At 59.8% G+C, this 56,426-nt stretch carries 57 protein-coding genes (1 of these 57 running past the window's edge); 38 read left to right on the top strand and 19 right to left on the bottom strand.

What is annotated here, in order from left to right:
• Nucleotides 1-783, top strand: the 3' portion of a protein-coding gene (locus tag ACOJB8_RS33805) for a helix-turn-helix domain-containing protein (protein ID WP_475016457.1). Its footprint begins 108 nt before the window's first position; the window shows 783 of its 891 coding nt (coding positions 109-891); its start codon lies off the left edge, out of view; the stop codon is at nt 781-783.
• On the opposite strand, the gene ACOJB8_RS33800 is transcribed toward ACOJB8_RS33805, so the two are convergent.
• Together ACOJB8_RS33800 and ACOJB8_RS33795 are read right to left on the bottom strand one after the other, a co-directional pair.
• Nucleotides 780-2,636, bottom strand: coding sequence for a hybrid sensor histidine kinase/response regulator (locus ACOJB8_RS33800; protein WP_475016455.1), 1,857 nt, complete (start codon nt 2,634-2,636; stop codon nt 780-782). The genes ACOJB8_RS33805 and ACOJB8_RS33800 overlap by 4 nt on opposite strands.
• A 364-nt stretch (nt 2,637-3,000) precedes the next feature.
• Nucleotides 3,001-4,503: a replication initiation protein gene (locus ACOJB8_RS33795; RefSeq protein ID WP_475016454.1), complete on the bottom strand. Its 1,503-nt coding sequence runs from the start codon at nt 4,501-4,503 to the stop codon at nt 3,001-3,003.
• Nucleotides 4,504-5,372: 869 nt separating this feature from the next.
• Here ACOJB8_RS33795 and ACOJB8_RS33790 point away from each other — a divergent pair.
• Together ACOJB8_RS33790 and ACOJB8_RS33785 are read left to right on the top strand one after the other, a co-directional pair.
• Nucleotides 5,373-6,593 (top strand): ParA family protein, encoded by a 1,221-nt coding sequence (locus ACOJB8_RS33790; protein WP_368619387.1) that lies wholly within the window; start codon nt 5,373-5,375, stop codon nt 6,591-6,593.
• On the top strand, nt 6,590-7,558 hold the full coding sequence (locus ACOJB8_RS33785) for a ParB/RepB/Spo0J family partition protein (RefSeq protein ID WP_475016452.1): 969 nt from the start codon (nt 6,590-6,592) through the stop codon (nt 7,556-7,558). Before ACOJB8_RS33790 ends, ACOJB8_RS33785 begins: the two co-directional genes overlap by 4 nt.
• Nucleotides 7,559-7,876: 318 nt before the next feature.
• On the opposite strand, the gene ACOJB8_RS33780 is transcribed toward ACOJB8_RS33785, so the two are convergent.
• Both ACOJB8_RS33780 and ACOJB8_RS33775 read right to left on the bottom strand, forming a co-directional pair.
• Nucleotides 7,877-9,835: a phage integrase family protein gene (locus ACOJB8_RS33780; RefSeq protein WP_475016451.1), complete on the bottom strand. Its 1,959-nt coding sequence runs from the start codon at nt 9,833-9,835 to the stop codon at nt 7,877-7,879.
• Between the two features lies 1 nt (nt 9,836).
• A complete protein-coding gene (locus ACOJB8_RS33775) occupies nt 9,837-10,538 on the bottom strand; it encodes a hypothetical protein (RefSeq protein WP_475016450.1) in 702 nt (233 codons plus the stop codon).
• A gap of 309 nt (nt 10,539-10,847) precedes the next feature.
• On the opposite strand from ACOJB8_RS33775, the gene ACOJB8_RS33770 reads away from it, so the two are divergent.
• Nucleotides 10,848-12,128: a hypothetical protein gene (locus ACOJB8_RS33770; protein ID WP_475016448.1), complete on the top strand. Its 1,281-nt coding sequence runs from the start codon at nt 10,848-10,850 to the stop codon at nt 12,126-12,128.
• Nucleotides 12,129-12,361: 233 nt separating this feature from the next.
• Here the strand turns inward: ACOJB8_RS33770 and ACOJB8_RS33765 are convergent, their stop codons facing one another.
• Nucleotides 12,362-12,814, bottom strand: coding sequence for a hypothetical protein (locus ACOJB8_RS33765; protein ID WP_475016447.1), 453 nt, complete (start codon nt 12,812-12,814; stop codon nt 12,362-12,364).
• A gap of 475 nt (nt 12,815-13,289) precedes the next feature.
• Here ACOJB8_RS33765 and ACOJB8_RS33760 point away from each other — a divergent pair, with 475 nt between their 5' ends.
• The 9 genes from ACOJB8_RS33760 (at nt 13,290) to ACOJB8_RS33720 (ending at nt 23,604) form a co-directional block, all read left to right on the top strand.
• Complete coding sequence (locus tag ACOJB8_RS33760) at nt 13,290-13,646, top strand: toxin-antitoxin system TumE family protein (protein WP_475016445.1); 357 nt, start codon at nt 13,290-13,292, stop codon at nt 13,644-13,646.
• Entirely contained in the window at nt 13,643-13,987 is a 345-nt protein-coding gene (locus ACOJB8_RS33755; RefSeq protein WP_475016443.1) for an HVO_A0114 family putative DNA-binding protein, read from the top strand. Before ACOJB8_RS33760 ends, ACOJB8_RS33755 begins: the two co-directional genes overlap by 4 nt.
• A gap of 142 nt (nt 13,988-14,129) precedes the next feature.
• Complete coding sequence (locus ACOJB8_RS33750) at nt 14,130-14,894, top strand: ParA family protein (RefSeq protein WP_475016441.1); 765 nt, start codon at nt 14,130-14,132, stop codon at nt 14,892-14,894.
• Between the two features lie 3 nt (nt 14,895-14,897).
• Nucleotides 14,898-16,001, top strand: a complete 1,104-nt coding sequence (locus tag ACOJB8_RS33745; protein ID WP_475016439.1) for a ParB/RepB/Spo0J family partition protein — start codon at nt 14,898-14,900, stop codon at nt 15,999-16,001.
• Between the two features lie 45 nt (nt 16,002-16,046).
• Nucleotides 16,047-16,745, top strand: coding sequence for a TrfB-related DNA-binding protein (locus tag ACOJB8_RS33740; RefSeq protein WP_475016437.1), 699 nt, complete (start codon nt 16,047-16,049; stop codon nt 16,743-16,745).
• A gap of 711 nt (nt 16,746-17,456) precedes the next feature.
• Nucleotides 17,457-18,722 (top strand): replication initiation protein, encoded by a 1,266-nt coding sequence (locus ACOJB8_RS33735; protein WP_475016435.1) that lies wholly within the window; start codon nt 17,457-17,459, stop codon nt 18,720-18,722.
• Between the two features lie 368 nt (nt 18,723-19,090).
• Nucleotides 19,091-22,804: a tetratricopeptide repeat protein gene (locus ACOJB8_RS33730; protein WP_475016433.1), complete on the top strand. Its 3,714-nt coding sequence runs from the start codon at nt 19,091-19,093 to the stop codon at nt 22,802-22,804.
• Nucleotides 22,805-23,197: 393 nt separating this feature from the next.
• Complete coding sequence (locus ACOJB8_RS33725) at nt 23,198-23,410, top strand: hypothetical protein (protein ID WP_475016432.1); 213 nt, start codon at nt 23,198-23,200, stop codon at nt 23,408-23,410.
• 2 nt (nt 23,411-23,412) lie between these two features.
• On the top strand, nt 23,413-23,604 hold the full coding sequence (locus ACOJB8_RS33720) for a hypothetical protein (protein WP_475016431.1): 192 nt from the start codon (nt 23,413-23,415) through the stop codon (nt 23,602-23,604).
• 96 nt (nt 23,605-23,700) lie between these two features.
• Here ACOJB8_RS33720 and ACOJB8_RS33715 read toward each other — a convergent pair whose 3' ends face one another.
• The 3 genes from ACOJB8_RS33715 to ACOJB8_RS33705 all read right to left on the bottom strand — a co-directional run bounded on the left by ACOJB8_RS33715 (nt 23,701) and on the right by ACOJB8_RS33705 (nt 25,583).
• Nucleotides 23,701-24,186: a hypothetical protein gene (locus ACOJB8_RS33715; RefSeq protein WP_475016429.1), complete on the bottom strand. Its 486-nt coding sequence runs from the start codon at nt 24,184-24,186 to the stop codon at nt 23,701-23,703.
• A 24-nt stretch (nt 24,187-24,210) separates the two neighbouring features.
• Nucleotides 24,211-24,519 (bottom strand): XRE family transcriptional regulator, encoded by a 309-nt coding sequence (locus ACOJB8_RS33710; protein WP_475016428.1) that lies wholly within the window; start codon nt 24,517-24,519, stop codon nt 24,211-24,213.
• A gap of 650 nt (nt 24,520-25,169) precedes the next feature.
• Nucleotides 25,170-25,583 (bottom strand): antirestriction protein, encoded by a 414-nt coding sequence (locus ACOJB8_RS33705; protein WP_475016427.1) that lies wholly within the window; start codon nt 25,581-25,583, stop codon nt 25,170-25,172.
• Between the two features lie 323 nt (nt 25,584-25,906).
• On the opposite strand from ACOJB8_RS33705, the gene ACOJB8_RS33700 reads away from it, so the two are divergent.
• The 8 genes from ACOJB8_RS33700 (at nt 25,907) to ACOJB8_RS33665 (ending at nt 35,551) form a co-directional block, all read left to right on the top strand.
• On the top strand, nt 25,907-28,018 hold the full coding sequence (locus ACOJB8_RS33700) for a ParB/RepB/Spo0J family partition protein (RefSeq protein ID WP_475016425.1): 2,112 nt from the start codon (nt 25,907-25,909) through the stop codon (nt 28,016-28,018).
• A gap of 160 nt (nt 28,019-28,178) precedes the next feature.
• Entirely contained in the window at nt 28,179-29,024 is an 846-nt protein-coding gene (locus tag ACOJB8_RS33695) for a hypothetical protein (RefSeq protein WP_475016423.1), read from the top strand.
• A 75-nt stretch (nt 29,025-29,099) separates the two neighbouring features.
• On the top strand, nt 29,100-29,291 hold the full coding sequence (locus tag ACOJB8_RS33690) for a hypothetical protein (protein ID WP_475016422.1): 192 nt from the start codon (nt 29,100-29,102) through the stop codon (nt 29,289-29,291).
• A gap of 475 nt (nt 29,292-29,766) precedes the next feature.
• Entirely contained in the window at nt 29,767-30,597 is an 831-nt protein-coding gene (locus ACOJB8_RS33685) for a DUF932 domain-containing protein (protein ID WP_475016420.1), read from the top strand.
• Nucleotides 30,598-30,689: 92 nt separating this feature from the next.
• On the top strand, nt 30,690-31,118 hold the full coding sequence (locus ACOJB8_RS33680) for a hypothetical protein (RefSeq protein WP_475016418.1): 429 nt from the start codon (nt 30,690-30,692) through the stop codon (nt 31,116-31,118).
• 2 nt (nt 31,119-31,120) lie between these two features.
• Complete coding sequence (locus ACOJB8_RS33675) at nt 31,121-31,300, top strand: hypothetical protein (RefSeq protein ID WP_368619411.1); 180 nt, start codon at nt 31,121-31,123, stop codon at nt 31,298-31,300.
• A gap of 736 nt (nt 31,301-32,036) precedes the next feature.
• On the top strand, nt 32,037-32,396 hold the full coding sequence (locus ACOJB8_RS33670; protein WP_475016416.1) for a plasmid mobilization protein: 360 nt from the start codon (nt 32,037-32,039) through the stop codon (nt 32,394-32,396).
• A gap of 2 nt (nt 32,397-32,398) precedes the next feature.
• Nucleotides 32,399-35,551, top strand: a complete 3,153-nt coding sequence (locus ACOJB8_RS33665; RefSeq protein WP_475016414.1) for an LPD7 domain-containing protein — start codon at nt 32,399-32,401, stop codon at nt 35,549-35,551.
• A 134-nt stretch (nt 35,552-35,685) separates the two neighbouring features.
• On the opposite strand, the gene ACOJB8_RS33660 is transcribed toward ACOJB8_RS33665, so the two are convergent.
• The 5 genes from ACOJB8_RS33660 to ACOJB8_RS33640 all read right to left on the bottom strand — a co-directional run bounded on the left by ACOJB8_RS33660 (nt 35,686) and on the right by ACOJB8_RS33640 (nt 38,147).
• Entirely contained in the window at nt 35,686-36,006 is a 321-nt protein-coding gene (locus ACOJB8_RS33660) for a hypothetical protein (RefSeq protein ID WP_475016413.1), read from the bottom strand.
• Nucleotides 36,007-36,031: 25 nt separating this feature from the next.
• Nucleotides 36,032-36,253 carry a hypothetical protein gene (locus ACOJB8_RS33655; RefSeq protein ID WP_475016411.1) on the bottom strand — a complete coding sequence of 74 codons (222 nt, stop codon included), beginning with the start codon at nt 36,251-36,253 and terminating at the stop codon, nt 36,032-36,034.
• Between the two features lie 58 nt (nt 36,254-36,311).
• Entirely contained in the window at nt 36,312-36,587 is a 276-nt protein-coding gene (locus tag ACOJB8_RS33650; protein ID WP_475016409.1) for a hypothetical protein, read from the bottom strand.
• Nucleotides 36,588-36,600: 13 nt separating this feature from the next.
• Nucleotides 36,601-36,855, bottom strand: coding sequence for a hypothetical protein (locus tag ACOJB8_RS33645; protein WP_475016408.1), 255 nt, complete (start codon nt 36,853-36,855; stop codon nt 36,601-36,603).
• Between the two features lie 770 nt (nt 36,856-37,625).
• Nucleotides 37,626-38,147 (bottom strand): hypothetical protein, encoded by a 522-nt coding sequence (locus tag ACOJB8_RS33640; protein ID WP_475016407.1) that lies wholly within the window; start codon nt 38,145-38,147, stop codon nt 37,626-37,628.
• A gap of 448 nt (nt 38,148-38,595) precedes the next feature.
• Here ACOJB8_RS33640 and ACOJB8_RS33635 point away from each other — a divergent pair, with 448 nt between their 5' ends.
• The 5 genes from ACOJB8_RS33635 to ACOJB8_RS33615 all read left to right on the top strand — a co-directional run bounded on the left by ACOJB8_RS33635 (nt 38,596) and on the right by ACOJB8_RS33615 (nt 40,407).
• The gene (locus tag ACOJB8_RS33635; RefSeq protein WP_475016405.1) at nt 38,596-39,156 is read left to right on the top strand and encodes a tyrosine-type recombinase/integrase; all 561 of its coding nucleotides are present in this window, start codon (nt 38,596-38,598) and stop codon (nt 39,154-39,156) included.
• 99 nt (nt 39,157-39,255) lie between these two features.
• Nucleotides 39,256-39,504 (top strand): AbrB/MazE/SpoVT family DNA-binding domain-containing protein, encoded by a 249-nt coding sequence (locus ACOJB8_RS33630; protein ID WP_475016403.1) that lies wholly within the window; start codon nt 39,256-39,258, stop codon nt 39,502-39,504.
• Nucleotides 39,498-39,818, top strand: coding sequence for a type II toxin-antitoxin system PemK/MazF family toxin (locus ACOJB8_RS33625; RefSeq protein WP_007183024.1), 321 nt, complete (start codon nt 39,498-39,500; stop codon nt 39,816-39,818). Before ACOJB8_RS33630 ends, ACOJB8_RS33625 begins: the two co-directional genes overlap by 7 nt.
• Before the next feature lie 12 nt (nt 39,819-39,830).
• Nucleotides 39,831-40,034, top strand: a complete 204-nt coding sequence (locus tag ACOJB8_RS33620) for a hypothetical protein (protein ID WP_475016401.1) — start codon at nt 39,831-39,833, stop codon at nt 40,032-40,034.
• Between the two features lie 13 nt (nt 40,035-40,047).
• Complete coding sequence (locus ACOJB8_RS33615; RefSeq protein WP_475016399.1) at nt 40,048-40,407, top strand: hypothetical protein; 360 nt, start codon at nt 40,048-40,050, stop codon at nt 40,405-40,407.
• Nucleotides 40,408-40,577: 170 nt separating this feature from the next.
• Here the strand turns inward: ACOJB8_RS33615 and ACOJB8_RS33610 are convergent, their stop codons facing one another.
• The gene (locus ACOJB8_RS33610) at nt 40,578-40,751 is read right to left on the bottom strand and encodes a hypothetical protein (protein WP_475016397.1); all 174 of its coding nucleotides are present in this window, start codon (nt 40,749-40,751) and stop codon (nt 40,578-40,580) included.
• Between the two features lie 296 nt (nt 40,752-41,047).
• On the opposite strand from ACOJB8_RS33610, the gene ACOJB8_RS33605 reads away from it, so the two are divergent.
• The 11 genes from ACOJB8_RS33605 (at nt 41,048) to ACOJB8_RS33555 (ending at nt 48,653) form a co-directional block, all read left to right on the top strand.
• Nucleotides 41,048-41,674 carry a hypothetical protein gene (locus ACOJB8_RS33605; RefSeq protein ID WP_475016395.1) on the top strand — a complete coding sequence of 209 codons (627 nt, stop codon included), beginning with the start codon at nt 41,048-41,050 and terminating at the stop codon, nt 41,672-41,674.
• 11 nt (nt 41,675-41,685) lie between these two features.
• Nucleotides 41,686-42,063: a DUF5710 domain-containing protein gene (locus ACOJB8_RS33600; RefSeq protein ID WP_475016393.1), complete on the top strand. Its 378-nt coding sequence runs from the start codon at nt 41,686-41,688 to the stop codon at nt 42,061-42,063.
• 36 nt (nt 42,064-42,099) lie between these two features.
• Nucleotides 42,100-42,519, top strand: coding sequence for a hypothetical protein (locus ACOJB8_RS33595; RefSeq protein ID WP_475016391.1), 420 nt, complete (start codon nt 42,100-42,102; stop codon nt 42,517-42,519).
• 48 nt (nt 42,520-42,567) lie between these two features.
• Nucleotides 42,568-43,197 (top strand): hypothetical protein, encoded by a 630-nt coding sequence (locus ACOJB8_RS33590; protein WP_475016389.1) that lies wholly within the window; start codon nt 42,568-42,570, stop codon nt 43,195-43,197.
• 66 nt (nt 43,198-43,263) lie between these two features.
• A complete protein-coding gene (locus ACOJB8_RS33585; RefSeq protein WP_475016388.1) occupies nt 43,264-43,668 on the top strand; it encodes a hypothetical protein in 405 nt (134 codons plus the stop codon).
• 415 nt (nt 43,669-44,083) lie between these two features.
• The gene (locus ACOJB8_RS33580; RefSeq protein ID WP_475016386.1) at nt 44,084-44,395 is read left to right on the top strand and encodes a hypothetical protein; all 312 of its coding nucleotides are present in this window, start codon (nt 44,084-44,086) and stop codon (nt 44,393-44,395) included.
• Nucleotides 44,396-44,707: 312 nt separating this feature from the next.
• On the top strand, nt 44,708-45,130 hold the full coding sequence (locus tag ACOJB8_RS33575; protein WP_475016384.1) for a hypothetical protein: 423 nt from the start codon (nt 44,708-44,710) through the stop codon (nt 45,128-45,130).
• Between the two features lie 64 nt (nt 45,131-45,194).
• A complete protein-coding gene (locus tag ACOJB8_RS33570) occupies nt 45,195-45,464 on the top strand; it encodes a hypothetical protein (RefSeq protein ID WP_475016382.1) in 270 nt (89 codons plus the stop codon).
• Between the two features lie 77 nt (nt 45,465-45,541).
• Entirely contained in the window at nt 45,542-46,468 is a 927-nt protein-coding gene (locus ACOJB8_RS33565; RefSeq protein ID WP_475016380.1) for an AbiTii domain-containing protein, read from the top strand.
• A 403-nt stretch (nt 46,469-46,871) separates the two neighbouring features.
• Nucleotides 46,872-47,888 carry a hypothetical protein gene (locus tag ACOJB8_RS33560; protein WP_475016379.1) on the top strand — a complete coding sequence of 339 codons (1,017 nt, stop codon included), beginning with the start codon at nt 46,872-46,874 and terminating at the stop codon, nt 47,886-47,888.
• Nucleotides 47,889-48,239: 351 nt separating this feature from the next.
• Nucleotides 48,240-48,653 (top strand): hypothetical protein, encoded by a 414-nt coding sequence (locus tag ACOJB8_RS33555; RefSeq protein WP_475016377.1) that lies wholly within the window; start codon nt 48,240-48,242, stop codon nt 48,651-48,653.
• A 515-nt stretch (nt 48,654-49,168) separates the two neighbouring features.
• Here the strand turns inward: ACOJB8_RS33555 and ACOJB8_RS33550 are convergent.
• On the bottom strand, nt 49,169-50,518 hold the full coding sequence (locus ACOJB8_RS33550; RefSeq protein WP_475016375.1) for a hypothetical protein: 1,350 nt from the start codon (nt 50,516-50,518) through the stop codon (nt 49,169-49,171).
• Nucleotides 50,519-51,078: 560 nt separating this feature from the next.
• Here ACOJB8_RS33550 and ACOJB8_RS33545 point away from each other — a divergent pair.
• On the top strand, nt 51,079-51,816 hold the full coding sequence (locus tag ACOJB8_RS33545) for a hypothetical protein (protein WP_475016373.1): 738 nt from the start codon (nt 51,079-51,081) through the stop codon (nt 51,814-51,816).
• 132 nt (nt 51,817-51,948) lie between these two features.
• Here ACOJB8_RS33545 and ACOJB8_RS33540 read toward each other — a convergent pair whose 3' ends face one another.
• The 4 genes from ACOJB8_RS33540 to ACOJB8_RS33525 all read right to left on the bottom strand — a co-directional run.
• Nucleotides 51,949-52,188, bottom strand: coding sequence for a hypothetical protein (locus ACOJB8_RS33540; protein WP_475016485.1), 240 nt, complete (start codon nt 52,186-52,188; stop codon nt 51,949-51,951).
• Between the two features lie 42 nt (nt 52,189-52,230).
• Nucleotides 52,231-53,535, bottom strand: a complete 1,305-nt coding sequence (locus ACOJB8_RS33535) for an esterase/lipase family protein (protein ID WP_475016371.1) — start codon at nt 53,533-53,535, stop codon at nt 52,231-52,233.
• A 565-nt stretch (nt 53,536-54,100) separates the two neighbouring features.
• Nucleotides 54,101-55,849 (bottom strand): alpha/beta fold hydrolase, encoded by a 1,749-nt coding sequence (locus ACOJB8_RS33530; protein ID WP_475016369.1) that lies wholly within the window; start codon nt 55,847-55,849, stop codon nt 54,101-54,103.
• 367 nt (nt 55,850-56,216) lie between these two features.
• Nucleotides 56,217-56,426 (bottom strand): hypothetical protein (locus tag ACOJB8_RS33525; RefSeq protein WP_475016367.1); only part of this gene is annotated, 210 nt, incomplete at its 5' end.

Below are 56,426 nucleotides of genomic sequence, written 5' to 3'. Positions count from 1 at the left end.
AGTGAGGTGCTACAGCTGAGCTTTTCGGCGGCGAGCCGCAAGCTGAAGGGACAACTGCCCTGGGACGTGAGCCAGCTTCGCGCAATTGCAGCGGAATTCGGTGAGAGCGCGAGCGTACTGGTCGACGTATCGGCTTCGGAATCAGCGGAGCCACAGAGCAGCAAGTACGAAGCGACGTTGTTCTTTGGCAGGGAACTGGAGAGTTGCACGGCCTGGATCGATGACAGCCAGGAGATTCATCGCTCTGAAGCCGGCGCCTTTGTCGCACGTCGCACGACTAACGGCTCGTGGCTGGTCTATCGCACAAGCGACGCGCCAGCCGGCCCGCTATACGCGGTTCGCCTGATCGAAATACGGGATACCGGCCCGCGCGTGAGGCGGCCCAACGTCGCGATTCTTGACGATGACAAGCGCCACCACACTGCCGACACTCTGGCGGAGAATTTCAGGGCGCACGGATTCGACGCTATCCCCTTCACGGACGCGGACGCGCTGCGTGAGGCTTTGAAGGAGCAGGTGTTTGATGGCTTCGTGATCGACTGGATACTCGGCGCTGGGGAAACAGCCGAACCGCTGATCCGGGAGATCCGGCGTGGAGAAACGGCGAGCCGCGATGCGGCGATCTTCATCCTGACGGGCAAGCTCAAGGACGGTGTTGCATCGGAAGAGGACATCACGCGCATTTCCATGGCCGAAGACTGCACGTGCCTCGAAAAGCCCGTCCGCGCTGGCCTGCTTGCGACTGACCTCGCGCGTGCAATCAAGACGCGCTACGCAAGCTAGGTCAATTCCTGTTTCATCACGGCGCGCAGTGCCTGTTCAAGCTGCATTGCGCGCACCGGCTTCTGCAGCTGGACATCAAAGAGCGCGGCAACCTCGGGAGGCAGCAATTCCGTTGAGTAGGCGCTGACTCCCACGATAACGGCGGTGCGATTCATGCTCACGCTCCGCCGTATTCTCCGCGCTACTTCAATCCCATCAATCTCGGGCATCTGGATATCGAGCAGGATGACGTCGTAGATGCTTTCGGCCACCGCCTCAAAGGCTTCGGCCCCACTCGCCACCACGTCGACCCGCGCCGACATTGCGATGACCGTATCGGCAAGGGATTCTCGCGCGGACTCGGTGTCGTCGACGATGAGGACAAGTCGCCCCTCGAGCGGCGCGGCGATGTTCGGCTGAGATGACGGCATCGCCTGCCGCACAATCTCGACTGGCAGCGAAACGGTTACTGTCGTCCCGAGGCCCGTATCACTGTCGATATTCACCCAGCCACCCAGAAGGTCGGCCAGTCCGCGCACGATTGCGAGGCCGATGCCCGCTCCTTCATGCACGCGTGTATGGGATTCATCGAGACGTACAAACGGCTTGAAAAGCTCGCCAATCGCATCGTGCGGAATGCCGGGACCGGTGTCCTGTACGGTCATCGTCAGGCGCTCGCCTTCTACCATCGACGCAAGCGCGAGCCCTACCCTGACCATGCCACGATCGGTATAGCGTATGGCGTTCGATAGCAGGTTGCCGAGTATCTGTCTGATGCGCGCTGGGTCTGAGCGGCAGGGCCATTGTTCGCCGCCGGTTTCGAGCACAATGCTTAGACCTTTCCGCCCGGCCTCCTCCCGAACATCTTCAACAAGCGACTTGGCGAGTTCCACAGGGTCGAAGAGTTCTGGACGCAGCGTAAGACGGCCGGCGTCGAGTCGTGCGTAATCCGTCAAGTCCTTCATCTGCGAGTCCAGACGTTCTGCAGCCAGCGCAAGCCGTCGGACCATGATTGCGTCGGAATCAGGGAAGTGCCGGGTAGCGAGCGCATCAGTGACGCTCAGGATGCTCTGAAGCGGTGTACGCAGCTCGTGCCCGAGCATGCCGAGGAACGCATTTTTGGCGTGGGCTGCATTCTGTGCCTCGATGCTGGCGCTGCGCTCAGCCTCAATCGCAGCAGCCTGTTGCTCCAAAAGCTTCTGGTGCTGCGCAACCAGCAACTGCTTGCGACGTAGTACGGCGGCAAGCGAAAACATTGTGCCAATCAGCAACGACGCCAGGACAACCAGCGCGATAACAAGATAGCGCCGCTTGTTCGTCACGGATCGTGCCATTGCCTCGCGACGTAATTCCTCAGCAGACCCCGCCGCCTGTTTGACCGTCGCCATCGGGGTGCTTAAACCGTCGAGTTCCTGGACAACCGGACGAACCGCCGAAGCGGCGTCCGGCGTGGACGGGTCGCTCGGCAGGACACTGATCGCGGGACGCGCGTGCTTGATGACCTGGCCGATATCCCTCAGGGCATCAGCGTAGCCCGGCGTCGTGAGCAGGTAGGTGCCACGCTCGGTACGGGCAGTGTCCTCCAGGTCATTGAACCGGGTCTGCAGTGCATTGAAACTCTTGCGCACCGTCGCGGCATCCGAAAGGCCCGCGCTGTAGTGCAGGAGATCCGTCTGCGCTTGCAGCATTGCGGCCTGCAGTTGGGCGACTGGTCGGTAGTAGTTATCCGGCCCGCCGAGGCTTTCGAGGCCGGTTGGCTCGCTAAGCAGCGAATAGGCGAATGCGGTTGAGGCGCCGACAGCAGCGGCGAGGGCACCAGTGGTTATCCACACACCGAACTGCCGCCACAAGTTCAATAACATGATCGAGAGCACGCGCCCAAACGTTCCTTATTATCGTCGCGGCAGACGTCCACCGCAAAACCCGGGAGCGTACACGGTTTGTATCCCTGCGCCAATTTTCGCGCAGGCGAAAATTGCACCCAGCGAGCCAGGGCGATTAAAAGGGCCGATACCGTGCGGCTTGAACATGGTGCTCTTGTGTGGCGGTCCTGGCCAGCCTGATCGCGCCGAGGGCGACAAAATCTGGTCGCCCCCTGATAGCTTATGCGCACCGCGGATTTGCCCGAGCGAAGGACAGACAGAGTGGATGGGTTTCTTCGATGCGCACGCCGCTCCGATCTATGCATCGATAGGCAAGGGGACAAGCTGGCGTCCACGCAAAAAGGACTGGTGAAAGCTAGGCTGCCGAAGGCTTCCCGCGGGCCGCCTTGCGGAGTTCACCTGCCACAAACAAGCAGAACGTATCGGCAACACTGGGCCACTGAAGGATATTTGCTTCTGTAATGTCCGACGGTTTCAGCCCCTGACGTTCGATGCTGCGGATGCCCAAGCTGTTGTTGTGCGCAGTAAATTTCCGTACGTACTGCTCCCGTCTTTCAACGCTGAGCGCCGCGAACGAGTCGCGCGCATTGCGGATTTCTTCCGTCCGTCGAAAATCGGCAGCTTTATCGGCTGCAGCAACGGCTGCGGCAACGACGTTGCGCGCCTCTTCCTTTGCCTGATCCGCAGCGATAGTCTGCGCCGCAAGTTTTTGCTGGATGGCCTCAACCTGTTTGTCGGCTTCCGCTACCCGATAGTTCTCCGTCAGCGCCTTCATAAGATAAGCAGAGGCGCGCTTGACCTTTGTGCCCTGACGGATTGTCCACCTTGTATATTCGATTGCCTGTTGAATTCGATCATCGGTCCAGATAACGCGATTGCTCTCGATGCGCTCGAACTGCTTGTCCGTAAGCCCGAATTCACTTTGAAGCGTCTGAAAGAGGGCTACTGAGTTCAACATCGCAGCCTTCGATGCCAGCGCACCGTCTTTGCGCTTAAAGCGCATTCGAATCTGGTCCTGTTTTCGAGACCCCGGCGTTCCCGCTCGAGTCTCATACGACAACTCGATGTCCGACAGTTCGTTGATCTGCTTCACGGCCGGCTCAAGATAATCCCGTTTGAAGTATTTAAACTCCGCATGGTTCGCCCATGATCGACCAGGTAAGTTTCGGACGACCTCGATGGGCAACCAGCCTGTAGTACCGGCGCTCAGTATCGGAAGCACGTAATCGTAAATTCCGCGAGCGTAGATGAGTGTGAATCGAGAAGTAACGAGGAGGCTGGTCCAATACGAATTCTGTGGGTCCTTGATCAGACGCTGCAGTTCCACTGGCACGCGGAAACGGATACGGCCGTTGCGCACGCTGACGCGCCCGATCAACTCCAACCAATCACCATCTTCCGTAGAACCGCTAGGGCCATCATCAATTTCGGCCTCAGTGACTTCCTCGTCGCGTTCCGATTCATTTGAACCGTCTTCGACAAGGCGTCCTTTACGATCGACACGCACGACCGGGGTGCTTGTAACTTCCAGCATCGAAGATTTAACACTTCGGATGACGCTTGAGAAATGCTCTCGGTTCTTACTGTCGTAGCGCATGAGCCATTTGAAGAAGCTCAATGTAACGTCATACGCTTCCTTGATATCGGACTCTTGGGCAACAATGAAATAAGCTGCGTCTACGAATCGCCTGGCCGACAATCCGAGGCCGACGATACGCGCAAACACCTGATTCTTCTGATAACCGATGTCGGATGCAGATTCGAGTTCGTGGATTGCTCGTCGCGCAGGCGCGTTCTCGACAAACAGGTCGAGTGCATACTGAAGTGGCGTTACGCCTCGTTCGATGCTGCTGCTCATCGCCCTCCTCTCCTTCCAACCGTTCTTGCCCCGAATGTTCCGACTCTAGCACGGGAAGGTGAGATAACCAAGAAATAGTCTCACCCTGGAGATATCGTGCCATTCTGAGAACAGAATCTCTCACCATTGCCCAAAACATCTCACCTTCGGGAGCGAAGACTGAGGGCATAACCGGTTGTCTGGAAAGGCTATTTGTCCGTTATCCACAATTGAAAAGATAGCGAATTTATCTTCAGCAGCTTTGGAACACTATTTGTCACCGTCACTGCCCAAATTCTCTCACCAAAGGGAACAAGGACTCTCACCTGTTGGGGACATCATCTCTCACCTTCGGAACACATGATCTCACCTTTTAGCGCTATCCCATTGAATTACAAAGGAATCGTGCAGCTCTGTATGTAGGTTTGTATGTTTTCTTCGTATAAATGAAACATACATACAGCGTCGCGCCCAGTCTCGGGCTTGCGCGAGTTGATCCCACGACTGCATGGGTTTTCCTGCGGGAGGCTGGATTATTGGCAAAAAAATAACTGGCTGAGTGCACAAAATCTCTCACCTTCGGTTCTTTTGACGCCCCGTTCGCTTTCAACCGTAATAATTGCTTGGATACGTGCAACCAGATGGTGCGAGGACGGGGTGTCACCGTACATTTTCTCTCACCAAACAACTGGAGCGGCGACCGGTAAAGGTGAGAAGTTTTGTACTGCACTTCCGGACTTGCACCCTTCCGCAAAGTGACGGCAGTCAGAATGTGCCCGAATCACAGCGGCCACAGTCCTTTTTCAACAACTTGCGCTGTTACCAACCCAACTTTCACCACATTTGCTGTATTCTGCGTTTAACCAAAATTTTGTTGGAAAACTCGGAAAATGGCGAACGTTAGTCAACCGCTGCCTATCGATCGAACGGTGACGCTCGAAGAGATCAGCGATTTTGCAGATGTGGTTACCGACTACGCAACGGAACTACGAGATCAGATCTTGGCTCCGCGGCCGCGCAAGCTCGCGCCTATGTTCACGACGGGAGAAATTGCGGAAATGTGTGGCCTGACGCGAAATCAGGTCCAGTATCAAATATCCAAGGCAGACGGCGTGCTTCCTGAAGGGCAATCTACTGGCACAGGCCGTAGCCGCAGCCGGCAGTTCACGCTGGCCGAGGCGCGGACATGGGTGCAGCGTATCTCTGACATCTACCAAACACCGCTCGTCTCCGGCCCTAGCGATGCCTTTGAGGGGAAGGTGATTATCACCTCCCAGCTCAAAGGAGGAAGTGCCAAGACTACTACTTCGATGTGCCTGGCGCAGGGGTTGACGCTACGCGGCCGCAAAGTCCTGGTGGTGGACTTAGACCCACAGGCCTCCCTATCCGAGTTGTGCGGCTTATATGCGGAAAAAGAAGTTTTTCCCGATGCGACCGTGCTTCCCTATATCTACGATCAAGAGGTGGAAGGCGGATTGCTGAGTCGTGTGCAGTCGACGTATTGGGATGGTCTTGACATCATTCCTGCACACACCGAACTCGTTGGCGCCGAGTATCACTTGCCCGCTATGCAGATGCGTCTACCCGGATTCAAATTCTGGCGGGTGCTTAGAGATGGTCTCGCACCACTGCGAAGGCACTACGACTACATCATCCTCGACACGTCACCTTCGCTGTCGTATCTGAATCTGAACGCCTTGATGGCTGCCGACGCGATGGTCATGCCAATGGTCCCAGAGAATCTGGACTTCTTTAGCTCGTTGTCGTTCTGGCGATTGTTTTCGGACGTCGCCAAATCGTTTATCAAGTTCGAAGCCGACAAGAAATACGACTTCGTATCTGTTCTATTGACGAGGGTCAACTACGGACCGACCTCTTCGGCTCCAGTGGTCAGGACGTGGGCGCAAGGGGCATATCGACAATGGCTGGACCCCTTCGAGATTCCTGCCAGTTCGGTAATGAGTTCAGGTGCCCTCGCCTTCACCACAGTATTCGACATCAGTAGCACACACAGTCAAGCAAAGTCTCTTCAACGTGTTCGCCAGCCGCTTATCGAGTATTGCCGCTGGGTTGATGATCAGTTTGTTAAACAATGGAAGCAAGCGTCATGAGTGACCTCAGAAAGGAATTGTTGGCTAAGACCTCTGGACTTCGCTCAACCGCAGAACGGACCCCGGATGCCAGTCGTCGAGCTGCACGCACTGAAACCGCGCCTGGGATGGCAGGCGCTTTAGCTGTGGCTCAACTTCGCGTGAAAGAGCTTGAGGCAACAGGTGCCAACTCAGAGCTTCCAATTTCAGAGATCGTGCCGAATCCCTGGCAACCGCGGCGGGTTTTCAATGAAGAAAAGCTAGCGGAACTGGCCGAGTCGATCAGGGAATCTGGATTGTTGCAGCCGATCGTCGTTCGTCGGACTGACTCTGCGTACCAGATCGTTGCCGGCGAGAGACGTTGGAGAGCGCATAAAATTCTCAGCGCGGTGACGATCAAGACCGTTGTGGTTGAGTGCTCCGATCAGGATATGGCGATCCTCGCACTTGTGGAGAACGTCAGTCGGGACGATCTGAGCGATTACGAAATTTCGGTGTCCCTCGCGGAATCGCAAAAGCAGTTCCCAAATCGATCGCGCCTGGCAGAGTCCTTGGGCTTTAGCCGCCGTGGCCTTTATAAGTATCTCGCGTTTGCTGACCTGCCAGCATTCATTACACGGGATCTGGATTTGAAGCCTGCGCTCATCGGATCGAATGCAGCGGAATCTATTGTTTCGACGTTGAAAAAATTCGGTCCGAGTGGGCTGGCTGCAGCCGAGGAATTGTGGCCGGATGTTGTAGCAGGCAATCTTGATCAGACTAAATTTGCTTCGGCGATCGCTGCATTGGCGTCGCGGAAGGGGGCGCGTGTAACGGCAAATGATCGGTCAATCGATAAATTCTTTGCTGGCAGCGTGCATGCGGGGAGTATTACCAAAGACGTGAACGGGTTCACAGTCAAGATCAAGGCGGGTGTTCTGAGCGATGCCCAAGAGACCCGCATTCGGCAACTGATTAGTGAATTGTTCAGCGGCGATCCGAACTAAGCTTCGCCACACCAGTGCAAAAGCCCGCCTGATAGCGGGCTTTTTTACGCGGTGTGCCTAGTAGTCACACTTGGACGGATGGACTCACGACCGACCTCTGTAGCGGGTGTGCCTAGTAGGCACACCCAGCATTTGTCGATTGGCGCTTTCGAATGTGTGCCTACTAGGCACACTTCCACCTGTTACGCCTCTGCGTAAGATTGCTTATTTGACACGGCTCGATCGGTCGGTCTTGATCCCAACAGAGTGAAAGCCGCGTGCCATTTCGCATGCGAAAAAACCGCCAGAGGGCGGTTGTGGCGGTGAAGGCATGAATGACTAGTGCGCAGCGGCGTCCAGCGACGCATCAAAAAACAGCTCGACCGACTCGTACCGCCTAGCCGCGTCGCCCTTGGTATAGAGCGTCGTGGTGCCCAGACTCGCGTGACCCAGCTGGTCCCTTACGTCTCGAAGGTCACTGCCCGAGTCGAGCGCATGGTTCGCGTGGGTGTGGCGCAGCCAGTGTGTGCTCGCCCGTTTGAGGTCCGTCGCCCCATCCGGATAACGGCGTTCAAGCTGCGCCGCGGCACGCGCGAAGATCCGCCTGAACAGAAGTCCGATGCCGTCAGCCGTCATCGGCCGGCCGGTAGTCGTGCTGGCCAGCAGCGGCAGCTCGCGCGGCGCGGATTCCAGGGTCAGCGGTCCGCCCGGAGTGAGATGCAGCAGGGCGCGCAGCGCGTCCATGAGCCGCCCCGGCATCGGCACGTACCGCTCCTTCCTGCCCTTTCCGTCGACCCGCAGCGACCAGGCGTCGTCCAGCGTGCCGTCCAGTGCCTTGCGGTCGAGCGCGCCGAGCGTGGCGCCGGCCAGTTCGGCACGGCGCAGGCCCGTCGCGTAGGCGAAGAGCAGGGCGAAGGCGTCGCGTTGCTGGGCGTAGGTGGGGTTCGGGACGCTGACCGTCTGCAGGACATAGCGCCACTGCGCGTGCGTGAGCGTGCGGCCGTGCGTGTCCACGTCGGACCGCGCGACCTGCAGGCGCGGCAGGGCGTCGAACGGATTGGCCAGCAGGTAGCGCACCTTCACCAGCCACGCGCACAGGGCGGAGAGAATTTTCCGGGCCGTCTCGCGGCTGGACGCCGGGAGCGGCCCGGTGAATGGGCGCCACGCCGGGTCGAACCGCTCGGCCTTCGCGCGTCCGATCCAGCGTGCCGCCGGCTGCGGATCGGCCAGAAAGCCGTTGATGTAGGCGTCGACATCGGTGCCAGTGAGCGACGAAAACGCCTTGCCTTTCTCCACGACCGCCCACAGCAGCAACCGCTCGGCCTCGCGCCGGTAGGCCCGTGCGGTGTGTTCGCTGTTCGCGCCGCGCACGCGTATCCAGGCGTGGATCGCCTCGATGTCCGACCGGAATTCGGCACCCTCGGCGGGTACGGGCGTACGGTTGCTGCCGGCGCTGCCGTCCAGCTCGCGCGGCACGGCGAAGGCCTCGAGCGGCGCGATGCCGGCGGTGACGGTCGGGCGCGTGAGCGCCGGATGCCCGGCGGGGAGCGACCGCCGTGGCTGGAGCGCGAGTGGCGAGAGTTCATGCTGCAGGGGTGCCGCGTGCAGGGAGAGCCAGGCCGCGATGCGCGCCCCACCCTTCGGCCCCAGGCGCGGCACGGTGGTGTACCAGCGGTGCCGGCGGCGCTGGATCAGGGCCAGCAGGTCGGCCAGCGTCGCGAGACCGGCGGTCTGCAGCCGTGCGGCCACGACGGGTTCGAACCAGCTGTCCAGCGGGTCGGATGCGGCGGGATCGGCGGCCAGCGTCCGCTCCATGCGGGCGAGCGCCGCGGTCTGACGCTCGCGCAGGCGGGCGTTCCGCGCCACCTTGCGGGCGAAGTTCCGGTCCGGCGCGCCGCCAGACGAGGCCTCCGGCGGGTAGTCCGCCCGGTAGAACTCCAGCAGTTCCGCCTCGCCGTAGACTCCGTCCGGATCGACCTGCGCGCGGTATTCCTCGAGCGTGGGGGGATCGTCGTGCCGGTGCAGCCCGGCCGGAGCGACGCGTTCCTGCCGTCGGTCATGCAGGCTGCCGGGCTTCAGGCGCAGCAGGTGCGCGGCTTCATGGTCGCGCGCGCGCCGGGCCGTGATGGTGAGCGTGTCGCGCAGCGCGTCGATCAGGCGACGGGTCAGGCGTACGTCCGTGCCGGCCTCGCCGTATGCCGAATGCAGCGCCTCGATGGCGGCGCCTTCGAGCCAGCCGCGATAGAGCGCGAAGTGCTGCCGGGTCAGCCGCGGCGACGCCTTGATCCGCGCTGGCATGTCAGGCCCCTACCGGCGAGGGGCGTAGCCACGCGACCCGGCGTACCGTGGCGCCGATCGCGAGGCTGCTCGCGACGAGCCCGGTGCCACTGGCAGCCAGCTGAACGAGCATGGTGGCCGCGGTGTCGTGGGTGGTCGGCCACTGGTAGACCTTCCAGGTCAGCTCAAGGCCCAGCCAGAGCAGTCCTCCCGTCAAGCCAATGAACCCCTGGGGTACGCCCAGCGCGAGCCGGCGCGCTTGCCCAGGTCGGCCGCACAACGCGGCGACGGCGGCGAGCGCGACGAGCGCCATGGCCCCGCCGGTGCCGGGGTACCCGACATACCAGACCAGTGCGGCCACGCCCGCGCCCATACCCAACGTCAGGGTCCAGCGCAGCCGCGGGGGCGTGGCGACGTTATCGTCGTACAGCGGCGCCATGGCGGCATAGAACACCTGCAGGATCGCGGCGCCGACCAGTGCCATGCCCAGACCACTGAGCGCGTGTTCGAGCACCGACATCGCGTCGCGCCAGTGGAAGAAGGCGCGCACCGCCGCGCGCACAGCACGCGCGGTCGGGTCCCCCCGGGTGGCGGCCCGGCGGCCGTCCATGCTCCATTTGTATAACGCCCCTGCTAGCACCATCGGTGGTAAGGCGAACAGCAGATGGCGCAAGGCGCGACGCGCGAGCGGCCAACGGGGAGCAGTGGCGCGGATCAGGGACATGTGGAGTCGTCAGGCAGTAGTTGGTCGGTGGGTGCCGGGAGCGGCCTAAAGATAGGGGTGCCCGCAATCCCTTGTCCGGCGGGCGTTCCAGCGAAGTGTACGCCTGACCCTTCAATCTGACGAGAAAAACACGCACTTCTGATAACCGGAGTTATCAGAAGTATCGCTTCATTCTCCTGCGTACGGTGGCGCACACAGCCTTCTTGGGGGCGGACGACTTGTTGCCTACTGTCAACAGGAAGCGGCCCACCAGGCGCCGTGCCTGCACAACGAACGACAACGTACACAAAGGCTGCGGGGAGACGGACGATGAACCACATGCGCTGGCACAGGGTGGCCGACCGCATCGAGGCGGTGCTGAACGGATCCTTCTGGCTCGCCGTGGCCAGCGTGCCCGTGGTGGCCGGCTGCACCTGGCTGAACACGCGACCCGGGCACCCCGACAGCTGGAATACGCCGTACTACCACCCGGCCGAGGAGTGGAAGAAATGGAGCGTGTCGCAGCCCGGCGCCGTGGCGCCTCCGAGCAGTGCGGGCACACAGGCCTATCAGGTGGCGACGACCGCCATCGAAATCTGGAACAGACGTGGGTATACCTACAACCGGTACCTGCGCTACCAGGCGGCGTACTTCAAGGCGCAGGACCGGCAGGACCAGGAGGCGGTGCCGCTCTTTGGCGCGGCCATTGCCACCGCGGCGGTGGCGCTCGCCGGAGCCAATCCCTACGTGATCGGCGGCACGGCGCTCGGCGGTGCAGCGGTGGGCGGCGGCGCGGCGTACCTGCAGCCGGGCCGCGATGCCGGCACCGATCTCACCGCGTTGAACGCGCTACTGTGCGTCGTGGACAAGTCGAGCACCCTGTACCTCATGCCGCCCATTGCGCTGGCCCTCGACCGGGCCGCGATCCGGGACGCGCTGACGCAGCTGCGCACGGATGTCGGCGCCTTGTCCACGGCGACGGCGTCCGGCCAGGCGCTGAAAAGCGCGGCGGACGCCGTCGAAGTTAGCGGCGAGACTACGATCAAGCAACTGGATGCCGCGATCACCGTGTACCTGCATTTTCCGGAACTCATCATGACGACCGCTCACGCCATTGAGGGTGCCGCAATGGCCGGCGGCGCCCGGTCACTGGATTATTCGTCCCTGGTGCAGAACCTCAAGGCGGCGCAATCGAGCCAGGGCGCCGCGAGCGATGCCAAGACTCAGGTGCAGGGCGCCAATGCGCAAGCGGCCAGCGCCACCGCGGCGGCGAGCGCGGCGGGCGCGGCGGGCGCCGCGCAGGTGCAGAAGCTGAATTCCCCAGGCGGGGTGACGGTCACGCTTAGCCTGGACGCCGCTGCCGCGGCGGCCGCGGGCGTGGCGTCGGCCGCGGTGCCGCCGGCCCAGCCGGCCGGTATCGCGGCGCCAGACACGACACCGGCTCTGGATGCGGCCGGCAAGCAGGATGCGCTGGCCAGTGTGCTTACGTCGCCGGCCTACAACGACATGACTCGGGTGAGCGTCCTCTCGGCGTCCGCACTGGACGACCTCCCCAGCCCGGACTTTTCCACGACCGCAGTTAACATCCAGGCGTGCTGGCCCGTGAATTGACGCAACTGCCGCAGGTCGTAATGCTTGCGACCATCTCTGTTCCGGAAGCACGTGGAAGGACGCGGAAGGGGAGCACATTTGGATTCGCAAAGGTGAGCGAATGGATGCGGCCTACGTTTCTGCCGACACGATCGGCGCCCATCCCGGTGCCTCACCCCGTGGTGCGGTTGCGCCGCTGTGTGCGTCGGCGCACGTAACCTTGGCGTCTCTCACCTGGGGGCTGTGTGTGGAAACTACGCTTTGATGATGGTATCCCCGTTGGCGCGCACTGCCGTGACTGCCGGCAGCGCGCGCGTCAGGGCGTGCAGGACCGTGCAATCTGGTGTGTCTGCAACGACTGCGGGGTGCTCATCATGGACTTTGCCGACAAGCTCTGGGATCTCACCAACGCCGTCACCGGTTTTTCGATAGCGCAGTCGCTCGGGATGACGTTCGCCCTTGGTAAGGGCGAGTTCAAGCACGTACTGGTCGACGCGCGAACGCATTGTCTCGCCGCGGCCTTCAGCGTTGGCTTTGCGCTCCTGTACGCGCTCGCGATTGGACTTTGCTGTTCCGCAGGGCAGCATTATGTCGAGGCGAGCAACCAGATTACGTGGTGGGCGATCGCGCAGGGCCGATGGTGTGCTGTCGGCCTGTTCACTGCGATCCTGTGCTTTATGCTCTACATGCACTTCCTTGGCCAGCACATCTCACCCGCCGGGCCGCCTGGCAGCATACGCGACGCGAGGCGTGGCGAGAGCGCCGGGGCCGCCGATATACAGCGCCTCGATGACACGGACCAGCTGGCTGGACCGGGGCGCTCGTCTGATCACCCGCATTAACGGTCCCGCACGCATCCCGCGTCCGTTGATGTTCGCGCGGCACAAAGTAAACTCGCCGCTGGCGTCGGGGCGCGGTCTTGCCAGGACGCCACGCGGCTTTTTTTTCGCCTGCGCGAAAATTTCCGCCTTCCCCGCCGGTCACACCTCGCTCGCCCGGTCACGCCCGCGACCGGTGCCGCCCCGTCACCTGGCGCGACTCGCCCATGACTTGCCGCGACTCGGCGGACGTGACTCCCAACGGTCGCCACCGGTCACCCCACCGCGTCGCCGGTCATGCGGGCACATCCCGAGACGCCCGCGGCCGCGGTCATCAGTGAGGGAAGTCAGGGGCGTGGATTGAATGCCACGCATTCAGGCCAGGGTGTTGGCCGAATTGACAACACCCAATTGTGTTGGCATTATTGCCAACATGAAAGCCACTCTCTTACTCAAGGAACGTCTGGTAGTGGACGCGCAGTCCTTCGCGGCAGCGCTGATCTGGCAGGTTCCGCACCCCGTACCGGGGAGCACACATTTATTCAAGTACAGCCTTGCGTACATCGTGCGCACGGTCTGCGTACTGCGGTACGACAATGAGCGTGGCAAGGGCGATCACCGGCACATCGGCGACGTCGAGACACCCTATGTGTTCACGACGCCGGAACAGCTGCTGGTTGATTTCTGGTCGGACGTCGATCAATGGAGGGCTTCAACATGAACACGGTCACACTCGGCGTTGCAGGGCGCGACGCCTTTTCGAAACGTTTTGCGGCGGCCATGCGTGGCCAGGCGCAGGGGCAGTTCATCAGCTTCGAGACGCCCGAGCTTCTGTTCCAGACGCTCACGCAACTGCGCTGGAACATCCTCAAGGCGATGACGGGTGCCGGCGTGCTGTCGATCCGCGAGGTGGCACGTCGGGTCGAGCGCGACGTGAAACGCGTCCATGAGGACATCGGTGCGCTGCTCGCCGTTGGCGTGCTTGAGCGCACGGAAGAGGGGGTTGTCTTCCCCTATGACGCGATACACGTCGATTTCACGCTGCAGGCACAGGCGGCGTGAGCCGCCACAAACCGGTCGCACAAGGCGAATTCCGGCAGGTTCATTTAACAAGTAATATGCTTGTTAAATGAATCGAAGCCTGGTAGAGTGATGTTCAGGGTGATCGAACGCGTCACCTGACTAACACGCTACCGGAGTCACCATGCCAACCATCGCGATCGTCAACCAGAAGGGCGGTTCTGCAAAAACAACCGTCTCGTCCCACATCATTCACGCAGCGACGCGCCGCAATCTGCGCACGCTCGCAATCGATTTCGACAAGCAGGCTAGTCTCACGCGCTTCTTCGGCGTGGAGGCCACGCTCGGCCATGCGACTGCATCGCAGTGCTTCGAGACGGCGCTGACGGGCGAAGTTGTGCGCTGCACGGAGAACCTGACGTTCCTGCCTGCCGATCGCGCACTGCGTCTGTGCTCGGGGGCCGGAGCCGAGGCGGCCCTGCAGGCGGCGGCGAACGTGCGAACGCTCGCGACCCAGCACGAACTGGTCGTGATCGATACCGCCGGTGCGCTCGGGGAGGACGCAACCACTTATGCGGCCCTGCTGGCTGCAGATTTCGTGCTCGCACCGTTCGCCGTTGGCGCCTTCGAGGCTCACGCACTGGCTGACCTGTGGGAATGCCTCAGCGCGGTTCGCAACAAGGAAAACACCGGCCTGCGTGTCATGGGCCTGCTGCCTAGCAAGGTCAATACGCGCTCAACGGCGGAACTGGCCGGGCTCGCTTCGCTTCGCGCGGAAATGGGCGACATCATTGCCCCGCACGTGCTGGCCGAACGCGCTTCGGTCAAACAGGCCATTGCGCAGGGACACCCGGTCTGGCACGCGACGAAAGGGGAGGGCCACGCGACTGCTGCGCGCGAATGGCGGGCCGCCTGCAACTGGGTTCTCGACACTGCGATGGAGGCCTGAGCCATGAACGCGAAAATGCCATTCGGTAATCTGGGCGCAGTGCTCAAGGGCGGACTCGGCCGCACTAGCCTCGAAGAACTGACGAAGCGTGCGCGCGAGCAGACGCTTTCGCTCGACCAGATCCACATTCCCGCGCAGGAGCGCACCGAATTCGAGGACGAGGACAATTCGCTGCTCGAACTGGGCGAGAGCCTGAAGCGCTGGCAGTTGCAGGCGATCGTGGTACGCCCGGTCCAGGGGCCGACGCCGTATGAACTGGTTGCTGGCGAGCGCCGCTGCCGGGCGGCACGCCTGGTTGGCCTCACAGAACTCCGCGCCTACGTCATCGAACTCACGGACGAGGAAGCGAAGGACGCGCGCCTGGCCGAAAACATCCAGCGCAAGAACCTCACGCTCTTTGAGGAAGCGCGCGCGCTGCAGCTCGACGTCGATCGTCTGGGCGTGCAGGGCACGCTCGAGCGCCGCCACAAGAGTCACGCGTGGTTGTCCAAGCGCATCGCGCTCTTGAACCTGCCGCAGCAGGCCCAGCGCCTGGTTACGGAACACATCAGCGCGGACCTCGAAGTGATCAACGGCGTGAAGCAGGTCGAAAAACTTGACCCGAAGGCCGCCGAATCGCTGGTGAATAACCTGGAGGCGACGCGCGGCGAACGACGGGCGCGCACGCAGGTCGGCGCGGTGCTGGAAGCAGTCAAGCCGAGAAAGCCGCGCGCTGCGAAGGGCACTGAAACCGGCGCGGCACCACAGGAGGCCGCTGTTAGCCCTGCAGCGGCCGTCGGCCAGCTCGCGGCAGCGCAAGACGCGCAGGCCTTTAGCGTGAAGCTGCTCGATGAACTCTACGCGGCGCTTACGGAACAGGGGCAGACAGCAGACGGCGTACTTGAGAAAATGACGCCCGAAGTCATGACGGCGGCCACGCAGTGGCTCGAAGACCATGCTGCCCGCGCGCGCGAGGCTGACGACGTGGGCCGTGCGGTGCTTGCCGGGCTGCGCGCCGGGACGTTTGCGCCCACCGGGGCGGGTGCCTTCGCGCTTGCCGCATTTCTTCATGGCGGACAGACAGGGCAGGGGTGCGAACTCGCACAGATTCTGCGCTGCGTTCAGTAACAACAGTCAGCCGCGGCAGGCGCCGCGGCCTCAACAGGTGTCATCATGGGTCGAGTTTCCACGAAACGGCTTTCCGCCGCCGCCTTCGCACGGCTGATGCCGTGGCTGATCAACCTCGACGAACGGCGCATCGAGGCGGCACGCCGCGCGATCGTCAACAACGAGCGTCAGGCGATCATCGCGAAGGAATTTGGCTGGACGCAGCAGGCCGTCCACAATGCCGTCGCCACCGTTTGGGGGCGATTCGAAAAGGCCCGCGAAGCTGGTTTCAATCCTGATGAGAGCGCAGAGGATGTCATTACCGAGGACATGGGGCCGGCCAGCTGGACGTCGGTTCCTGAGAGTGGCGGTGACAGGCACTTCAGCGGACGCCTGACGAAGAAATCATGGACGCGTTTCGAGAACGGGCTTGCCGATCTCGATCGAGACATCGTGCGCGTCGCACGCATGGCCGTCGTCGACGGCAGCTCGATGCGCGAGATAGCAGCCGCCTGCGAGTGGACGCAGAAAGCGGTGCGCGAAGCTACCGAACAGGTCTGGATGCACATCGTTCATCTGCGTCAGGCGCTGTTTCACACGACGCCATCCGCGCTTGCAGCTGCGGACGTGCCCGAGGGCTGGGTAACGCTTGCTGTGCCGCCTGCACTTGTCGCGCAGTTTCGCGGGCAGATCGAAGCCTGGCGTGCGGCACAGACCACACCGACCGCGGCACCGGCTCCCCGGCGCCGTGCGCGCGAAGCCTGAGCACCGCACGACCGGAAACGCCCCCAAAACCACGACCTTTAGATGCGCTCGAAAACGCGCGGAAGACAAGTTTGCGGCCGTTGCAGGCGAAAAGCCCCCGAAAGCACGACCTTTACGCGATGTACATGCCTGACGCATAGCGTCATGTTTAGAGGTAAGGATGAATAAGTTTCTTCCAACGAGTCATTTGCGCCTCGATGTTGACGCAACACGTCATCTAACCGGGGCGCGGTCGGGAATCATCCAGTCTCTCTAATACACAACCCGCTGTTGTTGTTACCTTTAAAAGACAACACCTTTAAAACCTTTAGCTCCGGAAAATCCCCTGAAATCAGGGGCCTGCAGTGCGATAGGTCGTGGTTTCGGGTTCCAAAGGTCGTAGATTTGGGTTCGCTACCCCTGCGAAGGGTCGTAGGATTGGGGCCGACAGGTCGTGAGTTTGGGGGAAAGGTCGTGGATTTGGGTTCCGAAACACCCGCGCGGCCCGCAGTCTGCAGTGCCCTGATTTCATTGGAGAACGCGGGAAGGGCAGCGCGCTTGTCCACAGCCGCAGCGCAAAGGTCGTGGTTTTGGGGGTGTTTCGCTCGCTACGGGCCTGCAGCCTGACGCACATCCAGCGCCTCGCGCTGCGATCCAGGCTAAAGGTCGTAACGCAAAGTGCCGTTAGTACGACCTATGGCAAACGTAAAACTGCATGCAACCCGCTCTACCATGCCCCGAAAGAAAACATCGCTGTCCCTGCCGAATCGGCCGCTGCGCAAGGCGGCCGCAGCGATCCACGTGAGCGGTCAACTCTCTCTGCTTGAGCGAAAGCTGGTCAACGTGATGCTGCTCAATGCCTACGACAAACTGGGCACGCAGAAGGTATTCACCATTCCCACCGCCATGCTGATGGCGATGGTCGGATGGACCGGCAGCAAGAACGTGGACACGCTCAAGGCCGCGTTGTCGAACATCATGAGCACGCAGATCGAATTCGACCTGCTGGAGACGGACCACCAACCCGCGCATTGGCGAAAGTCGAACATGATCGCCGAGGCCGAGATCGTTGGCGGAATCTGCAGCTACGAGTACCCCACGAAGCTCGCCGAGATGCTGGCCGATCCGGACGTCTATGCGCTCATCGACGTGAACGTGCAGAACCGCTTCAAGAAGGGCTCCGCGCTCACGCTGTTCGAAAACTGCCTGCGCTTCAAGGGCGTGGGCCGCACGCGGTTTGTGCCACTTCAGGTGTGGCGCAAGTTGCTGGGCGCTGAGGCGGCCACCTATGACGAATTCAAGCATTTCGCCAATATGGTGATCAAGCCCGCCGTGGCAGAGGTCAACAAGGTGTCCAATATCCTTGTTGAGCCTGAGTACCGCAAGGAAGGCCGCCGCGTCGTCGAGATGCGCTTCATCATCACTCAGAACCCGCAGGGACAGCTGCACGAGACTGTTTTGCCTAGCGCGATTGAGGAGATCCGCGGCACGGAGACGTACCGCCGCATGATGCAGATCGGCCTGGGCGACATGCTGGCCGTCACGTGGATTCAGGCTGACGCAGCGCGCGCCGCGCAGACGATCGCGTATGTCGAGAAGAAGCTGAAGGACAAGGCGATCAAGAGCAACATTTCGGGTTACGCGCGGCGCGTGTTCGAGAGTGGCAGTTCGCTCGAACTGTTTCCGGATGATCCAGCGCCGGCCGCACCGCAAGAGCGTGCGGCGCCCGTGTCGGATGCGCAGCCGGCCGCCGAGGCGCGCGCTCGCGCCATCACTGCCGCAATCCTCGCACTGTCGGTCGAGCAGATGGGCGCCCACGTGGACGCCTACGCAGGGCAGGGCGGCAAGGCTTCGACGTACAACCGGGAGACAGGTAAATTCCGGAACGTGCTGCAGAAAACGGCGTTCATGACGTGGTTGCGTGCGCGAATCGCGCCGGAATTGGAATCGGATACTCCGGCAGGAGAGGTCGCGACGCAGGAAGAACTAGCTGCTTGAGCCTGTTCGCAATCCGCTCTGCTCAGCGCATCACCGAGGCCTGTGTGTCCGGGTAACGCGCAAGTCATTGCATTCGAAACGTCAAAGAGATGCGCTCGCTTGAACCGGTCTTTGATCTGAGCGCAAACGCCTATACTGCTCGCGAGGCGGGTCAGTCGTGTGCGCGCATACCACCGAAATACTGTCGACTGCTGAGGCCTTCAGGAAAAAGTAAATTGACCGAGAGCTACCTACGCATCATAGTGCGCCCCAGACAAGATCTGAGGCAAGCGGTACCATACCAATACGAGACTCACCCTAACCATCGATAGACTGACAAGAGACGACTGGTGTCAATCCGTTGCTCTGCTTCGAGAATCAGCTTACGAATGAATACACCGCACACTAACAGCGAAGTGCCGCAGTCCTTGCACAGCGTCGACTCCGTGCTGAACTCGCTTTCGCTCCCAGCGCGCTATCCCAATGTTTATTTTCTTGGTCCGACTGCGGAGCGCGTGAGCTTCGCCTCTCAACAGCGACGATCGCTGAATCTGATCTGGGCGCTTAACGAGAAGGTAAGTCTCGCTGGTCGTACAGTGGGCATCGTTGGCGGTGGTATTGCCGGGCTGACCGCAGCCGCAGCGTCAATCGCCTGCGGCGCCGACGTAACGCTCTTTGAAACCGACTACGAACTTTGCGCAAAGCAGCGTGAAACCGACAAGAGATACATACATCCAACCATTAATTTTTGGCCAAAAGAGTCACTGGCGTTGCTAACTGACTGGCCGTTTTTGAATTGGCACGCAGCTCCGACGCGTGACGTCATTAAACTTATACGGGACCAATGGGAGCGGTATTTCGCTTCGGCGGCCGAGGAGAAACGACCTGCCAAGGTAAGTAAGATAATCGCCGACGCATCTGGAGTCACGCTCCATTACGGAGATAGCGCAATTCAGGAATTCGAGATTGTCATTGCGGCGGTTGGATTCGGACCAGAACAAGGGTTGCCAAACATCGAAGCCGAACCGTACTGGCACGATAGCGAGTTCGAGCGCAGTCGAATAACTGAAGACTGCCGTGTATGGGTGAGCGGTACTGGAGACGGTGCTCTAATCGATTGCCTTCGTGTGTGCTATAGCGGTTTCGAGCGCGGAAAGATCCTGTTCCGGGCGGCAATGGAATTTCAGCCCTTGAAGAACCCAATCGTTGCGATTGAAGAAGGTGCCGCAGCTGAGGTAGACGTCGACGCTCGCAGTGTCCTCCTGCAGGAGAAGTATCTAGATCTTGCCCGCCGCCCTACCGTCACAAAATTCCTAACGAAAGAGTTAGCGAAAGGCCCGCACCGACCTTTTGTAAATCTCGTTCATCGTATTGCTGCTCCATTTGATTACCGAACGGCACCGATTCATCGTCTCTTGCTAGCTGTCGCGATAAATGAAGGATTGGTGTCGCCGCTCAGAGGGTCGCTTGGCTCGGATTCGGATGGGGCGATGTTCTTGCCCTACGATGGCGACGCAGAGAGAGTCAAAGCAAGCAAAATCGTCTTACGCCATGGTGCTTCTGGCGCGCTGGATGGCATCATTTCGGACGACGCCGTCGGTGAGTTGCGCAGCGACGGATTTCGCAAACACGAAGATGCTTTACGTCAGGAGTTGTGGCCTGCCGACTACTTCCAGAAACGCCCACGAGCTAAGTTTCCTGCAGTCGGGCGAAAAATGCCGGAGCTGACCACTGACGCCGGTAGGATCCTTCGAGGTGCACTCCAGGCGCAGGATGTTGAGGCGAATGTATTTACAGTCAGAGTCGCGGACAGGCACGAGTTAAAAGTAACTACGTCCACGAATAGCGCACATATGCTTGAATTCTGGCCCAAGAATGTTTTGGGCTTGCCGGTGCAATATTCATTCGACCAAGAGATAGCAATGCTGCACGGATCCTTAGACTCAACGACCCATGCGTATCCGCTTCACCCAGGTGTGCTGGTAGCGTTTGGCGAACAACCGTCCCCCACAAGATGGCTTCCTCTCACGTGCATCGGAAAGGATAGCGTCACAAATGAAATAGTCGGGGTGTGTGTGACCCACCAGTCCGATGCGAAAGAGAGACTGACAGCGTACATGAGGCTACCGAGGGGCGAATTGTCGATTGGGACGGTTTGCCGGGTGGTGGCCTTCGACGGGGATCTTGCTCAATCTGAAAAGCAAGACATCGTTTGCATCATGTTTAAGCCGAATGCGGATGTGTCGTTCCGGATCGCCCCCGAGGGGCGCCAGCTTCGTAGTGTATTGTCCGACCCGCTAACGTTATTGGAGGATAAACGACGAGGCACCGTTTATAAGTGGGGGGCCGATGGCTCACGTGGAAAGGGTACAGTTGCATCGGTCGCAGGCATTATTAATGCTACCTCCAGCCAAGGACCGACAATTTTCTCAGACGTGATAGCTGTTGAAGGTGAGGATTTTTCCCGTCCTGGAGATTCGGGATCGCTCGTGGTCACAGAGGACGGAGATGCCGTCGGTGTGGTTGTAGCCGGGGGGGGAAAATTAGCGTTCCTGCTTCCTCTTAAAAAGATCCTCGAACGATGTCAGGTCTCATTGCTCTTCGAGCAAGCAGATGAATCGTTACTGCTTGACATCGGAGCTCTTCGGCAAGACCAACAGAAGTTTGATGAGGCTGCATCGTTCTACAGTCGAGTATTGAACGCCTTGCAAGGGCGTTCCGGCAGCGATGCGGTGCGCGCGAGCGCGCTACATGGACTTGGTACTGCTCTTCTGAGCCAGGGGAAATCTTACGAAGCGGAACCGTTGTTCAGGGAGGCGCTCGATTTGCGGTATGTGGCTCAGGGCGCTTCGCCCCGCTTATATGCTGACACGCTGCGAGGGTTGGCACGCTCGTTGGCAGAACAAGAGCGTTGGAGCGAAGCGGAGGACATGTTCCGGCGTGCGGTGACGATTATTGAAAATGCGACCTCTTCCGAAGACCTCGACGTCGCGCGCGCTCACCGTGACCTTGGCTGGGTTTTGCGCCTCCTTCGAAGATTTGACGAGGCATCAGAGGAGTTGCATCGCTGTTTGACGATCCGTGAGGCCGTGGTAGGCAGGACACACGCAGATATCGCTGATGTGCTGCTGGAGATGGGCTGGGTTGCATTGGGTCAGGATAGGTTTGACGAAGCTCTGACTCATTTCGATCAGGTTCGCGAAATGGCGCAGTTTCTCGATGTGCGCGATCGGCTAACTGCTGCAGCGTTGCAAGGCCAGTCCGCTGTTCTCAAAACGCAATCCAAACTCCCCGAGGCGGAGGCATTGTTGCGCCGCGCCCTTGCGTTAAGAGAGTCATTTTTCGGCGTAACGCATCCGTTGGTTGCAACCACGCTTCAGAGCCTCGCGTATGTCTGTGGAGAACAAGGTCGAATTGAAGAGGCAGAACAGCTGTTCAGATCCGCCCTGAGAGTAAGGGAGCAGACATCAGGCTCCAAACATCCAGACACGGCCACTGCGCTGTGCGATCTCGCTTGGGCATTGCGCCGGCGTAGGCAATTTACAGAAGCAACCGCGATGCTGCAGCACGCTTTGGCTATCAGGGAAGAATCGTACAATACCGACCGTTTGCGAACAGCGCAGATCCTATTGGAACTTGGATGGCTCGCTTGCGATTTGGGTCAACTTGACGAAGCACATACGTGGTTTGGACGCGCCCTCGAAATTGCTCGGGAACACAACGCGGAGAAAATGGAGGCGGCATCGTTGCAAGGCATGGCTTCGGTGCTTTCGAGACAGGGGAGGCCCCAAGAGGCCGAGGACCTTTTTCGCCACGTCTTGTCCATACGACGGGCATCGTATCCCGAGAATCATCCAGCGGTTGCTACAACAATGTTGGGCCTCGCATATTCGCTCACCGAGCAACGTAAGTTTTCCGAAGCTGAGATGCTATTCAGAGATGTCGTTGATATAAGAGTTCGTACAATGGGCCCAATGCATTCTGAGACAGCATCTGCGCTGAAGGGTCTTGGCTCGGTTCTACGCCGTCTGCGACGCTTTGACGAAGCCGATGAAATCTTGGAACGTGTATCTCAAATTAATAATCGCACTGTTGAACGGTGATGACATTCGTCGACCTCGAGCACAAAACCACGTTCGTCATCAGTTAGAGCGTTAGATTCTTCACTCAGTCGACGATGTAGATGCCGGCGTCGAGTGCCCGAGACTGGCCGGACACCGGCAGGCGGCCATCTGACTGTCGACAAGCATATGGTTTCCCCCCCGCCCGCCTTGTACCGTGGGGGCGCCGGCATTGGCACGACGTCGGCTCCCAAGGGACACAGTACGGTTGTTTAGTGACTTGATGACACAACTAGCGTAGCAACTGTGACTCTTCCAATAGGAAAAGGAACACGCCACATTTAACAATCATTATGCTTGTTAAATGTGGCGTGTTCTGTTATGATGGTTCACATGGCCGGGCATTCCGCTCTGGCCCAAACCGGAGACCATCCGATGAACCTGACCTACCTCGAAACTGCCGTACTGGACACGCCCGTTTTCGGCTTCGCGTCGACCGACGTCAAGAATCCCTACGCCATGCTTTTCCGCCGCTACGTGGATGCACGAGGCGCTGTGCGTGCGCGTTGCGCCGTGGTGAACTGCGCGACGCCGATCGAAGCCGAACAGGCGGTCCTGTCCCACGTCTTCGGCGCAAACGTTCACTGACCATGAAAAACGCAATCGGCATGACCCGCACCGAAATGCTCGCCCTTTTCCAGGCACGGCGCCTGATGAGTGCAGACGGCGCAAACCGCTACTGGTCAGTGCGCATGCGCGTCATGGCGCGGCAGGCGCTTCACGAATGCGAATCGCGCATCCGCTGTGAACTCGCTGCGGGTGCGCGTCACCGCCCCGCGTAACCGTTAAGTCAACGCCCGGCTTGTACCGGGCGCTTCTCATCCAGGCGGCGCCTTTCCTCCCGCGTCCCACGGAACTGCCGCTTCACCGCACGTAGGCTAGCGCCGCGGGTTGAACCTGTCGATAGACGACGACTGCGGCTTCGCCTCCTGGAAAATGCTTTCCGCGCGCAAGCGCCGCGCCTCGGTGGTCGTGAGGTGTGGACTGTCGCTGCGGATCTGCTCGAGCGACCGCGCAGCCTGCCCGACGGCGTTTGCTGTGTCTTTCGCGCTCGGCGAAGCCGGCGCCTGCGTCGTGGTCGCTACTATCGCTGCGCCCGCGGATCGGGCGGCTTCGCGCGACCGCCTGCGCGCACGCTTGAGCGCCGTTTCGAGTGTCGGAAGCGCAATCGTCATTCCGGCAGCATTGAGCGTCGCCACGAGCTCGCGCCGGTACACACCCACAGATTGCGCCGCCTCGATGAGGTCCAGCACATCGGCCACCTGGCTTGTGAGCGAGCGTGCTGGGCCTGCGAGTGCGTGACGCGTTCGCGTCTCCAGGTCCACGAGCAGCTGCTGTGCGTCGTCGCGCCGGTTGGTTCGCATGCGTTCTCCGTCGTCTGTCACCGCTTACTCCTGGTCCCAGATCGGGCCATAGCCCGCCTTGTAGGCGAGAAGCGCCCACAGCGAATACGGGATCGCCGTGGTGCCGCCGATCCACTGGCGCACCTTGCGGCCACCGCCTTCGGCCTTGCGCGCGTCCGCATCATTCCACGCAGTTCCCTTGCGGTGCGTGGTGAGGCCGAGAAAGGCCGCCGTCTGGGAAGACGACCAGCCCAGGTGCCGCACGAGCGCCGCGATTTCCTCGCCGGTTGGAGGAGTCCAGCTCGCTGCGGAGCAAAAGCATTCCGGGCGGATTGGGAGATTCTGCTTGTCCATCGTTTTCATCCTGTTGTGCCGTGCCCCATCGTGGCGGCATCAGACGCTAGTTTATCCAGCCCGCGCCAGGGCGCGGGAAAGTGCAGCCTCGCGGCTGCGAAAAAAATCGGCAGGCCTGCCACGCCCTGCCGGGCGCGTCAGGCCTGCGTCACGCGGAGCACGCCCGTCGAACATGACCGGCGGCCGTCGGCGCGCACGCCGGCCTACCGACCGGCGCCAGGCGATCCAGCTCCCGCATGCGCGGGAGAGTCACGCAGCCAATGGCTGCGCGAGGAACAGCACCCCGCCGCGCCGCTGCCGCACATTGCGGACGCGCGAGGCGTTTCATTGCATCCAGCCCCCCGCGCTCTCGCGCGGAGGGAGTCACGCGGCCTGCGGCCGCTTGCCTGGGCAAACCGACCTGGCGCCAGGGCCGTACCGGATTGCCCCGGTGCTACGCACCGGTCGCCGCTCTCCCCAGTGCCTGCGGCACCGGGTCCCCGTGCGGCTCAATCCGGGCGCGACGGCGCGCGCGATCCATTTCCCGGTCCGGCTGACGCCCTGGCTTGCAAGGGGAGGGTATGCCTGCCCCTCAGCGTCGCACGGAACGCCGGTCGGTCGCGCCCAAGGCGGCCAGCCCCTGGGCGCGGCGCGATCGTCCGCGTGCGGCGTCAGTCAATCGCCCCAAAGATTGCAGCGTATTCAGGATGCGTCGTAGCAAAATCACGAAGCCAGTAGTACTGATCAAGCAGCCTGTCTTCCTCCGTCTGGTTTGCCAACTGGTTGAGCATGTAGAGCGTAAAGATGATGCCTGCCGCGTCGGCGCTCACCTGGCCGGTGAACTGGTTCAGGTTGCACGTTATGGTGAATCGCTGGGGGGAGCGCGGCGCAAGGTAGAAGCCGCCATTGGAAAGCTCGAAGAACTCCCACACACCGCCATCGTTGTCTTCAGTCAGGAGGCATGCCCAGCGATAGACAAGCGCTTCGCCGGTAACGAAGTGCGCGCCGAGATGCTTCGGCAGAAAGGACATGCGGCGCTCGCTGGGAACGCAAGTGGCAACGACGGGTAGGGTGGATTCGTTCATCGGTTTGGCTTCCGGAATTCGGCCAGGGCGATATGCTCGGCCATGTGAACATCATATCACCTCTTAACTTCTATAACAAGCACAATACTTGTATTAAATATTTTGCGGTCCGTGGCCTCAGGCGTGTCGCCGCCTTGGGTGTAGATCGAGCGCTGCGCGTAGAGTGAACTGGAGCGCCCCCAAACGTGCAGAGTGCCGCCATGCGGACCATCGCAGAGCCATTGAAACATAAACAAGTGAGCTGCTTGTATAAGCGTTGAGGGGATGATATGATGCTTCACATGACCGGGCGCAACTGCCCTGGTCGAAACTGGAGAAATCTGATGCCTGCTGTTTCTAATGCCACCCATCCCGCCACGACTTCCACCGCCGCCGAGACGGCAGGGCGCATTGAGTATGTGCCGCTCAAGCAACTCACGCTGTCGCCGCACAACGTCCGCAAAACCGAACTCACCGAAATTCCAGGCCTGGCCGAGAACATCGCTGCACAGGGCGTGAACCAGAACCTCGTCGCGCATCGCATCGCGGGCAAGCGTGGGAAGAATGCGCAGCTGGGCGTATGTGCGGGGCAGCGCCGCCTCGTCGCGCTGCACCTCCTCCTGGAACAGGCGCGGATCACGGATGCCTACCAGGTGCCGGTGCTTGTCGTGCCCGAAGCGGACGCGTTGTTGGGCTCGCTGAGCGAGAACGAGCAACGCAAGGACATGCACCCTGCCGACAAGGCGCTGGCGTTTTCCCTGCTGCTGCAGGAAGGCCGGGAGGCCGGGTTCATCGCGTCGGTGTTCGGCGTGTCAGAGGCGGCTGTGCGTCGCCACGTCAAGCTCGCAAGCCTTGCGCCGAAACTGATGGACCTGTATCGAACGGATGAAATGGATTGGGACCAGGCGACGACGCTTGTGCTCGCATCCGACCACGAAACGCAGGAACGTATCTGGTTTGGCGCACAGCAGCCCTGGCAGCGTGAACCGTACCATCTGCGCGAAGCGATCATTGGCGACGAAGCGGACATTCGCACGAGCGACACGCTGCGCTTTGTGACGGTCGAAGCCTACGAGGCGGCAGGCGGCTATGTACGCCGCGACCTGTTCAGCGGCGAGGATGCGGGCTATATCGCGGACCATGAATTGCTCAATCGCCTGGTCGCGGACAAGCTCGAAGACGCAGCCAACGAGGTGCGTGCCGAGGGCTGGCAGTGGATCGAGATCCGCGCGCGCGGCGGGCAGTCGGAACTGGTTTTCTTCGGTCAGGAGAGGCCCGCGATGCGTGACTTGACGCCCGACGAGGAAGCCGCGCGAAACGCGCTGGCCGAGAAGTTGGAGCAGACCGGCGGCGCGCTGTCCGAGTACTACGACAGCGATTGCGAACCCGACGAGGAACTGGAAAACAGCCTGTCCGACGCTGAGGACGCGGCAAAGGAAGCGCTGGAAGAATTCGACCGTAGCCTGCAGGCGTGGACGGACGCGCAGAAGCAGGCGGCAGGGGCGTTCGTAATGGTCGGCAGGGGCGGGGAACTTGTCGTGAAGCGCGGACTGCTGCGGCGCGAGCATTCGGCGGGCAGCAGCGTCGCCACTGTGAGCGCTGCGCAAGCGCCGAAGAAGGTCAAACCCGAGCATAGCGAAGCGCTTTGCCGCCGTCTGACAGCGCATCGCACTGCCGCTGTGCGCGTCGAGCTTGCGGCTAACCCGCGCGTGGCGGTCGCGGTCCTGCTGCACAGGCTGATCCCGAAGGTGTTTGACGGGCGACTTGGTGCGCTTCGCTATCTGAGTGCGCTGCAGATGGACGTGCGCCCGACTGACGACGCGCTGGTGCGCGCTGCCGACGATCTGGCCGACAGCAACGCCTGGCAGGAAATCCAGGCACAGCGCGACAAGTGGCGCAACCTGATGCCGTCGAACCCGGAACAGCTGATGCCGTGGCTGATGGAGGCTGACGACGATATCACCACAGGGCTTCTGTCCTATTGCATTGCGGCGCTGGTGGACGGCGTGAACGGCACGGACAGCCCGCACGCGATCAACCTGGTATCGGAGGCGCTTGAACTTGACATGACGCGCCATTGGCACGTGACCGCAGGGGGTTACCTGAACCACGTTTCGAAGGAGCGCATCGGCCAGGCCGTGACAGAAGCGGTGGACGGCGAGGCCGCAGCGTCGCTTGCCAGCATGAAGAAGGCCGACGCAGTAAAGGCGGCAGAGACGCGCCTTGCCGGGACGGGATGGCTGCCGAGCGTACTGCGTAACCGCGACGTGCCCGCCATTCCGCACTATTACGCGTGCTCCGACGAGGATATGGACGACGATGCACACGAGAGCGCCGAGGACGAGGCAGACGCAACGTCCGACGCCGAGCCAGTAGCTGGCTCGACGGAAGCGGACGCCGAAGCCGCCGCTACGACCAACGAGCCGGAGGATGAAGCGATGGCGCTGGCCGCCTGATTGCACGCATCAGATACCCCTGAAACCCCGCCGAGAGCGGGGTTTTTTGTTGCGCGAGAGCTTCTGATATTAACAAGTCAGATGATTGTATAACGTCGAGAATTTCAATACAATGCTTCGCATGACCGGGCCTTCTGCCCTGGTCGATACCGGAGCCAACATGAGCGAGATTGTTCACGCAACGACCGGAAGCGATAGCCCGGCCCGTGACCCCGAGACTGTCCTGCGCGAGATGTGGAGCGCGCAAGGCGTGCCGCAAGCGCGGCAAGACGAATTGATCGCGCAAATTGCCGCGAAGGCGGTCCCTGGCGCGAAGGTTGGCCCATTCACCATCCCACGCAGCGTTGAGCCGCACGGCAGCGCTACGCGAAAGCAGGGCGGCGCGTTCCGGCTCGGCTATCACGCCGTTAGCAAGCCCTTTCACGAAGTTGTGCTGCACGCGTACCGGTGGCTCGTACCGGGCCGCGAGCCATTGAGTTGTGACGTGGCGCGATGGAGCGCGGACGATGCCGATCAGTCTGAGGCGCTGCTCGATGTCGTCAGAAATCTCGCACAGGCAGGCAGTCTCGTCGCTTCGCCGACGCTCGCCGGGGCACTTGAAGCGGCCCTCGCATCCGTGCCGGACGGTGCCGATGATGAAGGGATCGCGCGTGCGACATCGGTGCGGGAAAAGATCGGCACGGCATTGCGGCTCGCACGCACGCGTCCCTGGCTGAATCCGGCGCAGCGCGCCGTGCTCGACTGCTACGCAGGCGGCGAGTATGCACACATGGCCGAGCTTGAACGCGAGGAAGAATACCGGATGGCGATGAAGCAGTGCGGCGACGGGTTGTTGAGCTTTCTGCTCGTTGAGCTTGCAACGTCCGAGGGCTGTGACATGCGCGACGAGGCCGAGCGGCGCATATGTACCGCGATTCGCGACCTGCGCGCGGTGCGCGACAGCCTGCGCGCCGCCCCGGACTGGCAACCCTGGGAGCAACCCGTAGAAATCACGGACGGACTTTGACCGACTTGCCCCACCAGGCGGGCAGCGCCACCCGCCTGGCCGGGACACCCTGGCGCTTCGAAATGGAGGTTGACGATGGAATTCTTCGGACTTGATGCGGCAATCTCGTTTGCGGCGCGCGCTGCGGACGAATACGGATTGCCGCAGACGGTCTATTCCGCGCCGTTCACCTCTGGCTGGGCCTGCCTCAACGCCCTGGCGCGCACCCTCCGCGAGCCCGGCAGTGTTGTCTGTGTGACCATGCTGCCGCGCCGCTACTTCCACTGACCACCAGACCGCCTGAAATCTCGGGCGGTCTTTGCCACTCCAGCCCCCGCGCTCTCGCGCGGGGGAATCACGCAGCCTGCGGCTGCTTGCCACGAAACACCCGCTACTCACCACGTCCGAACCGGATTGCCCCGGCGCTACGCACCGGGTCGCCGCTCTCCCCAGAGGGTCCCCGTGCGGCTCAATCCGGGCGCGCCGGCGCGCGCGAAAGGCCTGTGGTGTGCGACGCCCCGATAGCTCGCAGGAAGGGGGTATGCCTGACGTTTCCGCACGATTACAATGATTCGGAGTGCGAGAGATTCGCCTGTAATGAAACGAAATAAAACCACTATAAACAAGTAAACGACTTGTTGAAAAGAAGCGACAGACCTGGAATAATAACTACATCGACGCACTGCACAGCGCGGCGATAACCGGAGGCAGGCGGCAGCAACCGCCCCGCCGGTTCCCTAAAAACCTAGCTGGAGTTATTCAAATGCAACTCTCATCCAAGTTTGCCCGCAACGCTCACGTGTACCGTTCTGAAGTCGCGCTGACCGAAGACCAGATGCGCGCCGTCGCTCCCTCGATCTTCGCGCGCGAAGCGCACGAAAGCCGCTCGGAGCGCTACGCGTACATCTCGACCGGCGACGTGCTCGCGAAGCTGAAGGACGAAGGCTTCTCGCCCTTCATGGTCGCGCAGACCCGCGTCCGCGACTCCGCGAACCGTGACTACACGAAACACATGATCCGCCTGCGGCACGCCAACCAGATCACGACGGCGGGAGCTAACGAGATCGTTTTGCTCAACAGCCACAACGGAACCAGCTCGTATCAGATGCTCGCGGGCCACTTCCGCCACATTTGCCAAAACGGCATGGTGTGCGGTGACGTCATGGACGATATTCGCATCCCCCATAAGGGCGACGTTGTGGAAAACGTGATTGAGGGGGCGATTCGCGTGCTCGATTCGTTTGAACTGGTAGACGAGCAGCGCGAAGGCATGCAGGCGTTGACGCTGAGCGAGGCAGAGCAGACCGTTTTTGCACGCGCCGCCCTGTCGCTCAAGTACGAGCCGACCGACACGACGCCGCCCCCCGTCACCGAGCGCCAGTTGCTGGGCGTGCGCCGCTGGGAGGATCGCGCGCCGGACCTTTGGACGACGCTGAACAAAGTGCAGGAAAACATCGTTCGCGGTGGCCTCAGCGGTCGCAACGCCGCGGGCCGCCGCGCCGTGACGCGCCCGGTTACGGGCATTGACCAGAATGTGAAACTCAACCGCGCGCTGTGGATTCTTGCTGAAGAAATGCGCCACCTGAAGGGCTAAGCCCCTCACCGACCGGGCAGGCGTCGAGCTTGCCCGGTCAATCAGGAATGACGGACAGGCCGAAAATGAATCAGCAAGGGACGAGTGAGAGCATGAACAAGGTTTTTTATGTGCCTGGCACGGCGCACGCCATCGACTACGCGCGCGAGATGCCCGATGGCCGCTGTATTTCCTACTGGCAAGGCCGCACGCTGGAAGAGATCGCGGAGGACCACCCCGGCGCGATTCTTTGCGATGAGGCGGAATTTCTCCGGCAGCAGTCCGCCGCGCTGAAGCAACCGCCGCAGGCTATTACCGAGCGGGAGTATTACGAAGCGCTTGAGGTCATGCCGCCGCTGAACTGGCGCGGCGAGGCGGGTTTCGAGTCGTTCATGTTCTGCGAGTTTTACAGCGGAAACGTCACCTATATCTACGTTCGCAACCGCGCGAGCGGGAAACACTGGAAGCTGCGCGATGACGCGGGCCTTTCGCACGATGACATCGTGCGGCGCGTGACCGCGCAACCGGGCGGGCAGGCGTGACCATGTACCGGATCTATCAGCCTGGCGCGCATTCGGTCTACTGCACCAGCGCCCAGCAGGTCGCGCAGCAGTGCCGCACGGCCATGCAGCGCAACTTGCACGGGCTCATCTACCTACGACGCGGCGAGGCATGGTCACTGCTCGCGCGCTTCGAACCGTGGTACGGGATCGTACTGGCCTGAACCACGGCGAATTTTTCGACCGGGAACCGCGCAGCCGCGCTAGAATTCCCGGTGCCGAATCCGTTTGACTCCAGCTAGGTTTGACGGCAGGCAGGGCGGGGGGTGTTGCTGCACCCTCCGCCATTTTCTTTTGTGCCGCGCCCCTTCACGCCCTTGCGACCCTCACGCGCGATTTTTTCCCGCCGCGCCCGAGCCGCCCCCCTTCCTGCAAGCCCTCTTTGAGCCGCCGCGCACCACAGCCGCATCGGCGCGCACCGTCGCGCCCGGATTGAGCCGCACGGGGACCCTCTGGGGAGAGCGGCGACCCGGCGCGCAGCGCCGGGGCAATCCGGTTGGGCCTCTGTGCCCCACTGTCTTTTTCGGGCTTGAGCGCTTCGCAGGTGCAATAGTCACCCGTGACGCAGAAGTGACCCAAAAGTGACCCCGACGTGACCCAGAAGTGACCTGACTCCGGCGCGCAATCGCCCACATGTCCGATAGTGACCCGAGAGTGACCCGAACCTGACCCGAAGGTGACCTAAGTATGTTGTGGCCCGTGCGATGACGCGTAATTTTTGGAGACTATGAGGCACGACAGGTATGTTTACGGGTCACTACGTGCCCCGTAAAATACCACGTGCCAAAGGGGTTCCCCCTTTGAAACCCCCGCGGCCAGGGCCGCGTGGAAAACCACACCGGCGATCGACGATCGCGTAAAAATGCGGACGCGTGCCGCGTGCATTGAGAGGCTGGCAAGTTGGCAGAGAAGACGCCCTCCAAGCGGCTCGGCAAGCCGATCGCATTCCGTCTCACGGACGAAGACCGTGAGGCGTATCTGGCTAAGGTCGAAATGTCGGGACTCACGCAGTCGGAGTTTTTCCGGCAGGCAGTACTTGAGAACCGCACGCAGATCGTCGCCCGCCAGAGGCCAACCGTTGACCGCAAGCGGCTGCTTTTCATCATCAGCAGGGCGGGCAACAACATCAACCAGCTTGCTCACCGGGCGAATGCGGAGCACGTCAAGGGCAAGCTGACCGAGGCGACGTATGAACGCCTGCTGGACGAGTTGCAGTTTATTTCCCGCTACCTGAACGCGACCCTGGGGAGCATCGACTAGGCATGCTGATCCGCATCAAGGGCCACGTTGCTGGCGTTAAGGAGTACCTGGAAACCGGGCAGAAGCAGGGGCGTGAGCTCGGGCGGGATGAACTGGATGAACGGGTCATTCTCGCGGGTGACCTGGATCTGGCCAACCACATCATCGAGGCGATGGAGAGTGACGGCGAGCGTTACCTGACCATCACCTTGTCCTTTCGTGAGGATGTGGTCGACGAGCGCATGCTGCGGGACATCACCGCAGACTTCGAGCGTTTCATGTTCGCTGCCTACCGGCCGGAAGAATACTGCTTCTACGCGGAGGCCCATCTGCCGCGTGTGAAGGCATACGAGCACCGCAAGAGCGGCGAGCGCGTCGTGCGCAAGCCGCACATTCATATCGTCGTGCCCAAGGAAAACCTGCTAAGCGGCCAGAAGCTTGATCCGTTCGCGATGGTCAAGTACCAGGAACGCTATATCGATGCGTTCCAGGAGCACATCAACCAGCGCTACGGGCTCGCCAGCCCGAAAGACCATCGGCGTGCGGATCTGACCGATGCATCCGAGATGATCGCGCGGTACAAGGGCGACATGTTCACCGGCGGGAACCGCGAGCTAAAGGCTGCGATTCTGGAGGCGGTACTTGAACGGGGCATCGAGCGCCAGGAGGATTTCCGGGCGCTGCTGGAAGAGTTCGGCGAGAGGCGTACCCGCAACGAGGGTCGCGAATCCGAGTATGAGAACGTGAAGCCCGAGGGCGCAGCAAAAGGCGTGAACCTGAAGGAGTACGTGTTCTCGCGCGACTTCATCGAGCTCGAGGCGCATCGCAAGGAAGCGATGCTCGGTTCGCGCTTTGAGGACGCCTATTCCGAGGCGGGTGCAGTGCGGCCGACGCCGGAAGACCTCAGCGCAACGCTCGCCGAGTGGCACGAAGTGCGTTCGAAGGAAGTCAAGTATTTCAACGGGGGCAACCTCAAGGCTTACCCCTTCTACCAGCAGGCCGACATGCAATCGCGTCAGGCGCTGCTGGCCGAGCGCGAGGAGCGCTTTTACCAACGTTTCAGCGAGGACCACATCCATGAGCACATTGAACGAGAGCAACGAGGCTACACCGAGCGCATCGGAGCCGACTGGCACCCTGGCTACTGCGGCGCCGGCGAGCCGGAGATTGCCCCCGTTGCCGGAGGAAAGGACGGACGCGGCGTCGCGAGAAATGCTGGAATCGGAGTCGATCGTGAGCCTGACGCTGGCCCAGATCGAGCGAGCCAAGCGCCCGAATCCGCCGACCGTCTGCGAGGTGTGCCCGGCTTCAATGTGGATGGAATCGACCAAGACGGAATTGCGCTGCTATTGCCGGATCATGCATCGTTACACTTGGGAGACGTCGGAGCCACACGCCCTGAAGCGCTGCGATGGCCTGGCGCTCGCCCAGGAGCAGGCGGACAAGGCGCGGGCGTCGCGGGCACGCGCCTGAGCGGGCTGGATGCCCAGGTGGCGGGCATGTACCAGGCGTTCGCGTTCGCGGGGCCGGACGAGCGGGCGATGATGATTGCCGATAGCGCACGCAAGTTCGACATCGAGGAGTTCGGCCTGAAAGGCGGTATCGCGTTTGTCGATCCCTACGCGCCGGACCCGGAAGGCGGGTCACTCGCAGACATCGGCTCGCTGCGCGACGTGCCGGGTTTCCTGGATGGCGCAGGGGCAGGGCGGCGCGATGCCGGTCAGGAGGTCACGGCAGCGTCGCTCGGGGGCCTTGAGGAAGCCGAGATGCGCATGTGGGCGTTTGGCGAGGGCATGGAGGCGGGCGCACGTCATCCGGTGCATCGTCGCGCTGACGATCGCCTCGCGTCCGCACGGTCGGCAAGCCGTGTGCGACCCGAGCGGGAGCGGGGCCGCTTCAACGATCGCGCACGTGAATCGACGGGCCGCGAGAAGGACAGCGCACTCCACCAGCACGCGCGCGATCACGTCGAGCGGCAGTATCGCGGTCATAGCGCCGTGCTCGGTGAGTTTCAGCAGATCCGGCAGTCACTTGATGCCGGCCGCCTGCTCGCTGCCCTCGCGCACAGTCACGGGCTGATCGCAAGCAAATACGCGGTGACGAAGGGGCGCTACGGCAGCGACCGCATCCAGTGCGGTGCGCGCAATCTGAATGTATCGGACTTTCTCACGAAGGAGATGCACCTGCCCTGGGTCGAGGCAGCACGCATCCTGCGCGACACGTATGCCCGGCAGCTGGGCCGCGAGCCTTCGCACGCTCCCGTGCGCGCGCCGCATCTTTCGCTCTGGAAGGAGTTTCAAGGGCATCGCGAAACGGAGATCGCGCGCGAGCGCAACGCGTGGGAGGCGCAGCGCGCCAGTGAGAAGGAGCGGCGACAAGCCTCTGTGGGCGACTACAAGGCCACACGGTCACGCATCGAGGCAGACGATGCGCTGAGCCGGGCCGACCGACGTGCGGCACTTTCGCTCGCACGCATGGAGAAAGTCGAGCGGGACAGCAGCCTGCGCGCTGCGATCGAGGGGGAGAGGGCGGCGCTGCGGCGCACGTCGCGCCTGCCGTTTGGTGAGCACTACCGCGAATTCCTTCAGGAGAGGGCGCAAGGCGGCGACACCGCGGCGCTACGCGAACTGCGCCGGTTGCGCCCGATCGATCCACCGGCACACGATGGATTGTCGCTGCGGCCGCCGCGCGATCGCGAAGACAATGCGATTGTTTTCGCCGGAGGGCTGACCCACGAGGTGGACCGGTACGGCGTCGTCACGTACAAGCTGAGCGGCGTGAATGTCATGTCCGACGAAGGCAACTCGGTGCGCGTCTGGACCACCCAGGATGCAGCCATCGAGAACGCGCTGCGACTCGCAGCACAGAAGTTCGGGCGCGAGATCCGCCTTGAAGGCCCGGCGCATTTTCAGGAGCAGGCAGCTCGCATGGCGGCCGATTTGCGGATGAATGTCCGCTTTGACGAGCCGGCGCTGAACGACATCATGGATGCGCGGCGTGAGCAGATTGATGCACTGGATGCCGAGCAGCGGCAGGCACAACGCCAGTACGACACAGCCATGCGTGCGCTCGCACGGCAGATTCGGGATGGACGCAGCGAGGGGCGTGCGCCCGACAGCGATCCGGAGCGGGGCGATCGGACAGATTCCGAGCACGATCCAGGCCTCGAGCGATAAGGCGCGCGTCGTTCGCGACCTGGTTGCCGGGCAGGGTTGCAGCAGTCTTCAGCGCGAAACGGGGTTAGCGGGAAATGCGACTAACCGTCGTTCGCGCTAACCCCTTGCGAATTGACCAACCGCGGCGTGAATCATCAGCTCGCAGCCACTGCCGGGCGCTTGGTGCCGCGATTCGCCACAACCAGCAATGCAATGGCCGTGACCACGGCGAGCGCGCCGATTTTTTCGAACAGCGTAAGCGGCATCGACCACGCGTCGAAGTACCGGGATGCGTCCCAGCGCGCGAAGAAGGATGCGCTTAGCTCAAGATATCCGGCAAAAGCTAATGCCATGCCAGCGATGCCCGCGATCCGCCGCGCACCGCCAGTCGGCACGACCCATTGATAGACCGCGAACCAGAGCCAAAAGAACGCGAGATCAACCACGATACTCAACAGGGTATGGTGTTCGTACATGCTTCCTCTACCGTGCGCGCCTGAGTTAGTCGACCATCCAGTTCATATCAGGGCCGCCGCCTCTTCTGGCATCACAAACTTCTGTCTCCCATTGCTTGAGCATCACTGTTTCACCGAGATCGCGGCGCTGGCGCTTCTCATCGAGTTGATGCATATCCTGCTGAAGTTGGGCTACGACCCTCGCGCTGGCTGCATCGGCGGTTTGATCCACCACGCCTAATGCGCCCTGCGCGCGCACGGTTGTCATGGAAGCGACTGTTATCACCAAAAGTGCTGTGCTGATTAGCGTGTGTCGCATTTGTTTCCTATACCGGGTTGCCGCGTTGGTCGCACTTAAAATCCTTCGCCGTCGTGCTGGCTGGGCCGTAGGTTTCTTCATGGCAGACGGCACCGTTGCGAATCAGCCATTCGCCTCCTACCGCACGCTTGTCAGTTCCATTCGGCTGAACGTCTACCAGGTATCGCCGCGTGTCTTTCACGACGACCGGAGAAAAAACATCGATCCCAAGCATCTGCGCGGATGCCGTGGACGAAAGAATGGCTGTCATCGACAGCCCAAGCACCAAAAGCAGGTTCTTCATTGTCGTATTTTCCTTAGACCTCCGAACTGCCGATCCACTGACCGCCGAGATACGAATCGGCGCCGTAGTGTCCGTTCACGAATGCCTTCACGTCTGGGCGATCCAGAACTGCATGCAAGGTGCTGTGCGACCACGCGGACGTCGGTTCAATACGGAGCTTCGCGGCACCAGCCAGGTCCACGAGGATGAACGGTTCACGTTCGTTCCCGGTGAGCAGGTCGGGCTCGCCGGGACAGCCCGGCAGTGCGACGAGTTTCAACGTTGTCACTGCGGCTTGCCTTCCGGCGGGCCACACCTGGAAGCAAGCTCAGGCGGCGGCGGGCCGTCTGGTCTGCCTGCGTCGTGCGGGCCACCGGGTGGCGGTGGTGGCTTGCCGCCTCCTTGTCTTGCGCCCTCGGGAGGCGGGCCGGGCGGCGGCCCGCCACAGGGCGGCGGCGGGCGATGCTGTGAGAGTCCTTCGGCGGGAGGATCGGGCTGGGCGGAACTGGTTTGCGCCGAAGCGATGCCCGTGACGCAGCCCATCAATGCGAACACAACGAGTGCCTTGCGATTCATGGATCGATCCTGTCGGCTGCCGGCCGACCTGCGGTGCGCTGACGCGCCGGCTCGTTTTCACGCGTTATACCCGCCCCATGTGTCAGACAGACCGCTGAAGGAGGGGAGGGGAATCTGCGTGCGCGTGGCGTATGCCGCGCATTCCGGAATACCTGGTCGGAGCAAGACATGACGCGTTGGGCATTCTACACGCGGAATATATGACGTTATACGTACTGTATCATGACGGATAAAGTCACATTGCGCGGTACAGCTCGCCGCATCTCCCGTTGCAGTCGGGACTGGCCGGCACGCCGTCGTGGCGCGGGTATTTCCGATGCGCCGCGCGTATGGCAGCTAATGCTGGCGATACTGCGCGGCGATGTGACCGGCTCCCTCGAGTGCGTAGAGCAGGGGCTGTTGCAATCCGGCGATTGTCTGCGCGGCAGGTTGCGCTCGAAGTCCCTGGACATTCCACAGGCCTCAAAGACTCCTGATCGTCACTCAGGCGTTGCCGTGAGCGCCTTCCAGCAGGATCTCGGCATTCTGGGAGATCGTATGGATAGAGCCCCAGATATTGAACGCGATGCACTCGTGAAGGCGAAATGCGGCTTCACTGCCGTCGCTGAACGTCACGCAATAAGTCACAAATGAACCACGAGCAGTGAACTCGCTTTGGGCCACGACGTTGTTCAATGTCAGTTCGCCGACTTCCTCTGGGGAAAACGGCGGCTTCATGCTGAGGATGGTGTTGTAGGGATGTTCAGGCGGCAGCCCGGCAGCAAGCTCGGGGTTGCGGTCGAACTGGAACATCAGCCTCTGGTGATTGCCTTTCCGAATGTACACGGCAATTGCATCAACGATTTTCTGGCTTTCCGCCGGTGACAGATGAAGCAGCTGATCGCGGCCATCGAGTCGCCGGAGCTTGAGGCAGACTCCGGCGGCCTTGCCAGCGGTGGTAATGATGGTTGCGTTGAACGCTGCAACGTCGTCCGGGCCAAGCGGTTTTGGATCGATTTCGGTCATGCGATTCCTGTGGTGTGGTGGCGTCGAGCAACAGCTAGCTTTGCGCTCCGGTGGCTTCGAATTTCTGTTGTGCCCGCAACGTGATCGCGGGAGCGCGACCCATTCTGCCACGACTGTGTTCGCGCGGCAGCTTGCGAGTGGCTTGTGCTGAAGTTCAAGTCGATGGCTGGACGAAAACGGCGGGACCCGGTGTGCACGGCCGCCACAACCGTCGCGCGCTCGGCACGCTTTTCCGAGGTTTGCCAGTCTCGCTTTGGACACAGGCCGATTACCGGTTATCCTCGCGCCGTTAACCTCTGAATAAGTCGTTTTTCGGTCTGGAAAAGTATGGCTAAAACTCCCTACATTGAAGACGCGCGCTTAAAGCACCTGCTGAAAGTCTCCGCCATTTCGGGCGAGAGCCGCGAGCGCAACGTGGCGTTGCTCATGGGTGATATACGGGACAGGCATGATGCTCACTGAGGTTGCGCGCCTGCCGGTTTCGGCATACCTCAAAGGCGACGGGGCTTTGCTTGAGAAGTCCAAGATCGCCGCAGAACTCGCCTACAACGGCAAGAAGCGCCCGTTGTGGTGGTCAAATGCAAAGGTGGTCAACGCAATCGACAAGTACCTAACATTCCGCATCGAGAGCGGGCACGGCGCCACGACGCGCAAGGCCGCATATCGCGGCCTTGATCCAGAGTCGCCATTGTTTCTCACGGGCGATGGCAAACCGTACCGCTTGATGGCGCGAAAGACCTCCACCGGGGCTGTCAGTTACTCATGTGATTCCATGAGCCAACTCTTCCGCAAGCTGCACTCTCAATCTGGCATAGAGGGAGCAAGTGCAATGTCCGGGCGCCGAACGTTTGCTGTGCGTTTGCATCGACTCGGATTCGATCTTCGTCACATAAACGAGCTACTTGGACACGAAACACTGACGGCAACAAAGCGATTGATCGACGCCGATCCGGTCCGTCTAGGAGCGATTGTCGCAGGCGTAATTTGGCAACAACGGCATCTGGCGTAGCCCGAGGCGGCTGGCGTGACACGGAACGCCAGCTGTAATAACATTGTGTTGACTACCGAGGCTGCGCGGTGTAACATTGTTATTACTTTGGAGGGTTTTATGAGAACGACGATTCGCAGAATGGGGAACTCGCAGGGCGTGCTGATCCCGAAGCCCGTCCTTGCGCAACTCGGGCTGGAGAGCGAAGTGGAAATGGAAGTCGAGAACGACGCGATTGTTCTGCGCCGTCCGAAGCACAAAGCCCGTGAGGGTTGGGCGGATGCGAGCAAGGCTCTGGCCGAGAGTGGCGGCGATGCGCTGGTCATGGGCGAGTTTTCGAATGCCGATGACGCGGAGCTTGCATGGTGATGCGCGGGGAAGTCTGGTTGGTTGCGCTCGATCCGACGCTTGGTAGCGAGATTCAAAAGACGCGCCCCTGTGTCGTCGTTTCGCCTCCCGAAATGCACGACCACTTGCGCACAGTCATCGTCGCGCCGATGACTTCCAAGGGGCGTCCTGCGCCGTTTCGGATTCCTGTGACGTTCAAGCGCAAACAGGGCTTGATTCTTCTGGATCAGATTCGCGCAGTAGACAAGGTTCGCCTGGTCAAGAAGGAGGGCGCAGTGGCCGATAAGACGTTGTTGGACACCCTGCGAACCTTGCAGGAAGTCTTTGCGGAATAAGGAACAGCAGACATGAGCGACCTCATTCAGATCGCGCCTGGCGTCCTGTTCAGTACGGCTGTGCTGAAGGAGGAATGGGGCAGTGAGCATCGACAGAACCGGGCGAAAACGCAAGCAAGCGGAGGCGCAACGACAGCGAAGCGGCAGGTAACGGCAATCGCCGGGGGAGAGGGTTCCGCACGCGAAGTCGATCCGCGACAGATTGATCTTTTGTAGACGGACTGGAAGATTGCGTGGCGATTTTCGCGTGTGCGCAACAGGAAACCCGGCCGGTATCAGCGTGAAGCATCAAGCGTCAATTGAGGTGACCATGACACATTGCAGAGTTCGGGTAAAGGGCGGTCGGGAAATAGCCGGCTACGCGCAAGACGGCGCGCGTCTTCAAGTGATGCCCGGTGAATACGAGGCGCGGTGGATCTCGATTGCTCGTGGTCAAGACCCGACCCTTCGCGCAGCACTTAGGGTCTTCGGCGCTGACAGTCGGGGCGGTGACCTCGACGTCTTGCGCGCAGAATTTGCCGACGACCTGGCACACTTTCCGAATTTGAGCGACGAGAGCAAATTCGAAATTCTTGCGGTGCGTGACTGACAGGAAAACATGACCATCAACAAGGCATTCGCACTCGGTGTTGCTGCGAGCTTGGTGCTTGGGCAATAGTCGCGTTCGCGGTCACAAGAAACGCGATGGCGGACAAGCAGATTGACGTGCTCACCGCAGGCGTATTTTGGGGGTGTCGCAATGCGCCGGATGGCAAGGTCCTAACCGACGAAAAGCGATGCCTGGAGCTTGCCGACGATATGCGCGGGATGGCTCGGCAGGAAGCGTAGAAAAAAGCGCATCCCGCGCTGCCGTTTTAGCCCGGAAAATTCGCCGCCGCGCGCGGCACTGGAAAGCAAGACAATGAGAACCGCCGCATACGTCGTTGCGCTCATTGCTGCGCTTGCATATGGCTGCAGCCAGCATCAAGCGTCCGACGACGCAAAAGAGTCGCAGTTGTCGGCCGCTCGTGCCGCGAACGAACAGATTCAGATGGCGATCGCAGAGAGCAAATGCGGCGACCCAGGAGAGCCGCAAGGGTTGTGTTCGCACTTGAAGCAAGCGCAAGCAGACGTTGACAACACGATATATCGGATAAACGGCGGTCAAGAATAAGCGAAGCGAGAAATTGGACACGTAGCGCTGCGCTATCCAGAGCGTGACGCTACACACAGGAAAACGGGTTAGAAACGTGAGCGAAGGTTTGATTGCATTGGTCGGCGATGTCCTCAGTCTCGCCGACCTCCCCGGTGGCAACGTCGCAGGGTTTGGCCTGAAACAGCTTATGACAAAGCGTCTCGATGCCGCTCGCGAAGTACTGCTGAGTGAACTGGCTCGAGGCCAATCGCGCGTCAGTGAGGTGGATCTCGAAGAGGGCCTTGCCATAGTCTATCGGTTCCTCCGTGCCGCTCAAGAGGGCGCATCGCGCGTCAACCTTCGGCTGTTGTCGCAGATCATCGCGAATCAAGTGTGGATGGGCACAATGAAGGCCGACGAGTTCCTCTACTACGCAGACATTCTCGGTCCACTGCGGAGAGACGAGATACTCCTAATTGGTTCTCTTCACAGGAACTGGTTTGATGAGCGTAGACCCTCGCTTGATATTGGCCAGCGGCGCATTGAGACCATCGGCGCAATGAAAGCTGATTTGGTGCCTAGGGTCTTCGAAAGCGATGCCGATCTTTTTGCAATCGCGGATTCTTTGACCCGTACCGGACTGATCACGACGGTTGCTGCTTACGGCGGATCGTTTTACGAGCCCTCACCCCTCCTCCAACGGGTGGTTCGTATGGTCGACTTCGAAGCTGCCGCTGCATAGGAAAATCACCTATGACGACGAACGGACTCGCAACTCGCAGAGCGATCGAAGACGCCGACGCTCGCCTGCACATCGCAGGTCTGCCGACGTTCAGCGAGACTATCCGCGCGCTCAACCTCGTCTTTAATAATGGCGGCGACATTCATGAATCGGGCTGCGGGTTTTGGGATGGTGCGAACGAAGCCGAAGCCAAGTTTGACCGGCGCTTTCGACGGCCAGTGCTCGATCACTCGCGGAGACCCCGCACCGCGCCGACCGAAACAGCGCTCAACGTGCCGTTTTCGGACAAGGATCGAGCGAAGGCGTTAGGCGCTCGCTGGAACGCCAACCGGAGAAATTGGGTTGCCCCGGCAGGTTCCGACCTGAACAGATTCAAAAGGTGGCTGTAGACCGCTAAACGTAACGGAAAATTACAGGAAAGCGTAATGAAATTGTCATCACGAGCCGTATCGACTGTGCTGCTCGCTTCGTTTGTCTCGACGGGGATTTCGCTGTGCGTCGGACTGCCTGCGATGCGCGACGAAAGCTCGGCCCGAACGCTTGGTCTCGTCTCCGCAACGTTCGCGATCAAAAACACCACCATCTATAACGATCTTCAGATGGTCGATCAATCTCAACGTTCCGCGCTACTCGCGGCTCACCGGATTCCGTCCGTCGAAAAGCTGAAGTCCTCGATGGACGATATGTCAGCTATGACGCGCGACTCGGAAGCTGAGGAAGACGCAGCGAATCAGCGTAAGTCGATTTCCTTTGGCGTAATGGTCGCGTCGATGGGCGTTTTGGGATTGGCTGCAATGTGTGCTGTGGCCATTTTGCGTAACGCCTCATCCGCACTTTCCGCATAGGAAAATAGGAAAGCAGAGAAAACAGCGAGAACCGGATCGATAAGAACGATGATTGACATTACCCAGCGAATTCCGAGAAATATCACGGAGATCAAAAGGCGCTGCGACGCCGATCCAGACGCCTTTCTTGCTACGACCATAGACCTCCGCGAGTCAGACTTTGCGCTAATTGGCCAGCTGATCCAGCTATATTGCTACGCTGACTTAAGCGCTCGGCGCATCATTGACACGTTACGACACGCCGCGCTTGGGACCGAGGCTCGCAATGCTTCACGTCTTCAAGATGCGCAAGTGTTCGTGAAATTGCGAGAGATAGTTGCTGAGCTAAGGGATTCAGATCTGAAAGAAGGAATTCTCAAAGCGGCTGATACTATTGAGATGCACCGAATACTCCGTCACAACTTTGCCCATTGGGCAGCCCGTCGGATCGCAAACGAAGACGCGCTGCTTCTATTTACAAAAAATGCACGCGAAGCAGAGCGTCGAGACGGGGTTCCGCAAGATCCGGTTGAACTGAAATATGCAATCGTCCCGCTCGCTACCTTCCCCAGCGAGATCCGAAAATTGGACGGGCACGTTAAGTATTTGGCGCAATCCGCGGAACACGTGGAGCAATATTTCGTCGAATTTCAGCAAAGATTTGCAGAAAATAGACATAAGCTAAAGCTGAGTGATTGATGTACCGTTGTGCTTCGGCGTTTGCGGCGTAACCGCGGGCCACAACGAACCGGAAAATTCGAAGACATGGAACGAACGCTAACGAAGGCGATCTTGGTGTTGGCGAGTGCCCTTATCGTGTCTGATGCGGTCGGACAGACACAACCGCCACCGCTGTCCGTGAGAGTTGACGCATGTAGCCGTGTGGCTAAAGTCGTTAACTGGATCTATCAACAGCGTAATGCTGGCGCGGACCAGGGCGCGACCAACAGGGCAATCCTCGAACTGAACATCAGCGAAGTATTGGGGCCGCAAATCACCTCAATTACCGACGACCAAAGCAGAGAGGGTCTACGCAAGGTCATTCTCCAATCGGTCGACCAAGCCTATTCGCATCCTCGCGGAGCGCGGACGCCGGGGGAGGGCGAGGCCCTGTATTTTCAAGGCTGCGCTCAAGGTGCCGCGGCTGATGAGCAAAAGCATAATCAGTAGGAATGTTGAGCGGCGATTTTCGCGTGCGCGAAAGGAATACGGCAAGAATGAGCACACATGAAATGGCGGATGCCCTAGTGGCTTGGTTACGTCAACGGCCCAGCGCGACGGTGAGCGACGTCACAGCCTCTGGCCTCATGAACTCGCGTACGGCTTCAGATGCGGTGCAGTATGCGCTTCGGTGTGGAGCCCTCGAGCGCGTTGTCCGCCGTGGTGCGAGCGCTAAGGATCGCGTGCATTATCGAGCGACGGGCGTAGCGCTGCCGATACCGCGCACGCACGGAGCGCAACCGTCCTTCGATGGCCTGTTGCAGGCGTGGGGCATCGTACTCGAACCGCTTGAGCTTCAGGCGAGCGAGTCGCGGAGGCATCAGATTTCCGATTGCTAGCAGGAAAACGAGAGGAAGGGCAACTCATGGTTACTTACCCCATTCACATCAAGCGCGACCAGTACGGCGGCCGCGATGCGAAAAAACGGCAAAAAACAGCCGACCGAAATCGTATTGCCTCTGAGCTTGAGGGATATATCAACCAGCTACTGCTGAAGCAAGAAGTACCCGTTCAGGTTTACGACTTCGCAGACATCGCGCGTGCGACTGGCTACTCAATCGACGTCGTTTCCGAACTGGGCTACTCGATTAATGGCGGCGGCAACGGCTTTACGGCGTGGAAGCATGGGATGACCTACGACGCTGCCATTGCCGCGAACAGCGCCTCAACCAATTAGACACGGAAAATTGACCATGCTTTCCAGTCCTGTTAGTTGTCTCGCTCTCGTTGCGTGTCCGGTCGTAGTTATCGTATCGGCATGGAGGCTCCTGAAGGTCTTTCGGTTTATTGCGACGCATCCAGAGTGGAAACACGAGTGGGTCAGCGTCAAGCGCCCCTTGGGGCACGATGTGGGCTTGTGCGAGGACCACTGCAAGCATTGCCCTGCTACAAACCAGTGGACAAACGGATAACGGAGCGGGTGTAGGCGGGGCTCACTTCACGGCGTAGTCGTCACGAGCCACGTATCGGAAAATCGGAAAACAAGAAGATGGCTGATGGTTACTTGATCCCAGATCGTCTCGGAGACGTTCTAGCGCTGATCCAAGTCTTGGCGCTGGACCGTCACTCCCATCGTAGTGAAAGTGGCTTACGCGACGAACTGGACGGAGCACCGCGGTCTGGCGTTAGCTGGGAGCAGGTTGCCAAAGAGCATCGCGAATTCTTCCGCGTTGCATCGTCAGGCACTCACCGAGTGTCACTTGTCGCACGTCATGTAACGCCCGGCGATGAGGACGGCACCGACTGGTTGCCTGCTGACTATACGGGCAAGTTGCTCACCTTAGCCGTCGATCTTCACGACAGGGCTGAACGGAGATCCCAGCGCTGGCAGGTCTACGTGCCCATTTTCTCGGCCATTGTTGCCTTGTTGAGTACCGGGGCCGCATGGGTGGCCGCGATTAAACATCACTGACACCGGAAAATTGGCGCGTAGAGCGCCCCGCACGGCCGGTAGCCGACATGAGACGTTTATCAACATGGAAATTCTATTCATTGGTGGTGTTGCTGACGGCGAAACTCACGACCTCGCTGGCAACGTTATGAAATCGCGTCATTCATTCAAGCTCTCGGGCGACTTTCCATCCGATTCGCTGCGTCATCACGACTACGAGCGCCAGGTGTTCGTTGTTCGTCGTCGTCACGCTGAGGAAGACGAGGGGGCGCAGTTCATGGTTTGGGATGGGCTTCCGAAAAGCGTGGTCGATGCGCTGGTCGCAGCGCGCGCCGGTGTGAAAGTGGTCTCTTAACGACACAACGGAAAACAGTTACATCTGATCAAGGCGGGGATTGTAGGCAATGCCCGTTGGTCCGAAGGGAGGGCGTCATGGCGTCACTTGTTTTAGAGCTACAGCGCGAAGCGTTGAACACCCAAGGCAGCGTGGCGCACCTGTTGCGCATGGCATTTGTCGTCGCGCGAAAACTCGGCGTCTCCGAATTTGAAAGATGGGTCAGCGCCGAAATGAATGGCTACAAGGACGCCGAGGACTTGCCGGAATATCGTTTGCTCTCGGGTTCAGTCAAGGTCTTCAACGACTATCACGGATGGCAGCCGCTGAGATTTGCCGAACCGAAGTGGGCAGAGCGCCTGTCGAAACGGCCAATATTCGACTCGATCGCGAAACTGGAAAACATGCTCGCTGAGACAGAGAAACCGGGCGAGTTTATGGTGTCGTTCGTTCCCGAAGTCGAGCGAAATCTGATGGACGCGATGGTAGGACCCAAGATGCAACCCGCGACCGCTATCAGCAGGGCATCCGTTCAGGGCGTCATCGATACGGTGCGCAACGTTGTTCTCGACTGGTCACTGAAGTTGGAAAGCAGCGGCGTGTTGGGAGAGGATATGACGTTTTCGGATGAGGAAAAGCAACGTGTGCCGGAGCCACCCACGCCGGCACCGGTCGCATATTACGCACAGAACCAGACGGTCATCCACAGCATGCAGCAGTCTCAGGTTCAGCAAGCCACGACCGACTCCACGCAGACCTTCGTGCAGGCGCCGCCTGACCTGGCAGCGGTCACGACCCTGATGACACGACTGCGGGAACAGCTACAAGTACTTGATCTGACGACCGAGGCGCGCGATGAGGTCGAAGCTGACATAGCAACCATCGAGGCTCAGGCGAAATCGCATAAACCTCGATTCGCGATCATCCGGGAAACAATGCATAGCATCCGATCGGTCGTCGAACAGGCAGCCGGAAGCGCCGTCGGCGCGGGGTTGGTGGCCGAACTCACGCGCCTTCTTTCCTGACAGGGCCGCAACGCAACGGAAAATTCGCCGGCGCGTGACTGCGGTAGGTAGTCACCGGAAAAAACACTGACGTGAAAAGAGCCGGGTACCGGCTCTTGGCTTTTGCCTTCATGTGGATCACTGGCGATTGGCACATCAGCCCTATCAAGAGCTTCGTGAGCGAATAGCGCCGCGATTTTCGCGTGCGCGAAACGACGGTCGGAAGCCTATAGGAGCACGCGAGGGCGTAAGCGGAGCATGGATATTGACTCGAGCCACCTGATGGCGATTTCGCGTCTTCATTCCCAATCTTGTGCGAAACTCATAGCGAAAATACTTTTAAACACTTTCGATATGTTTGAGATCATCAGGGCGGGCAATTTAACTATCCACACAATGTGCGTAGTTAGTCGACGAGGTGCTTATGCTGGAAGTTACCGGTCGTTTCACCCTTGAGGTTGCGAAAAAACTGCTTGAGAATGCCGTCAAGGGGAATCCACATTTCAAGCCACACAAAGGCTTGCACGGTGGCTGCTCATGGTTCTACGTTTCTGGTAATGCGCACTCAGGTGTCGAGGACGACAGAAATGCGATTGTAGAAGTACATGCGTGGATAGACGAAGTCTACGTTATGAAAGACACGCGCCTTGTTATGGACGCAATAAGACATACGAAGAAAACGCACCCAGGTTTACTAAAAGAGCCAAAACCAGAGGACAAACGAGGGCCGAATTGGGTTGAGGCAGCAGACAAAAAGTCCGGTGAAATCTTTGACGTGCTGACCTGGAATTATATTGGCGACACGTGTGCAAAACGAGACAAAGCGACCGAACTTCATATACCGGCGGGGTGCAAGCTAAGTATGGAAGCGGGTGTATTCCTGCTTGTTCCTCCAAGGGTGGCTGAACACCTAAACGTCAGGTTTGATGAGTTGCGAAGCGAGAATCTAACCGTCTTCGACGCTGCAAGCTTCTCGGTCGATGCATATGTTACGTCGCTCGCGGACAGGGAGTACGCAAAAAATAGCGGCGATCTCTCGAACGTTGTCACCCTTTGGATTGGTCCATTCAGGGATGGCGGTCCGGGCGTGGTCGAAAGGGCAACTTCCGATATTGAGTGGAACTTGAGGCCATCGTACGGAACGACCGAGGTCGTGCGTATGTTCATGTTGCGGACGGTGAATTTCAGAGGTGGTGGGGGCAAAGAGGTAAGCGAAACAGGGACTTTTGAAGTGGTGAGTCTCGTCTACCCAAATTACCGGGAAGCGCGACGTGCATACAAGAAGCTTTTACTCGAGGCAGAAACATATCCAAAGGTACATTGCTTCGCCGGGCAGACGTGGGGGGATAAAAAGAAGGGACCAGTGCGTTTACCGGACGGGAAAACCTTAGCAAGCGATGTTGAAGAAGTTGTCCTTGGACGGACCTACGATCCCATCTAGCAAAGTCGCGGGCTGCTGCGGCAGGCGGCCACAAGGGAGCGCGCGAACATGGCCATGACGCCAATAGGACTCCATAGCAATTTTACATAAGCTTCATGATCAACGTTTGTATTGTATTGTATGGTATTTGTATGAGAGCCGCTGCCCAAAGCGGATCGCGGTGATGGGTGGAGGGGCATAACTATTAAGGGAGAACGTAGGGCTGCCAATACGGGTTATCAGACTTGACGATGTTCGCAAACTTGAAAAACTACGCGCCCCGGCCTGGAGAAGTCGGATGCGGCGGCACTGGGGCGATGATAGGAAGGGTGATGCGTCCGCCGGCGCGGTCCATTCTGGCGCTTGCGATGGGTGTTCGCCGCGATGTTGCGGGCCAGCCCGTTTTGCGCCACGATCGGGTGGCCCAGACTTTTATTCGCCTGCATGGCCGACCGCCTCAAACTTGTTGCCCTCGCATTGCCCGCCGGCTGCGCCCCCGAAACCCTGCCGCCGGCAGTCGCCGCGTTCATCGCGGCCTGCTGGCCCGGCATGAGCCGCGCCCAGTTGCTCGACCGCGCGCGGCGCCTGGCGCTGGCTGCCTCGCTGCGCGCGCGCCCGGAATCCGGCCCGGACGGCCTGCGGCTGTACGCGCTGGTGCTCATGATGGGTGAGGTGCGGGTGGAGCTGGTGGCGCACGTGCGCCGGCTCGCGCGCCGCCGCGGCACCCGACGCGCCAGGGCGTCGCTGCCGCCGGCGCGGGACGTGCGGCAGGGCGGGCTTTTCTAAGCCGTGTCTGGATTTCATAGGCATCGACGCGGCAAAGGCTCGGAGCGACACGATCAATCCGGACGAATTCCAGGAACACAGTGAGGCCCTGCGAACGTTGCACCATTCTCTTGAGGCGTGGCTCAGGCTACGACAACGCAACCCCCTTGACTTCTAATAGTGGTCCGTGCGGGGCGATTCGGTAGTTACGTCCAATAACGCGCCCTTATCGCTAACATGGGTCCGCGATATAGCCGCTCTTCTCGGACACGTCACGATGAATCACCGTTCACGAGCGAGGCGTCAGACGAGTGTCGACCCGAAGCAGTTCTCCGCGCCAATCGCGAAACTGAAGCCGCTTCGAAGATAATGATGTTCATCCTTGGATCGCCATATATGGCTTCAGCGCGCCGTGCCAGTCTCGCTCAAAGACGACCTGCTAAGGTTTATTTGGATCGCCACGGGCCATTGTCTGGCGATAAATACATATATATAAGTCCCGATTGAACGTTCCAATAGTGACCGCTCCGGCCATCTTATTTTGCCGGCTTCCGCTGTGGTCCGCTCTTGCTCAGCTGTCCGGGGGGCGTACCAGCCCCGCGAATGTTAACGAACTTGCTAAGCGTGTCGAACCAGAAAGGCGCACCGAGCGATACTGCTGCAACCGAGAGAATGAGCCCGACTATCTTCAGAAGCCATCCAAGAGGGCTTGTCGGGAAGTCAGTCGTGGCGTCTTTGTTCAAGGTCCAGCCGATTGGAAGACCGAGCGTTTCTGACTGTTTCACAACTATTGTTCGTAAGGCCGTCATGTCCACGCCGGATGCGTCGCTTGCTGACTTCGCCGCCGATGCGTCGCTTGCCGGTGCGTCGCTTGCCGGTGCGTCGCTTGCCGGTGCGTCGCTCGCTGGCTTCGCAGCTGAAGTCCCGTGGTCTGGTTTTTGGGCGATCGTGCCACTCTCCCCGTTAGGCGCTGCCGGCGCCGCAGTTCGTATGACCTGCGCTGCCGCTCCTGTCAATGCCGTCCGCAACGTATCGTTGGCAGCCAGGGCTTGAACAAGCATGATGGTATCGGCATTTGCCCCAACAACCGCAAAGCCGGACACAACAATGAGGACGACCTGAGTCCACCGCTTGTACCAACCTGTTACACGGTCCATGGCATGGCTGTACCACATATCGATGTTAGTTTGAAACGCCTCGATCCGTCGCTCAGCGAAGTCGGCCTTACCTACGAAAGTTGCGGTCTCCCGGCGTGCTTTTTCGACGAGCAATAGCAGGGAGTCTCTCGTGTGGCCGGCTGGAACCTGTTGTCGAATGGCGTTCTCGATACTCTCCAACGGATCGGGAATCTGTGCGGCCAGCATACGTCCATCATCCAGTGCAACTGCGAACTGCTGTGCCGCCGTCTGAACGACCTTGAAGTTCTTGCCCATATCAGCTGCTTTGGCCGTCTGCGAGGCCAGTTGGAGCTGCTGGGTGACGCCGGCGGCTTTGGTGAACATCGCCTGAGCTTCGTTGAGCGATTGCTTCGCTGCGACAGCCGCAGCGACAAGTGAAGCATTTCCAGGATTGGTAGCCGCAGCGGCAGCGGCCTGGTTGAACGCTTGCTGGCGATCGCTCAGAAGGCGGCCCCAGCAAGGATGGAACGCCGCACCGGTTGAGGAAAGGATATCGACGAGTGCCGATGAGACAATCTTCGACGGGATGTACGACGGCAATCGGTTCTTTTGATCCGGATCCGAAGCGAACTCGGAAATGCCGCTCACCAGCCCATGCGAATAAAGTTGCTGTGCAAGCCCGGTGAAGGTCGGGTCGTTAAGCAGGTTCTTCACGCCTTCAAATAGCGTCTTCCCACGTTTGTTCAGGACCGAGGCAAAGACCTCCATGATTGATGTGCAGACGAGACTTATTAGCAAATAGATGAAGGCGACACCGATCGCGATCTCGATTGACGCTGAGCCTAGCATTCGAAGCCCCCTATCGGTTTGTTCTGGTGCAAGACAGATGTAATGAAGAGCATTGATGCATCCAGGCCGCAATCATGGATTGCGTACGTCTGTTCGCGCAGCACCTGCAGCAGGGGCGAACCAGGCACCGTCCATACCTTGACCGAATCTTCTTCGTCAGAACTGAAGCGAAAAGTCAGCATTAGATACGACCAACAATCGTACTCATGCTCAATCGGGTCAACAAATATGTTTTGATTGGGTACGATTTCGATTGCGCCGAGGCATATCACTGGGACTATAGGATATGCAGCGCGGACCCAACGTTTATCGGAAACACAACTGTGTGTGATCCCGCACACTTTGAAGCGCAAGAGGTTGTCGGCGTTCGGCAGTCTGCTATAACCCCAGCAAGATGACACAAGGTGAAGTAATCGCGCGGCAATCAAGGTGCGATTGGATAGCTAGCATTTCGATCGATTTATTTGTCGGAGGCACCCGTGACTTTGACATTACTTTCGAATTTGAGCGACGCGTGCCCGCTCGACACATTGCCGCAAGCTGAGGTTAGCGAACTGCAAGCGGCATTGAGCATGCTCGGATATCCGGTGGGCGATATTGATGGCCTGGTTGGCCCGAGAACGCGCACGGCCTGGGCAGAATTCAAAACGGATGTTTTTCAGGGCAACCCAGATATGGTCGGCCCGCAGTCGATCGCTGCGTTGCAGGCAAAACTCTCGGCGTTCGACACTTCGACTTACGATTTTTCCACACCGAACGGCACTATTGAGGCGATTAAAGCCGGCTGCACACAGCAAGGCATTGGATTGCCCGGGCAGATTGCCTATGTCCTTGCCACGGTGGAATGGGAAACGGCGAAGACGTTCAAGCCTGTCAAGGAGGCCTTTTGGCTCGACGAGAATTGGCGAAGACTCAACCTGAAATACTACCCGTACTACGGGCGCGGCTACGTTCAGCTCACCTGGAGGAACAACTACGAGACCTATGCCAAACTGCTGAATGTCGATCTCGTAACCCAACCCGACGACGCCCTCGTTCCTCAGTCCGCGCTCTTCGTTTTGTGCCACGGCTTCAAAACTGGAACATTCACGGGGCGCAAAATTACCGATTACCTGAATGCGACGCAAAACGATTTTGTCAGTGCTCGACGCTGTATCAACGGTACGGACCATGCCGCTGATATAGCTGTGTTGGCTCAACGCTATCTTTTGTCTTGAGCATATGTCGCGCCTGGTGCGCCTCAATCGCCGTCCGCTCATTCGCAGAAAGGATGAAGGATGTTGCAAGATCGAACTCGGAGACATCGTGCGCGATGTACAAGTGCCAAGAAATGTTGCCCGCAGCTTTCATCAGTTGCAGTCGTTTTTCCACTTGAGTTGGAACAGCAACTTCTGACTGCCCAACCGCTCATGAAGGTTCGAAGCCTCGCCCCGAGCGTATCTAAATCGGACCAAGCATGGTCCCTCGGCGACGCCTGGCGCCAGAGTGACAGGTGTACTCGCTGCTGTTTCGCGTGCTTTCGCCGGAATCTTGACCGCGTAATCGATGAACAGTTCTTCGCCGGGCTGGATGTCCCTAAGCGCGCTGATGTAGACGCGGCCTGATTGCTCGACTTTCGCATGTCATTGCACTCACGGTTCCGGCTGAATCACCACGCATGTTCTTTGCCTATACCACTTTTCGATTTCCTCGGCGGTCCGTGGGTCGTCGTAGAGGCGACTGTGTATGAACTTCCCCACGAAAGCCGACAGCACGATGATGAGCGACCTTAGCGCGCCGTCCGAGTGGAGTGTCATCGGGCAACGCGTGATCTGCAAGGCATCGATCTGCGGCGTGCGCTCGGGGTGAATGTCGAGACAAAAGTGATCGGCAACGCGCATCGTACCGGTCCCCAGTGCTGAAGGAAGTGACAATAAGATGCTCAACAACCATAGTGAAAGTGGAACCATCACGCACAGCGCGAACGTCATCAGGAACGTGCCGGCCGTGTACAGAAATGCATCGACTTCAGTCGTCAGATGCGGCGAGTTCCAGACGCGATACACGTTCAGCGCACACGCGGCCAGTGGTGTCAGCACGGCCACTATCGGAGCAAGACGCGTCGCAAGTATCCGTATCAGACGATGAAAAATGTCGCCGAGCATGCGAATTATGCGGAGCGTCCAGTACGCCTCGTCCGGCGCGAGCCAAATGCACAACGTCGGCGCGGACCATGGGCTCACGGCCTTCCAGCGATCCATCGACAGGCTACGCAGCTTTGCCAGCGGCGGCTCTTCGGAATCGAAACGTACGGAAAGAAAGAGCCAGTAAACACCGAAGATAAATACAAATGCGGTCGCATAACGAATCGGTTCGAGGACATGAGTCACAGAGACTAGCCACGGCCAATGATGTTCGATCCACCTATACGGGGCGCCCAGAGGGCCGCTTAGGATCGAATCGGCCGCTAGCTTGAACAGAAAAGCCCCTCCATAGAAGAGCGCGCAGCCGATCATGAGATACAGCAGATAACGAATGGCCCGGAGCACCGTTGTGTCACGTTGCACAAAGTGGAAAAACGGTGTGCCAAGCGACACAACACCGACACGTTGGCGCTCGGGAATGGCGTCGATGGCGGCGAGCGCGATGTTTCCCCCATGACTATGCGCAACGATGAGAAAGCGCGTATCTGGATTCGTCGATGTCTCGCACGCGAGCTGTCGGCGAAGCTTGTGAATCGCACCTAGCCTGCCGACGTGACGATTACTTCCAGACCAGACGAACTTGGAAAACGTGACACCTCTCGGATCGAGTGTGGACAGGTTATTCGCCAAAAGCGAATCCGGCTCGATCCACGTGCTTTTGCTTGCGAAGGTTCCGTGCACAAGGATGCATCGCAGGCCGCCGGACGACCGGGTTGTTGCAGCGGCCTCAGAGGCTCGATTCGTTCCGTCCATGGAAGGTTCCCAAGCCTGCGGTAGCGAAGTGGAACGGACGCCGCCCTGTGGGGGCACCGACTATTCACTGATAGGTGACGGAGAACTATTTGTCCAGACCGGCTACATAGGAAATGTGAGCATGCGAACACACCATGCCCACCGATCCGCGCGTGCATCGATTCCACGCCGGAGCCCTCTAATACCAAAAAGGCCCGCTCGCGAAGAGCATTCGATCGACTTTCACCGATAAACTCCTCCGCCAGATCCTAACTACCGTTCCGTTCGGCGTGGGCGTCACTGCATTAAAGAAGTAGCGTACTCGCCGCCGCATTCCACGCTTCCCGCGCATGCTGCTCCAGCACATCTGGTCGACGGACCGGAAGCTGATGGGCGGTTGCAGACTCCTTTGCGGACATTCGCAAACCATCGTCGAATACGCATATCCGAAGTCGGTCTGCTGGCTTGTCTGTACGGGTTAAGTCTGTTGCTCCCAATGCGCGTGGCTTTCGAAGGTTCGATAACCATGTCTTGCGGCCGCTTGAGTAGAGTAACGATCATGCGGCAGATCTGCGTCAGCGCTCGCTCACGTTACATCCAGCAAGACGTAGATTACGAATAACACTACGGCACTCCAAATGCCCCAGCGCTTCCAGGCGGTTCGATCGCGTGTGACACCGACGCCCACCAGAGCGAGGAGTCCAACAAGTGCCGTCCAGACCATGAAAGGTGTAAGGTTCGCGAGAAATCGCATTCGCCCGAGATCTGATGCTACCGTTTCGCCCGGCAAATTGTCGGACGCGTATTCCGCGAATTTGAGTAAATGTTCGAGATTGTCGACCCGAGCGTCAGCCCGAAGCGCCTCGCCGTGTCCGCCCGGATACCAACCTACCTGTACGACGTGCGACCCCGCAATCAGTGAACTACTTGCACCGAACAACAGGACGCCGCCTGGCCCGACATCGCTAAATCCCAAAGCGCGGAGCGCCGGACAGAGAATTCCCACTGGCCAGTCTCCAGACGCTGTTTCGTAGCGCAAGGCGTCGACCTGGCCGCGCCTGAACACGGTAGTCCAGTCGAAGTCCACAGGCAGAACCGGCGCCGCGAGCACGACATTTTGAAATCGCATGGACGGCGTTGAGAGCAGGCTCTCCCCAAGAATATAAGTACCGTTACTATGACCAATGAAGTCAAATCGAGTATTGGGATTTTCCGCCAGAAGTTGCGCGTAGAGGTCGCGGAACGTTGGTATCGGCTTTCTGCGCAGTGGACGAAGTGCGAAATGGGCCGCTGAGAAATAGCCGTATTCGATCGAATAGACGTTGCCTTTTCCGTAGATGGTACTTCTCTCCGCGCGTGTGCGAAGGGTTTTGACCCAGTCCGAGTTTGTGGAGTCTCGAATACCGCGCGCAATAATCAGCACGCGTCGAGGCGGATAGGCCGTGTACGGAGAAGAGGCCGTGTTAAACAGTTGCTCGCGGTAGGCTGCCCACCTGCTTTGGGGGTCCGACGTAAACGCCGCCTCCAGGCGCTGCATGTCCCGGTGCGTCGCGTCGGGGATACGGAACAACACCGGTCCACTAAAAGCAGTCAGGTCCGCGTTATCGTGCTCATTGACGACGGAATCGCGCGTGCCCCAGAACTGGACGACCTGCGGTATTCTCCGTTCAGGGTGGCCCTCCCTCGCGTCCTGGAGTTGCCCAAAGAAGCGAATCCACGCAATGCGTGTGTCGGCGATGAAATCCGAACCCGAGAGAAAATCTTCGACAACCAGATGCGGATGCGGAAAGGTTCTGCCCAACCAGGCTAACGGCTGCAACCACCAAGTCAGTTTGTCGGGCGGCACACCCTTGTTCACCGAAGCAAACAGCAAGATTTTGTCCACCTTGTCCGTCCACTTGTCAGGAGACGCTTCCTGTTCGGACATGGCTCCGGCGCCAACAAGATATGCGTTGCGTACCAACATCCCACCGAGGCTGTGGCCGATCAACGTGACGCTGCTATAGGCGTTGTCACGGACCTTCTCGCCGATGCATGCGGCAATGGATGTCGCAACATCGCGAGCGTGACCGACTGTAGCGTAGCCGATGTCGTGGTCGTAAACCAACCACGCGATCTCGCTGCTTCGTGGATCCTGCTTCAATCGGGCCAGAAACGAGCTCCATTCCGCGGGCCCTTGCGTTGTCGCAGGGACGACAACGACGAGCCGACTAGGAGAAGGCCCCAGAGGCTCAGGCGCCGGGCAAGGGGTGGCCGTCGCGTTTCGCGATCCGAACGATATGGCAAACCATACCAGAACGTGGAGAAAGCGCCCCGGTGGAAAGCGATTCAACATCTCGATGATCCTCTGTCACGTGGAAGCAGCCCGAATTCGTGATTATTTTTTCCTTGATTTCGGTTGCAAATAGACCAAGCAGCGCTCAATGATAGAGAGGTGCACGCACCGCCAAATGCAATGACATGCTCTAACGTGCACGAAGTAAAGCTAATCGAGCGACGACGTGTTAGGTTGCGCACGTTCGACACGCTGCTGGATCTGTTTAACCAAGAGCAAAAAATTGGGCCGCCGATAGGCGGCAGAGCTATGCGACCGACTCGCTCTGCGCCGCTGGCCGCAGCATGGGCTACTGTTGTCGCCCGTGGCCGATCAAGGACCCGCCACCGGCTCAGCCTCAAGGCGAGGCGATCATGATCGAAAGAGTCTACGCATCGCGTTCGCGACAGAGGGAAGCCGGGGCGGGCGCTGCATCACACGATTTCTCCGGCGTTGAGGTTTGACTAATAAATAGATGCATTGTGATAATCAAACTTAGTGTGTCACGAACGAAGGCGCGTTTTGTCGCAATAACGCGGTCAAGTAAAATCCACCGACGACAACGCATGACAAGCATGATGACAAAGACGAAGACGCC

The organism is Paraburkholderia sp. BR10141, from assembly GCF_056155635.1.
This window is presented reverse-complemented; position numbering and strand designations above follow the sequence as displayed.

Bases quoted from the DNA above. Each gene is read 5' to 3' on its own strand.
- ACOJB8_RS33685 (WP_475016420.1), top strand. From the start codon at position 29,767: ATGCAACTCTCATCCAAGTTTGCCCGCAACGCTCACGTGTACCGTTCT.
- ACOJB8_RS33560 (WP_475016379.1), top strand. From the start codon at position 46,872: ATGCTGGAAGTTACCGGTCGTTTCACCCTTGAGGTTGCGAAAAAACTG.
- ACOJB8_RS33795 (WP_475016454.1), bottom strand. From the start codon at position 4,503: ATGAGCAGCAGCATCGAACGAGGCGTAACGCCACTTCAGTATGCACTC.
- ACOJB8_RS33760 (WP_475016445.1), top strand. From the start codon at position 13,290: ATGCCACGCATTCAGGCCAGGGTGTTGGCCGAATTGACAACACCCAAT.
- ACOJB8_RS33790 (WP_368619387.1), top strand. From the start codon at position 5,373: ATGGCGAACGTTAGTCAACCGCTGCCTATCGATCGAACGGTGACGCTC.
- ACOJB8_RS33680 (WP_475016418.1), top strand. From the start codon at position 30,690: ATGAACAAGGTTTTTTATGTGCCTGGCACGGCGCACGCCATCGACTAC.
- ACOJB8_RS33600 (WP_475016393.1), top strand. From the start codon at position 41,686: ATGACGACGAACGGACTCGCAACTCGCAGAGCGATCGAAGACGCCGAC.
- ACOJB8_RS33530 (WP_475016369.1), bottom strand. From the start codon at position 55,849: ATGTTGAATCGCTTTCCACCGGGGCGCTTTCTCCACGTTCTGGTATGG.
- ACOJB8_RS33730 (WP_475016433.1), top strand. From the start codon at position 19,091: ATGAATACACCGCACACTAACAGCGAAGTGCCGCAGTCCTTGCACAGC.
- ACOJB8_RS33675 (WP_368619411.1), top strand. From the start codon at position 31,121: ATGTACCGGATCTATCAGCCTGGCGCGCATTCGGTCTACTGCACCAGC.
- ACOJB8_RS33535 (WP_475016371.1), bottom strand. From the start codon at position 53,535: ATGGACGGAACGAATCGAGCCTCTGAGGCCGCTGCAACAACCCGGTCG.
- ACOJB8_RS33570 (WP_475016382.1), top strand. From the start codon at position 45,195: ATGGAAATTCTATTCATTGGTGGTGTTGCTGACGGCGAAACTCACGAC.
- ACOJB8_RS33725 (WP_475016432.1), top strand. From the start codon at position 23,198: ATGAACCTGACCTACCTCGAAACTGCCGTACTGGACACGCCCGTTTTC.
- ACOJB8_RS33780 (WP_475016451.1), bottom strand. From the start codon at position 9,835: ATGCCAGCGCGGATCAAGGCGTCGCCGCGGCTGACCCGGCAGCACTTC.
- ACOJB8_RS33610 (WP_475016397.1), bottom strand. From the start codon at position 40,751: ATGAGCGCAACGACGTATGCGGCGGTTCTCATTGTCTTGCTTTCCAGT.
- ACOJB8_RS33635 (WP_475016405.1), top strand. From the start codon at position 38,596: ATGATGCTCACTGAGGTTGCGCGCCTGCCGGTTTCGGCATACCTCAAA.
- ACOJB8_RS33660 (WP_475016413.1), bottom strand. From the start codon at position 36,006: ATGTACGAACACCATACCCTGTTGAGTATCGTGGTTGATCTCGCGTTC.
- ACOJB8_RS33735 (WP_475016435.1), top strand. From the start codon at position 17,457: ATGCCCCGAAAGAAAACATCGCTGTCCCTGCCGAATCGGCCGCTGCGC.
- ACOJB8_RS33710 (WP_475016428.1), bottom strand. From the start codon at position 24,519: ATGGACAAGCAGAATCTCCCAATCCGCCCGGAATGCTTTTGCTCCGCA.
- ACOJB8_RS33580 (WP_475016386.1), top strand. From the start codon at position 44,084: ATGGTTACTTACCCCATTCACATCAAGCGCGACCAGTACGGCGGCCGC.
- ACOJB8_RS33585 (WP_475016388.1), top strand. From the start codon at position 43,264: ATGGAACGAACGCTAACGAAGGCGATCTTGGTGTTGGCGAGTGCCCTT.
- ACOJB8_RS33665 (WP_475016414.1), top strand. From the start codon at position 32,399: ATGCTGATCCGCATCAAGGGCCACGTTGCTGGCGTTAAGGAGTACCTG.
- ACOJB8_RS33655 (WP_475016411.1), bottom strand. From the start codon at position 36,253: ATGACAACCGTGCGCGCGCAGGGCGCATTAGGCGTGGTGGATCAAACC.
- ACOJB8_RS33595 (WP_475016391.1), top strand. From the start codon at position 42,100: ATGAAATTGTCATCACGAGCCGTATCGACTGTGCTGCTCGCTTCGTTT.
- ACOJB8_RS33715 (WP_475016429.1), bottom strand. From the start codon at position 24,186: ATGCGAACCAACCGGCGCGACGACGCACAGCAGCTGCTCGTGGACCTG.
- ACOJB8_RS33745 (WP_475016439.1), top strand. From the start codon at position 14,898: ATGAACGCGAAAATGCCATTCGGTAATCTGGGCGCAGTGCTCAAGGGC.
- ACOJB8_RS33650 (WP_475016409.1), bottom strand. From the start codon at position 36,587: ATGAAGAACCTGCTTTTGGTGCTTGGGCTGTCGATGACAGCCATTCTT.
- ACOJB8_RS33740 (WP_475016437.1), top strand. From the start codon at position 16,047: ATGGGTCGAGTTTCCACGAAACGGCTTTCCGCCGCCGCCTTCGCACGG.
- ACOJB8_RS33750 (WP_475016441.1), top strand. From the start codon at position 14,130: ATGCCAACCATCGCGATCGTCAACCAGAAGGGCGGTTCTGCAAAAACA.
- ACOJB8_RS33785 (WP_475016452.1), top strand. From the start codon at position 6,590: ATGAGTGACCTCAGAAAGGAATTGTTGGCTAAGACCTCTGGACTTCGC.
- ACOJB8_RS33695 (WP_475016423.1), top strand. From the start codon at position 28,179: ATGAGCGAGATTGTTCACGCAACGACCGGAAGCGATAGCCCGGCCCGT.
- ACOJB8_RS33590 (WP_475016389.1), top strand. From the start codon at position 42,568: ATGATTGACATTACCCAGCGAATTCCGAGAAATATCACGGAGATCAAA.
- ACOJB8_RS33700 (WP_475016425.1), top strand. From the start codon at position 25,907: ATGCCTGCTGTTTCTAATGCCACCCATCCCGCCACGACTTCCACCGCC.
- ACOJB8_RS33620 (WP_475016401.1), top strand. From the start codon at position 39,831: ATGAGCGACCTCATTCAGATCGCGCCTGGCGTCCTGTTCAGTACGGCT.
- ACOJB8_RS33770 (WP_475016448.1), top strand. From the start codon at position 10,848: ATGAACCACATGCGCTGGCACAGGGTGGCCGACCGCATCGAGGCGGTG.
- ACOJB8_RS33720 (WP_475016431.1), top strand. From the start codon at position 23,413: ATGAAAAACGCAATCGGCATGACCCGCACCGAAATGCTCGCCCTTTTC.
- ACOJB8_RS33630 (WP_475016403.1), top strand. From the start codon at position 39,256: ATGAGAACGACGATTCGCAGAATGGGGAACTCGCAGGGCGTGCTGATC.
- ACOJB8_RS33640 (WP_475016407.1), bottom strand. From the start codon at position 38,147: ATGACCGAAATCGATCCAAAACCGCTTGGCCCGGACGACGTTGCAGCG.
- ACOJB8_RS33775 (WP_475016450.1), bottom strand. From the start codon at position 10,538: ATGTCCCTGATCCGCGCCACTGCTCCCCGTTGGCCGCTCGCGCGTCGC.
- ACOJB8_RS33755 (WP_475016443.1), top strand. From the start codon at position 13,643: ATGAACACGGTCACACTCGGCGTTGCAGGGCGCGACGCCTTTTCGAAA.
- ACOJB8_RS33690 (WP_475016422.1), top strand. From the start codon at position 29,100: ATGGAATTCTTCGGACTTGATGCGGCAATCTCGTTTGCGGCGCGCGCT.
- ACOJB8_RS33565 (WP_475016380.1), top strand. From the start codon at position 45,542: ATGGCGTCACTTGTTTTAGAGCTACAGCGCGAAGCGTTGAACACCCAA.
- ACOJB8_RS33550 (WP_475016375.1), bottom strand. From the start codon at position 50,518: ATGGAGGTCTTTGCCTCGGTCCTGAACAAACGTGGGAAGACGCTATTT.
- ACOJB8_RS33625 (WP_007183024.1), top strand. From the start codon at position 39,498: ATGGTGATGCGCGGGGAAGTCTGGTTGGTTGCGCTCGATCCGACGCTT.
- ACOJB8_RS33575 (WP_475016384.1), top strand. From the start codon at position 44,708: ATGGCTGATGGTTACTTGATCCCAGATCGTCTCGGAGACGTTCTAGCG.
- ACOJB8_RS33705 (WP_475016427.1), bottom strand. From the start codon at position 25,583: ATGAACGAATCCACCCTACCCGTCGTTGCCACTTGCGTTCCCAGCGAG.